General features: G+C 70.2%; 42 protein-coding genes and 1 tRNA gene (2 of these 43 cut by a window edge). 28 read left to right on the top strand and 15 right to left on the bottom strand.

Going from position 1 to position 57671, the window contains the following annotated elements; translation table 11 throughout:
- A protein-coding gene (locus tag HAV39_RS04700) for a diguanylate cyclase domain-containing protein (protein ID WP_191837895.1) crosses the window boundary here: on the top strand, positions 1–65 show its 3' portion. It extends 667 nt beyond the left edge of the window; 65 of the gene's 732 nt are visible here — the last part of the coding sequence; the start codon falls outside the window, past its left edge; the stop codon is at positions 63–65.
- Between the two features lie 343 nt (positions 66–408).
- Here the strand turns inward: HAV39_RS04700 and HAV39_RS04705 are convergent.
- A tRNA-OTHER gene (locus HAV39_RS04705) sits at positions 409–536 on the bottom strand.
- A 446-nt stretch (positions 537–982) separates the two neighbouring features.
- Here HAV39_RS04705 and HAV39_RS04710 point away from each other — a divergent pair.
- The 3 genes from HAV39_RS04710 to HAV39_RS04720 all read left to right on the top strand — a co-directional run bounded on the left by HAV39_RS04710 (position 983) and on the right by HAV39_RS04720 (position 3061).
- Positions 983–1501: a SigE family RNA polymerase sigma factor gene (locus tag HAV39_RS04710; protein ID WP_191837896.1), complete on the top strand. Its 519-nt coding sequence runs from the start codon at positions 983–985 to the stop codon at positions 1499–1501.
- Positions 1498–2526: a TolB family protein gene (locus HAV39_RS04715; protein WP_191837897.1), complete on the top strand. Its 1029-nt coding sequence runs from the start codon at positions 1498–1500 to the stop codon at positions 2524–2526. Before HAV39_RS04710 ends, HAV39_RS04715 begins: the two co-directional genes overlap by 4 nt.
- A gap of 313 nt (positions 2527–2839) precedes the next feature.
- On the top strand, positions 2840–3061 hold the full coding sequence (locus HAV39_RS04720) for a hypothetical protein (protein WP_191837898.1): 222 nt from the start codon (positions 2840–2842) through the stop codon (positions 3059–3061).
- A 70-nt stretch (positions 3062–3131) separates the two neighbouring features.
- On the opposite strand, the gene HAV39_RS04725 is transcribed toward HAV39_RS04720, so the two are convergent.
- The 5 genes from HAV39_RS04725 to HAV39_RS04745 form a co-directional block, all read right to left on the bottom strand.
- Positions 3132–3743, bottom strand: coding sequence for a GTP-binding protein (locus HAV39_RS04725; protein WP_191837899.1), 612 nt, complete (start codon positions 3741–3743; stop codon positions 3132–3134).
- Entirely contained in the window at positions 3724–4113 is a 390-nt protein-coding gene (locus tag HAV39_RS04730; protein WP_191837900.1) for a DUF742 domain-containing protein, read from the bottom strand. Before HAV39_RS04730 ends, HAV39_RS04725 begins: the two co-directional genes overlap by 20 nt.
- A 3-nt stretch (positions 4114–4116) precedes the next feature.
- Positions 4117–4539, bottom strand: coding sequence for a roadblock/LC7 domain-containing protein (locus HAV39_RS04735; protein WP_191837901.1), 423 nt, complete (start codon positions 4537–4539; stop codon positions 4117–4119).
- Positions 4536–6839, bottom strand: coding sequence for a sensor histidine kinase (locus HAV39_RS04740; protein ID WP_239120948.1), 2304 nt, complete (start codon positions 6837–6839; stop codon positions 4536–4538). Before HAV39_RS04740 ends, HAV39_RS04735 begins: the two co-directional genes overlap by 4 nt.
- Before the next feature lie 157 nt (positions 6840–6996).
- Positions 6997–8052 (bottom strand): polyprenyl synthetase family protein, encoded by a 1056-nt coding sequence (locus HAV39_RS04745; protein WP_191837902.1) that lies wholly within the window; start codon positions 8050–8052, stop codon positions 6997–6999.
- A 179-nt stretch (positions 8053–8231) separates the two neighbouring features.
- Here HAV39_RS04745 and HAV39_RS04750 point away from each other — a divergent pair, with 179 nt between their 5' ends.
- On the top strand, positions 8232–9734 hold the full coding sequence (locus HAV39_RS04750; protein WP_191837903.1) for a prenyltransferase/squalene oxidase repeat-containing protein: 1503 nt from the start codon (positions 8232–8234) through the stop codon (positions 9732–9734).
- An 11-nt stretch (positions 9735–9745) separates the two neighbouring features.
- Here HAV39_RS04750 and HAV39_RS04755 read toward each other — a convergent pair whose 3' ends face one another.
- From HAV39_RS04755 to HAV39_RS04765, 3 genes are all read right to left on the bottom strand, one after another.
- On the bottom strand, positions 9746–11119 hold the full coding sequence (locus tag HAV39_RS04755) for a cytochrome P450 (protein WP_191837904.1): 1374 nt from the start codon (positions 11117–11119) through the stop codon (positions 9746–9748).
- A gap of 7 nt (positions 11120–11126) precedes the next feature.
- Positions 11127–12068 (bottom strand): terpene synthase family protein, encoded by a 942-nt coding sequence (locus HAV39_RS04760; RefSeq protein ID WP_191837905.1) that lies wholly within the window; start codon positions 12066–12068, stop codon positions 11127–11129.
- A 653-nt stretch (positions 12069–12721) separates the two neighbouring features.
- Positions 12722–13252: a hypothetical protein gene (locus HAV39_RS04765; protein WP_191837906.1), complete on the bottom strand. Its 531-nt coding sequence runs from the start codon at positions 13250–13252 to the stop codon at positions 12722–12724.
- Between the two features lie 143 nt (positions 13253–13395).
- On the opposite strand from HAV39_RS04765, the gene HAV39_RS04770 reads away from it, so the two are divergent.
- The 6 genes from HAV39_RS04770 (at position 13396) to HAV39_RS04795 (ending at position 23926) form a co-directional block, all read left to right on the top strand.
- Positions 13396–13929 (top strand): SigE family RNA polymerase sigma factor, encoded by a 534-nt coding sequence (locus HAV39_RS04770; protein ID WP_239120947.1) that lies wholly within the window; start codon positions 13396–13398, stop codon positions 13927–13929.
- A gap of 5 nt (positions 13930–13934) precedes the next feature.
- A complete protein-coding gene (locus tag HAV39_RS04775; protein WP_191837908.1) occupies positions 13935–14792 on the top strand; it encodes a hypothetical protein in 858 nt (285 codons plus the stop codon).
- 109 nt (positions 14793–14901) lie between these two features.
- Complete coding sequence (locus HAV39_RS04780; RefSeq protein ID WP_191837909.1) at positions 14902–18276, top strand: S8 family serine peptidase; 3375 nt, start codon at positions 14902–14904, stop codon at positions 18274–18276.
- A gap of 176 nt (positions 18277–18452) precedes the next feature.
- Positions 18453–21485: an AfsR/SARP family transcriptional regulator gene (locus tag HAV39_RS04785; RefSeq protein WP_191837910.1), complete on the top strand. Its 3033-nt coding sequence runs from the start codon at positions 18453–18455 to the stop codon at positions 21483–21485.
- Between the two features lie 90 nt (positions 21486–21575).
- The gene (locus tag HAV39_RS04790) at positions 21576–23201 is read left to right on the top strand and encodes a PLL family lectin (protein ID WP_191837911.1); all 1626 of its coding nucleotides are present in this window, start codon (positions 21576–21578) and stop codon (positions 23199–23201) included.
- 71 nt (positions 23202–23272) lie between these two features.
- Positions 23273–23926: a M15 family metallopeptidase gene (locus tag HAV39_RS04795; protein ID WP_191837912.1), complete on the top strand. Its 654-nt coding sequence runs from the start codon at positions 23273–23275 to the stop codon at positions 23924–23926.
- 204 nt (positions 23927–24130) lie between these two features.
- Here the strand turns inward: HAV39_RS04795 and HAV39_RS43200 are convergent, their stop codons facing one another.
- Positions 24131–25978, bottom strand: coding sequence for an RICIN domain-containing protein (locus HAV39_RS43200; RefSeq protein ID WP_191837913.1), 1848 nt, complete (start codon positions 25976–25978; stop codon positions 24131–24133).
- A 381-nt stretch (positions 25979–26359) separates the two neighbouring features.
- On the opposite strand from HAV39_RS43200, the gene HAV39_RS04805 reads away from it, so the two are divergent.
- Positions 26360–26791: a PPOX class F420-dependent oxidoreductase gene (locus tag HAV39_RS04805; protein ID WP_191837914.1), complete on the top strand. Its 432-nt coding sequence runs from the start codon at positions 26360–26362 to the stop codon at positions 26789–26791.
- A gap of 168 nt (positions 26792–26959) precedes the next feature.
- Here the strand turns inward: HAV39_RS04805 and HAV39_RS04810 are convergent, their stop codons facing one another.
- On the bottom strand, positions 26960–27985 hold the full coding sequence (locus HAV39_RS04810; RefSeq protein ID WP_191837915.1) for a LacI family DNA-binding transcriptional regulator: 1026 nt from the start codon (positions 27983–27985) through the stop codon (positions 26960–26962).
- 484 nt (positions 27986–28469) lie between these two features.
- Here HAV39_RS04810 and HAV39_RS04815 point away from each other — a divergent pair, with 484 nt between their 5' ends.
- The 4 genes from HAV39_RS04815 (at position 28470) to HAV39_RS04830 (ending at position 33341) form a co-directional block, all read left to right on the top strand.
- Positions 28470–29648 carry a sugar ABC transporter substrate-binding protein gene (locus tag HAV39_RS04815; protein ID WP_308440911.1) on the top strand — a complete coding sequence of 393 codons (1179 nt, stop codon included), beginning with the start codon at positions 28470–28472 and terminating at the stop codon, positions 29646–29648.
- Positions 29649–29702: 54 nt separating this feature from the next.
- Complete coding sequence (locus HAV39_RS04820; protein WP_239120946.1) at positions 29703–30650, top strand: carbohydrate ABC transporter permease; 948 nt, start codon at positions 29703–29705, stop codon at positions 30648–30650.
- Complete coding sequence (locus tag HAV39_RS04825; RefSeq protein WP_191837918.1) at positions 30647–31465, top strand: carbohydrate ABC transporter permease; 819 nt, start codon at positions 30647–30649, stop codon at positions 31463–31465. The genes HAV39_RS04820 and HAV39_RS04825 overlap by 4 nt, the downstream gene beginning before the upstream one ends.
- Positions 31466–31574: 109 nt before the next feature.
- Positions 31575–33341 carry an amylo-alpha-1,6-glucosidase gene (locus HAV39_RS04830; protein ID WP_191837919.1) on the top strand — a complete coding sequence of 589 codons (1767 nt, stop codon included), beginning with the start codon at positions 31575–31577 and terminating at the stop codon, positions 33339–33341.
- A gap of 175 nt (positions 33342–33516) precedes the next feature.
- On the opposite strand, the gene HAV39_RS04835 is transcribed toward HAV39_RS04830, so the two are convergent.
- The gene (locus tag HAV39_RS04835; RefSeq protein ID WP_191837920.1) at positions 33517–36288 is read right to left on the bottom strand and encodes an AfsR/SARP family transcriptional regulator; all 2772 of its coding nucleotides are present in this window, start codon (positions 36286–36288) and stop codon (positions 33517–33519) included.
- Positions 36289–36374: 86 nt separating this feature from the next.
- On the opposite strand from HAV39_RS04835, the gene HAV39_RS04840 reads away from it, so the two are divergent.
- Positions 36375–37121 carry a matrixin family metalloprotease gene (locus tag HAV39_RS04840; protein ID WP_191837921.1) on the top strand — a complete coding sequence of 249 codons (747 nt, stop codon included), beginning with the start codon at positions 36375–36377 and terminating at the stop codon, positions 37119–37121.
- A 339-nt stretch (positions 37122–37460) separates the two neighbouring features.
- On the opposite strand, the gene HAV39_RS04845 is transcribed toward HAV39_RS04840, so the two are convergent.
- Together HAV39_RS04845 and HAV39_RS04850 are read right to left on the bottom strand one after the other, a co-directional pair.
- Entirely contained in the window at positions 37461–37907 is a 447-nt protein-coding gene (locus tag HAV39_RS04845) for a hypothetical protein (RefSeq protein ID WP_191837922.1), read from the bottom strand.
- Positions 37908–38300: 393 nt separating this feature from the next.
- Entirely contained in the window at positions 38301–40340 is a 2040-nt protein-coding gene (locus HAV39_RS04850; protein ID WP_191837923.1) for a carboxypeptidase-like regulatory domain-containing protein, read from the bottom strand.
- A 339-nt stretch (positions 40341–40679) separates the two neighbouring features.
- Between HAV39_RS04850 and HAV39_RS04855 the strand changes: the two genes are divergently transcribed.
- A complete protein-coding gene (locus HAV39_RS04855) occupies positions 40680–41024 on the top strand; it encodes a hypothetical protein (protein WP_191837924.1) in 345 nt (114 codons plus the stop codon).
- Positions 41025–41029: 5 nt separating this feature from the next.
- A complete protein-coding gene (locus HAV39_RS04860) occupies positions 41030–44866 on the top strand; it encodes a tetratricopeptide repeat protein (protein ID WP_244958744.1) in 3837 nt (1278 codons plus the stop codon).
- 156 nt (positions 44867–45022) lie between these two features.
- On the opposite strand, the gene HAV39_RS04865 is transcribed toward HAV39_RS04860, so the two are convergent.
- A complete protein-coding gene (locus tag HAV39_RS04865) occupies positions 45023–46405 on the bottom strand; it encodes a hypothetical protein (protein ID WP_191837926.1) in 1383 nt (460 codons plus the stop codon).
- A 1029-nt stretch (positions 46406–47434) separates the two neighbouring features.
- On the opposite strand from HAV39_RS04865, the gene HAV39_RS04870 reads away from it, so the two are divergent.
- The 9 genes from HAV39_RS04870 to HAV39_RS04910 all read left to right on the top strand — a co-directional run.
- Complete coding sequence (locus tag HAV39_RS04870) at positions 47435–48745, top strand: ammonium transporter (RefSeq protein ID WP_203736719.1); 1311 nt, start codon at positions 47435–47437, stop codon at positions 48743–48745.
- Positions 48742–49911: a hypothetical protein gene (locus HAV39_RS04875; RefSeq protein ID WP_191837927.1), complete on the top strand. Its 1170-nt coding sequence runs from the start codon at positions 48742–48744 to the stop codon at positions 49909–49911. The genes HAV39_RS04870 and HAV39_RS04875 overlap by 4 nt, the downstream gene beginning before the upstream one ends.
- Positions 49874–52294, top strand: coding sequence for an ATP-binding protein (locus HAV39_RS04880; RefSeq protein WP_191837928.1), 2421 nt, complete (start codon positions 49874–49876; stop codon positions 52292–52294). Before HAV39_RS04875 ends, HAV39_RS04880 begins: the two co-directional genes overlap by 38 nt.
- Entirely contained in the window at positions 52291–52725 is a 435-nt protein-coding gene (locus tag HAV39_RS04885; protein ID WP_191837929.1) for a roadblock/LC7 domain-containing protein, read from the top strand. Before HAV39_RS04880 ends, HAV39_RS04885 begins: the two co-directional genes overlap by 4 nt.
- A gap of 3 nt (positions 52726–52728) precedes the next feature.
- On the top strand, positions 52729–53169 hold the full coding sequence (locus HAV39_RS04890) for a DUF742 domain-containing protein (RefSeq protein WP_203736718.1): 441 nt from the start codon (positions 52729–52731) through the stop codon (positions 53167–53169).
- Positions 53147–53743, top strand: coding sequence for a GTP-binding protein (locus HAV39_RS04895; RefSeq protein ID WP_191837930.1), 597 nt, complete (start codon positions 53147–53149; stop codon positions 53741–53743). The genes HAV39_RS04890 and HAV39_RS04895 overlap by 23 nt, the downstream gene beginning before the upstream one ends.
- A 184-nt stretch (positions 53744–53927) precedes the next feature.
- The gene (locus tag HAV39_RS04900) at positions 53928–56879 is read left to right on the top strand and encodes a helix-turn-helix transcriptional regulator (protein WP_191837931.1); all 2952 of its coding nucleotides are present in this window, start codon (positions 53928–53930) and stop codon (positions 56877–56879) included.
- An 80-nt stretch (positions 56880–56959) separates the two neighbouring features.
- Complete coding sequence (locus tag HAV39_RS04905; RefSeq protein ID WP_191837932.1) at positions 56960–57121, top strand: hypothetical protein; 162 nt, start codon at positions 56960–56962, stop codon at positions 57119–57121.
- A gap of 14 nt (positions 57122–57135) precedes the next feature.
- A protein-coding gene (locus HAV39_RS04910) for a S8 family serine peptidase (RefSeq protein ID WP_191837933.1) crosses the window boundary here: on the top strand, positions 57136–57671 show its 5' portion. It continues 5653 nt past the right edge of the window; only the first 536 of its 6189 coding nucleotides appear in the window; its start codon is at positions 57136–57138; its stop codon lies off the right edge, out of view.

Consider the following 57671-nt stretch of genomic DNA (forward strand, 5'->3'; position numbering starts at 1 on the left):
CGTTCCGCAACGGTGCTGTCGAACCAAGCCGGGAGCCTGTCGATTGGCCTGGCCCGGCCGACTGAACAACGCAGCACCGCGCACGACCCGGCACGAGACCGCGGTGCTTCCGCATGTCCTGGACATTTGGACTGGCGACGCGGTGCCCACAGGAGACGCTCCACCATGAAGGTGTCGGGATCCGGAACCCCGCAATGATCATCGGATAGCTCAACCGGGATCGATCTCGAAGGGATCGGACCGGTTGAGCTTCGGTGCACGTTACATGGCGAGCCGGGCACCCACGCCCGACCACTGATGGATGACGTCAGGTGTAGATCTCGCCAGGCCGGAGACATCCAGCCTGGCGGACTCCAGGACACGGGCCGTTCCGCTTCAACTGCTGCGGTCCCCGAGTTCTCAACGTCGCGGGCCGAAGGGGATTCGAACCCCCGGTGAGGCTAGGCACGCCAACTGCCCCACACGCCACCCAGTCCCCGCGCGTGCTCGGCATCGGCTGGGGTGGCGCTGCAATAACCCTGCTCTGCCACCGACCCGCAAGGACTATGCCAGCCCAGCGCTCGGCCCGCGACACCAATAAGTCAGCGAAAAGTCAGCGAACCCTACTTCCGCCTCCAGCACGGGGACTGGGGCGTTGGACGGTCGGGAAGGCCGCCGGGTCGCCTGGCCCTGACGGTCCAGCACGGATCGCGCCACCTGCTCGACGGTTCCTGGCGGTGGAACTGGTACTACTCCGACAACCCCGACACCCCGCGCGATACCCCGGCGGAGGAGTGGACCGAGCCGGCACTCGGCGTCAGGCTGCGGGTCCACGTCAGCGGCGACTGGTGGTTCACCGTCGAGCCTGGCGACTGACCCGGCGGCCCGTTCGAGGAAGCGAACGGTGCCGGCCCGGAAGGAGGCGGGGTGCCCGCAGAAGGTGGTCGCGGACGTGCAAACTTTCGGGCGTCCCCGTCGTGAGGAGGGCGAAAGGAGGTGCACAGTGCAAGATTCCGAGGGGGCCGACTTCACGGCATTCGTCGCCGACCGCGCTCACGCCCTGCTGAAGACGGCATACGCCCTGACCGGGGACCGGCACGCCGCCGAGGATCTGGTCCAGGCGGCGCTGGCGAAGGCGTTCGCACGCTGGCGGCGAATCGAGGAGCCCGAACCCTATCTCCACAAGATGATCTACAACGACTTCGTGTCGGGCTGGCGGCACCGGCGCCGCCGACCGGAGGTCGCCATGTCCTGGCTGCCCGAACACGCCGCCGAGGAGCACATGGAGTCGACCACCACGTTGCGCCTGATGATGCGTGAGGCGCTGCTGTCGCTGCCGCCCCGCCAGCGCGCGGTGCTGATCCTGCGGTACTTCGAGGACCTCAGCGTCGAGGAGACCGCGCAGGTCCTGTCGTGCCGCCGCGGGACGGTGGCCAGCCAGGCCAACCGCGCCCTGACCAAACTGCGCGAGCTGGTGCCCGCGCTGGACCTGGCTCCCGATCTCGTGGAAGGGCGACGATGACACGCTTCGGACAGGTCTTCTCCGACACGATCGAGGAGATGACCGAGGAGATGACGGGGCCGCCTGCGGGCCTGGCCGGGGTCGCGATGGCGCGTGGCCGGCGCTTGCGCCAGCGGCGGCGGCTCGCCGCCGGTGGCGGTGCGCTGCTGGTGTGCGCAGTGCTCGCGCTACCGTGGCTGGTTCTGTCGCCGGCTGCGGACGAGCCCCAGCCCGGGTCGCCGGCGGGGGTGACCGAGACCGGTCCGCCATCGGACACCGGCCTGGCCGGCGGTTGGGTCATCGTCGGCAACGGAAGTCGCGTCCTCGACCGCTCCACCGGGAAGCTCGTGGCCATGACCGGTTCGATCCTGCCCGCACCGGCCGGTGGCCGGGTCCTGATCGAGGAGCCCGGCGGCGGGCTGCGGATCACCGACGTGAACGGCTCGCAGCCGGTCGCCGTCGACCCCACCGACCTCGGCGGCGCCTACCAGTGGTCGCCCACGGGCGAGCGGCTCGTGGGCCGGATATCGCAGAAGGAACCGTTCCGCATCGGCTTCGCCGTCATCGACGCCCGGACGGGCGCGGTGACCAAACGCTGGATCGACCACAGCGCGTACGGCTGCAGCCGGTGCTCGTTCAGCTGGACCCGGGACGGGCGCGAGATCGTCATGGCGGTCGCCGACCGGTCCGGCGGCGAGGCCGCGGAGCTGGTGAGCCGCTTGCAGTTGTTCGATGCCGCCACGGGGGCGCCGACCCGTTCGCTCGCGGTCACGGCGATGCCGTCGGGTCCGTTCTCCTGGTCGCCGGACGGGCGGTATGTCATCGCCGACGTGGATGTCCTGGTGGGCCGGTGGCAGATCGTGGAACTCGCCACGGGCCAGGCGCGCCCGTTCCCGTACGACGCTGTCTGGGCGACCGGCGACCGGCTCCTGGCCACCGCCGACGGCGAGCTGCTTACGTTGAGTCCCGACGGAGCGGTGCTGTCCACGGTCCGGATCAATCCCTCCGGTGTACGGGATGTGATCACTGTGGGCCCACCGGCCTGACCCGTACGACGCCGCCGACGCCGGTCCTTCGCCGGCGTCGGCGGCCGTGCCTGCCTGGACCTGAGGGTGAAAGAGTCTGCGCTCATCATGACAACCTGGACTTGTCACCTACGGTAGGGGAAACTGCACTGGTAGTGAAAATGATTGTCACTATCCTTGACTTCCGAAGGGGTGAAGCACGGGACGGCCGTCACGCGGTCGCCGGCCGGAATGCTGCCATCGCGCCCTCGGGAAAGGGGGCTGTGCCGTGGTGGACTCACCGGATCCGGAAGCTGCGAGAGCCGAAGCCGGCGAACCGGCGACTGGCTGGATCGTGGTCAGTGGAGAGCGGGTCGTCGTCGGCGACGAGGTGACGGTCGACCTGGGCGCGCCGGTGCTCGCGGTCGTCGACGACGTCGACGTCGTTCTCGGGCTGCCGCTCGTGCGGATCCGCGAAGGCGCCGCAGCCGACGAGGTGATGGTCATGACTCCCGGGCAGATCATGGGCCTGGCCGCCGAGCGCCGGTGGGACGGCGGGCGCCGATCGCGCCGCTGACCCGGTTGGACCTATGGGCAGATCGGCAGGATGCGGCCGCGGCGCGAGCCGGCGTACCGCCGAACGGCGTTCACGGGTGAACGCCGGCCAGGCGTGTCGCGCCGCGCACCGCGCGGGCGTGTTCGACGAGGGCGATCAGGACCTGCTTGCCGGACTGCCGGGACCGGGCGTCGCAGAGCACCACCGGCACGTGCGGATCGAGGTCGAGGGCTTGTTTGACCTCGTCGGGCTGGTACTGCTTCGTGGCATCGTCGAAGCAGTTCACGGCCACGATGAAGGGGGTGCCTCGGCGCTCGAAGTAGTCGACCGACGGGAAGCAGTCGGCCAGCCGACGGGTGTCGGCCAGCACGACCGCGCCGAGCGCGCCGAGGGCGAGGTCGTCCCACACGAACCAGAACCGGTCCTGCCCCGGGGCGCCGAACAGGTAGAACACCAGGTCGTCATTGATCGTGATGCGGCCGAAGTCCATCGCGACCGTGGTGGTGTTCTTCAGCTCGACGCCGTCGAGGTCGTCGATGCTGAGGCCTTCGTTGGTGAGGTACTCCTCGGTCCGCAGCGGGGTGATCTCGCTGACCGCGCCGACCAGGGTGGTCTTGCCGACACCGAACCCGCCCGCGATGAGGATCTTGACCGCGAGGGGCACCCTGGCGGTGGGTCGGTTGTCAGAGAGCTCGTAATCCATCCAGCATCGCCTCGTATATCGCGTCGTTGTAGGGCAGGTCGTCGATGGGCTGGGCATGGTGCACGGTGATCAGTTCGGCCTGCAGCAGGTCGCCGAGCAGCACCCGGACTATGTTGATCGACAAGTCGAGGTGCGCGGCGATCTCGGCGACGGACAGCCGCTGCTGGCTCATCCTGACGATCGCGAGCTGTTCGGGGCTGCGGCCGGGGCTCAAGGCGGTGATCGGCTGCGTCGCCGCCACGAGCGACACGAGGTCGAAGGTGCCTTTCGCGGGCCGGGTGCGTCCCGAGGTCAGCGCGTAGGGCCGCACGACCGGCCCGGCCTCCTCATCGACCCAGGTGTCGTCGTCTGTCGGTTCAGGAAACGGCATCGGCTACTGCTCGGCGGCGGCTGCGGCGACGGTCCGGGCAGGGCTGGTGAGGAACTGGCCGACGCGCGTGACGAGCATGGCCATCTCGTAGGCGACCAGTCCGACGTCGGCCTCGGTCTCGGCCTGTACCGCCAGGCAGGCGCCTTTGCCGGCGGCGATGACGAACAGGTACGCCTGGTCCAGTTCGACGATGGTCTGCCGGACCGTTCCGGCGTCGATCTGGCGGCCCACGCCGCGGGCCAGGCTCTGGAAGCCCGCGGCTGCGGCGGCGATGTGCTCGGCGTCCTCGCGGTCGAAGCCACGGGATGCCGCCATGAGCAGGCCGTCGGCCGACAGGACGATGCCGCGCTGGACGTGGGCGACGCGATCGACCATGTCGTCCAACAACCAAGCGAGGTCGCGGGTGGTGCTGCTGTGCTGAGTCACTGCTCGTCCTTCCTGGGCGCTGCCGGGATGGCCGCCGGTGACTGCTGGTCGTTTCGCTGGGCGTCGTGCCGTCCGGTGTACTCGTCGGTCGTGGCGGCGTCGCTGCGGCCGAGCCGAGTGCCGAGCTGGAACGAGCTCATCGCGGCTCTCACCTGTTCGGGGTCGCGGGTGCGGATTTCTTCGGTCGGTTCGCCGTCGGGTTCGGGCAGCGCGTCACGCAGCTGGGGCGCGATGCTGGCCTGGCGCACCCGTGCGGGCAGGCCGGTCGGGGCGTGCATCGCCGGGGCGGTCGATGGACTGGTATCGGTTCTTCTGCGGGGCATCACGGGGTGCGCCGAGCCAGTCACTGCGGCGGTGGCAGGTTGCGGCAGTGCTCCCAGGTCCAGCTGGTCGGCGATAGCCCGGGGGTGTGGCACGCTACGGCGCGCCGGCGCGCCGGTGGCTGCGAGTTCTTCATCGGGCGCCTCGACGACGAGCGAGGCGGGGATCAGGACGATGGCCACGGTGCCGCCGTATGGCGAGTGGCGCAGGTGGACCTTGATTCCGTGGCGCTGTGCCAGCTTGGCGACGACGTAGTGACCGAGCCGCGACGGGTCGGCGAGGCTGAAGTCCGGAGGCTCGGCCAGCTGCTGGTTCGCGACGGCCAGATCGTCATCGGTCATGCCCAGCCCACGGTCTTCGACCTCGACGACGAAACCGTTCGCCACCGCCTGTCCGCCGACGTTGACCGTCGTGTACGGCGGGGAGAACGACACCGCGTTCTCGATGAGCTCGGCGAGCAGATGGATGACGTCACCGACTGCCCGCCCGGCCAGCGCACCGGCGTCCACGGGCAGCAGGCTGACCCGGGTGTAGTCCTCGACCTCGGCGAGGGCGCCGCGGACGACGTCGATCAGCGGCACGGGCAGCCGCCATGTCCGCCCGGCGGTGGCACCGGACAGCACGATGAGATTCTCGGCGTTGCGGCGCATCCGGGTGGCGAGGTGGTCGAGACGGAACAGGTCGTCCATCTCCTCGGGGTCGCTCTCGCGCCGCTCCATGGTGTCGAGCAGGCCGAGCTGCTTGTGGACCAGGTTCTGGGTGCGCCGGGCTAGGTTGAGGAACACGTCGCGTACACCGCGGCGCAGGTCGGCCTGCTGGACCGCGGCTTCGATGGCCGTCTGCTGGACGGCGTTGAACGCCTGCCCGACCTGCCCGATCTCATCGTTGCCGAAGCTCAGCGGGGGTGCCTCGGCGGCGACGTCGACCTGCTCCCCGGTGCTGAGCCGCTGCACGACGCGCGGCAGGCGGTTGTCGGCCAGGTCACGGGCGGCTTCGCGTAGTTTCTCCAGCTGGGCGACCAGTGCCCGGGCGGTGGTGACGGAGATGATGACGGCGGTGATGACCGCGATCAGCCCGAGGCCGCCGGCGAGGATCAGGCGCACGATGACGCCGATCGCCGCCGGGGTGACGCGTTGCAGGGTCTTGTCGGCCGCGGCCAGTTCCATCTCGCGCAGTGCCTGGATCGCCGGAGCGCTGGCGGAGGCCCACGTGTCGGCGGTGATAGGGGGCTTCTCGCCGGCCCGGGCGTTGGCCAGCAACTGGTCCTCGAGACGGCGCAGGTTTGCCACGGCCGGCCCGGCGACCGCCTGCTCGTACAGGGCGAGGGAGTCCGGTGGCAACTCGGCGGCGGTGCTGCTGTACAGGAAGCGCTGTGCGCCGACCAGTTTGGTCAGCTCGACGACGTCGGTGCCGCTGAGGGATTCGGCGCTCAGCGCGCCGGCGAGCAGGGCGTCCTCCTGGGCCAGGAGCTCCCGGCCGCGGGTGAGCGTGATCAGCGCCCGGGACTCCTTGGCGATCTCCTGGTCGTCGAAGGCGGAGACGGAGGCGTAGATCCGGAACCCGCTGTCGATCATCGAGGTGTAGTTGGCCAGCACCTCCGGCCGGCTGATCTTCGCGGAGTCGACGTCGGTCCGCAGGGCGGTGAGCCGGTCCAGGTCGGCGGCGGCCAGGCCGATGTTGTTCAGCAGCTGCTGGCTGGCGGCGGTGTCGACGTCACCGGTCAGGCTCCGCCAGCCGGTCAGCGCGGTGTCGGTGCGGGTGCGGCTTTCGGTGAGTTCCTGGCGGTTGGCGGCGGTGTCGCCTGCGCCGAGCGCCGACACTGACAGCTTGCGTTCGTGCTGCAGGGCTCCGATGAGAGCTTCGGTGGGACGCCCGACATTGGTGTCCAACGTGCTGACGAAAAGTAGGTTGAGACCTTCGCGGAGCGTGACGACGGCGGCGAACACCCACAGCGCGGTCATGGACACCAGAAGCGCCACGACCTTAGTTCGCACGTGGGAGCTGCGGGATTTCATGATGCTGGCCCCCTGACCCTTGCTGACCTTCCGGACGGCCGCAAGCGTCCGGGCGCGCCAGGCCGCCATCCACAATGGATCGGCGGTAGGGTCAGTAAGTTATCAGCCGAGGACGGACCGCTCAAGCTATGACATAAGACACTTTCACCTCGGTTTCGTTAATACGCGTTAGATGCGGTCGCACGTGGTGGGCGTGCTCCGGCGCGGGGCGCTCGCTGAGCACCGAGATCAGGTACTGGTGGGGAACCTCCGACAGGCGCTGGCGCGCCGCGGATTCCGGGAGCACGCGCAGCGCCAGCCGTGCCTGGCGTGCCTCATGTGCGGCGGCGGCGATCACCGGGCCGGTGCCGACGGTGCGCGCGGCCTTGGCGACGGCGGCCAGCGCGGCCGCGTCCGCGTCCGGGGACAGCGGCCGCGCCAGCTCGGGTCCGTGGCTGGCCGCGGCGTGTATGACCGCGAGGGTGTACACGCCGTTGCGCAAGTCCTGGCCGACGGGCTTGCCCCACAACAGGTCGGTGGACAGCAGGTCCATCAGGTCGTCGAGGATCTGCAGCAGCATGCCGAAATGATGGCCGTACCTGCCCAGCGCCGCGGCCGTGGCCGGCGGCAGGCCCGCGGCGCGGGCGCCCACGTGCCCGGCGGCGGCGAACAGGGCCGCCGTCTTGCCGGCGATGACGGTCCGGTAGTCGCGTGCGGTGCCGAGTCGATGCGTGCCGACCAGTTCCCTGGCTTGCCCGCCGCACATGGCCCGGTAGGCCTTCTGCCACTGCGCCGCCGCATCCAGAGACACCTCCGCGGCCAGGCGGCCACCCGCCGCGGCCAGGTGGTCGCCCACCAGCAGCGCGGCGGCCGCGCCGTACGTGGCGTGCACCGCCGCCAGGCCGCCACGGGTCGGGGACCCGTCCATGATGTCGTCGTGCACCAGTGAGCTCAGATGCAGTAGTTCCACGGCGGCGGCACATCGCGCGACGTCGTCGCCGGCGGGCGCGTCGCCGCACGCCGCTGCGGCATGGACCAGCGCAGGGCGCAGCTGTTTGGCGGGTCGCGACAGCAGGCCGGCGACGGCCTCGTCCAGCCATGCGACGTCGGAGGCGGCGGCGGTCCGCAGATGGTCGTGCACCCGCTGTCGGCTATGGGGGTCGAGCGTGATCGCGGCGATGGCGGGGGAAACGGTCATCTGGTCCCTCTCCGTTTTGCGGAACCCACTGCAAGAGCGTGCAAGTGAGTGAAGGAAAACACGGGATCCTTCACTCATCCGTCGCCAAATGTCTTGCATACTACCGACCGTAGATAGATCATTACAGTAGGTCCAATCAGGTCACCGGCCCCCCGTGGCCGCACCACCCGGGAGTCGCGATGACCAGCCTGCTCAACCGTGCCAACCGCCTGCTCGCCGAAGTCGCAGCCGATGAATGGGGCAGCGTCGCAGTGTCCCTGTACGACACTGCAAGACTCATCACCCAGGCGCCATGGCTGGCCGGACACCACGCCCGCGTCGACTACCTCTGCGACACCCAGGGCCACGACGGAGGCTGGGGACAGCCCGACGGCTACCGGCTCGTGCCGACGCTGGCCGCCACGGCCGCACTCATGACCCACCAGCGGACCCAGACCACCATCGCGCCGCCAACCCGCGTCGCCGCCGCCACGGCCGCAGGACTCGACGCGCTGCGGCGCTGGCTGCATCCCGCCAATCACCTCACCGTCGCCGACACCATCGGCGTCGAGATCATCGTCCCTGCCCTCACCGACGAGATCAACGCGCTGCTCGCCGACGCCCCCGACCTCAGCCCTCCGCTGCCCCTGCCCGACGGGTTCGACCACGGCATCCTCACTGCCCTGCGGGAACGATCGAGGCGGGGCACCCTGTCCCAGCGGGCCTGGGCCTGCCTGGAAGTCCTGCACATGACCCCGCAGGCACCCGGCGTGCAGCCGGTCGGCGGCGCCGTCGCAGCCTCCGCCGCCGCCACCGCGGCCTGGGTGGGCGGCCCGGACGGCGACCCGACCGCTGTCGACTTCCTGCACCGGCTGCAGGCCCGAGGCGGGGGACCGGTCCCCGGCGTCACCCCGATCAGCTACTTCGAGCCGGCCTGGATCCTCAACACCTTCGCCGCCGCCGGGCTGCAGGCAACCGTCCCGGCGACGGTGCTGGACCGCCTCGAAGCCGGACTCGACCCCACCGGCGCACCCGCCGCGCCCGGCCTGCCCGCCGACGCCGACGACACCGCGGCGGTCCTCGCCGCGCTGCTGCGCCACGGCCGGATCCACGCCCCCGACGCGCTGCTGCGCTACCACACCGGCGACCACTTCGCCTGCTTCCTCGACGAACGGAACCCGTCGGTCAGTACCAACGCCCACGTCCTGGAAACCCTCGCCCTCTACCTACGCGAGCGCCCCGCCGACGGCGCCCGCTTCGCCGGCCCGGCCACCGATGCCGCCGACTGGCTGATCCACCAGCAGCAGCCGGACGGCAGCTGGGAGGACAAGTGGCACGCCTCCCGCTACTACGCCACGGCCTGCACCGCACTCGCGCTGGCACTGCACGCCGCACCGACCACCCACCGGGCCCTCGAGCGCGCCACGGCGTGGGTGCTCGACACCCAACGCGAGGACGGCTCCTGGGGACGCTGGACCGGCACCGTGGAGGAGACCGCGTACGCCGTGCACACCCTCCTGCACGCCCGGCCCGACGGCACCGTGCAGCTGGCGGTCAAACGAGCCTGCGCCTACCTCACCGGCGCCGCCCCGGGCCACCACCCCCCGCTCTGGCACGCCAAAGACCTCTACACCCCCGTCGCCGTCGTCCACGCCGCACAACTGGCCGCCCTGCACATCGGCGAACACATCACCGGCGCGTGAGCCCGCCCGGCTCAGGCCGCCGGGTCCAGCACCATCCGGGCCCGCTGCCGAGGCCGCAGGCTGGCCGTCGCCCGCGGTCGCAACGACACCTCGCCCGCCACCCGCGGCCGGAACCGGCTGAGCATCCCGGCCACGATCAGCTGCGCCTCGACCGTGAAGAAATGACTGCCCAGACACTGGTGCACCCCGGCACCGAACGGGAAGTACGCGAACCGGTGCCGCCGCTGCTCGCGATCCGGCGAGAACCGCTGCGGCCGGAACGCCTCCGGCTCGTCCCAGAACTGCGGGACCCGGTGCGTCAGGTACGGGCTCAGCAGGACGGTCGTCCCCGCACTCAGCCGCGTGCCGGCGAGCTCGTCAGGTTGCGCCAGAGTCCGTGGCACGACCCAGCCGACCGGGTACAGCCGCAGCGCCTCCTGCAGCACCATCCGGGTGAACACGAGGCCCGGCAGGTGCTGCGGCGCGGCGGGCCCGTCACCGACCACGTCGGCGACCTCGGCCACGACCTGCTCGCGCACCTCGGGGTGCTCCTGCAGCAGCAGCCACAACCAGGTCAGTGCCAACCCCGTGGTCTCGGTGCCCGCGACGAACATCGACACGACGTCGTCCCGCACCCGCTTGTCGTCCAGCAACTGCCCGTCCTCGCCGACCGTGCGGGCCAGCACGGCGACCAGATCGTCGCCGCGGCTGCCCTCGGCCCGGCAGGCCCTGATCCGGGGATAGATCAACTCGTCTACCGTCCGCACCGCCCGGGCGAAGGGCCGATCGCCCGGCATCGGCACCGCATCGGGCACGAACGGCATGAGCATCCGCGAACCCAGCGACGTGAACGCGGCGGTGATCGCCTGCCCGAGCCGCTCCGCCTCGGCGAAGGTGATCCGATCGCTGAACAGGACCCGGATCAGCACCCGGTGTGCGATGGCAGTCATCTCGTCGACCAGGTCCACCTCGCGCCCGCGGGCCGCACGCTCCTGTAACACCGACAGCGACTCGGTGACGGCGTCGGCCATCGTCCCGAACAGCCCGCCGAGATTCCTCGCGGTGAACATCGGCTGCAGAATATGTCGGCTGACCTGCCAGGACGGGCCCTCGCCGGCGATGCCGTCGCCTTCGAGCCGCTGCAGCGGCTTCCACATCATGCCCTCGCGCCGGTAGAGGTCCGGGCGGCGCAGCACGTGCTGCACATGATCCGGATGCGTCACCAGATAGGGCCTCGTCAAGCCGAGGTTGAGCCGAGCAAGCCGACCGTCGGCCGCTCGGCCGATCCGCTCGAAACCACCGAGCGGGTCACGTGCCAGCGGCACCAGCGTGCGTCGCAGGGACACCTGCGCCACGCCCGGCGGTGCGGTCCCGGCCGACTCCTCGTACACCTCGGCAGACGTCATACGTTCCTCATCTCAGATCGGTGACCCGGTACATGCCGATCGACAGCCGCAACAGCCGCTTCAGCGTGCCCGCCGCAAACACCAGGCCGGTACGCCCCCGATCAGGGGCCGATAGCCCCGCCAGCAGCGTGTCGTGCGCCGCGACGTAGGCGCGGATCCGTGCCTGGATCAGCCGCCGCGTCACGGGTTTCCCGGCCGGGGAGCGCAGCATCAGCGCGTTGAGCGACACCTCCGCCCGGTCCCGCCCCACACTCCGCAGGTCGTTGGCCAGCCGCACGGCGCCGGCGGCATACCGCAAGGGGGCCTCCAAGCGGTCCAGGGCCTCGCCGGACAAGGCATCGTCGAGCACCGCCGCCATGGCGACGAACGCGAAGCTGCGGTAGTTCACCGTGGCCGCCGCGACACGCAGGTAGTCGTCGAGATCGGGTGCGGGCTCGGCCCCCTCGGCCACCGCACGCCCCAGGGCGGCATGTTCGATGCCCGCGGCGACCGCCTCGTCGACCGCGGCAGAAAACCGGCGCGCGACCACGGTCTGGCGCAGATGATGCAGCGCTGCCGCGGTGGATGCCAGCTCGCCTACGAACTCGCCGCTCAGCTCGTCCGACCGGGCCTGCGACGCGGCGCTCACCTGCTGGGCGAGTGTGGCCAGGTCGGCCGGTGATGCCTCCCGCGCGTCGAGGCGATCGTCGAGCAGCACGGACCACAGCGCATAGCGCACAGGAAGGACCAGCCTGTCGACAGGCGCACCAGGCGCGCTGGCCGCGACCACGCCGGCGATACGGGCACACATCCCGCGGTCTGGTCGCTGTGCCGCCGGCCAGTGCCGCAACGCGGCGAACCGCAGCCGCGCGAGCGCCGACCCCGCGGCAACCGCTCCCCACTCGGCCGTAAGCGGCTTCAACTGTGCTTCTCCCCGCCAATGACGACTGACCGGTGTCCTGGCGATCATATGGTGAGATCATCGCCTATGGGTGTGTAGGTGGCGCCTGATCTTTGGGCCGCGTCGCGGTGAGGCTGTCGAGCATACGCCGCGACCGACCACTCCGGACACCGCGCCGCAGTCGACGGATTCAGGCGTCAGTGCGCTGTGGCACCAGGGCGTCCACGCCGACGGCGTCGGCGATCGCCCGGCGTCGGCCCGGGCCACATCGACAACGGCGTCGAAGACGCCAGTCATGATGGCTGGAATCCGGTTCGGATTCTGCGGGTATGGTCCACCATCAGCTACAGCAGGTCAGAGCCCTTCTTCGGAAGGGCTTTCGCCGTCTTCCGGGTCGTCATCGTGGTCCGAAGTCAGCGAAGGCACCGCGGACGCGGCCGTCATGCTCGCCCGAGTGATGCGTGTGCCGGTTGAGCGTTGTCGAGGCCTGCTTTCGTTCACCGGCACGCCGCTGGGGATCAGCCAAGTGGCTTGAGAGTGCCGGAGATCGTGGAACCTCAGACCGCCGGTTGCGTGCTTGGCGACCAGGGCGACAGCGTCGGCGCGAGTGGTGGCGTCAGCGGGCAGGGGCAGGCCTGCCCGACCGAGGAGATCCCGAAGCTCCGTACTCCGTGGAGACTGCTGCGCGGTCTCCACCACACCGTCAGAGCATCACGCAGGCACTATTCGTCTCCGGGCTTGGACGTCGTGTGCTGCTCAGGCTTGCCCCAGATCGGACTCTCTGGCCCTGGCCGGCCGATCGAGGTGGCCAGATCGATGCTGCCGGGCAAGAGATGGCGCCGTGCGGTGTTGATGAAAGCGAGATGCTTGGCTTCGAGCCCCGCCTGCATCCGAAGCCAGTTATCGACGCCGAGCTTGCCAGCCTCAAGTTCTGCCTCGATGAACCAGAACTCGGCGTCTACCGCGTCACCTGCCTGTACCAGCTTCGGCGTACCCACCAGACGAAGCATGTTCATGGCCCGGTTCCAGCTCGGCCAGTCAATCTCTGGGACCTTCGAGTGCCGCGCCCAGAAGCTGAACTCATCGTGAATCTTGGCGTAGCTGGCGAGGACGTCACCGCACGCGTCGCGGCATGCCCCTCTCGCCCAGTTCCGCTCCTGTGAGCGGTTGCCGATGCGGCTCCCCGTGAGTACGCCCACAATGGTGGCCAGGGCGCCGATTGCCGGCCCGATGAGGCTCCATATGCCCGTCATCGGCCAAGTCTCACGGACACATGCAACTGTCGAACTGAGGAGCGGCGCTCGGCCTTGCCTCCCGCCCTCTGGCCGTTGTCCGGTCGCCAGAATCAGCCTGAAGTCGCGGGCAACCTTGCATGCCCTTCGACCGTGGTAGGACCGTGACGAACCGAATCAAGGCACCGCATGGTGCCGACGCGGCGTACACGGCATTCGTCGAGGCCGCCTGGCAGCGCCAACTGCGATTCGCTCTGCTCCTGACCGGCGATCGGTGGCAGGCGGAGGAGCTGCTCCAGGACAGCCTCGTGCGGATCTACGAGCGGTGGCGTCGGTTGTCGAGTGCCGACGACCTCCAGGCATACCTGCGCAAGGTGCTCGTGAACAACCACACTTCGATCTGGCGGCGGCGACGGCGCGAAAGCCTGGTCGCCGCCGTGCCCGAGCGGTCCGCGCCGGACAGGTCAGTGAGCGCCGACGCGCTTGTGCTACGTGACGCCCTGCGGGCGCTGCCGCCGCGCCAGCGCGCTGTCGTGGTGCTGCGTCATTACGAGGACCTGCCCGAACGGGAGGTCGCGGCGGTGCTCGGCTGCAGTCTGGGCACCGTCAAGAGCCAGCATGCCAAGGCCCTGGCCAAGCTCCGTCATCTCGTCGGCGACGCCGGCGAGTACCACCTGGTACACGGAAGAAGCAGGTGAAACACGTGAACTACTTCGACAGGCAGCTGACCGAAGGGCTGCACGAGCTGGCCGCCGCCGAGTCGCTCTCCGCCGCGCCGACGCGGCAGCTGCTCGACCGCGGCCGGCGGGCACGCCAGCGCCGGGCCGCGTCGCTCGCCGGAACCTCGTTCGCGGTCGTGGCGCTCGGCGCGGTCGCCGCGGTCGTGATCGCCGGGACGCCGTCCACCGCACCCGGCGGCCCGGTCGGGCCGGACGCTGCGGCGACGTCGGCCACCGTGACCGACCCGCGGCTGGAGCTGGTCGCCGCCATCGCCAACAGCCAGCACCTCAGCTTCCGGCTGAAGACGACGACGACCGACCAGAAGGGCGACGGGAAGACGACGGTCCCGGCGTACACGATGGTCACCGAGACGGCGTTCGACCCGGCCACCGCCACCGGATACGTCCGGAGCGAGGACGGCTTCGAGTACCGCCTGGTCAACGGTGTGCTCTACATGACCGACGGCGGACAGTGGTTGCGCGATTCCGGCACCTACACCTCACTGAACATGAACGAGGACAAGCTGCGCGGCGCGTTCGTCGAGTCCGCCGACTCGCAGCAGCTGTTCTCGGCGCTGCGCAGCGGCGGCAAGGTCGACAAGACGGGTGCGGACACCTACCACTTCGCCGTGACGAGCAGCAAGCACGAGGGAACTGTCACCTTCACGGGCGACATCGTCGTCGGCGCGGACAAGCGGATCGTGAAGGTGGCCTACGACTGGCGGCTGGACTACGGGCTGGGCGGCTTCAAGAAGTCCAAGGTCGTCCTGGAGTACTCCGGCTACGGCGAGCCGGTGGCCGTCGAAGCACCGTCGAACCCGGTCCCGGTCTCGGCCGGCTGACCTCCACTTCAGATAGTCGCCGAACTCCCCATTCACGCCAGCAGAGGCTGCCCGCGACCGGACGGGTCGCGGGCAGCCTCTGCTCTGCCACGGGCAAGGAGATACTCACATGCGTAGAGTTCCATGGCGGCCTGCCGCAGCGGCCGCGGCTGCTGCGGCGCTGGTCGCCGGTCTGCTGACCGGTATCGGCACACCGATCGCGGCGGCCGCGCCCGCGGCCGCCCCGCCCGACGCCGCCGGAGTCACCCTGGTGACCGGCGACAAGGTCACGGTCTCGGCCGACGGCCAGGCCGCTGTCGAGCCGGGGCCGGGTCGAGCGGGCATGACGTTCCAAGTCACGACGGCGTCCGGCCGGGTGCGGGTGATCCCGGCCGATGCGGGAGCGCTGCTCGCCGCGGGCAGGCTCGACGTCCGGCTCTTCGACGTCACGGGGTTGATCGAGGGCGGGTATGCCCGCCGCGACGGCCTTCCCCTGATCGTCACCGGCGACGGCTCCGGCACCCGGGCAGGCGTCACGACGGCCGCACGGCGGGGTGTCACCGGCATCGCCGGCCTGACGGGAGTACGCGATCTGTCTGCGATCGACGGGGTCGCCGTCCGGCAGGTGCGGACTACGGCCGCTGATGCGTGGCGCGGGCTGACGGGGTCGCCGGGCGGTGCCCGGCTGCGGGCCGGTCTCGGCAAGATCTGGCTGGACGGCGTACGCCGGCCGGCGCTGGACACCAGTGTCGCCCAGATCGGCGCGCCCACCGCCTGGGCGGGCGGCTTCACCGGAACGGGCGCGAGCGTCGCCGTCCTCGACACGGGCATCGACACCGCCCATCCTGATCTCGCCGGGCAGGTTGCCGCACGCCGGGACTTCACCGGCAGCGGTGAGTCCGAGCTGGACCTGAGCGGGCACGGCACGCATGTCGCGGCGACGATCGCCGGGACCGGTATGGCGTCGGGCGGCACGTACCGGGGCGTCGCACCGGGTGCGAAGCTGCTCGACGCCAAAGTGTGCGACCGTTACGGCTGCTACGACTCGGCCATCATCGCCGGGATGATCTGGGCCGCCGAGCAGGGGGCGAAGGTCGCCAACCTCAGCTTCAGCGCACCCGACAGCCCTGGACTGGATCCGGTGGAGCAGGCGGTGCAGGACCTCAGCACGAGCCACGGCATGCTGTTCGTCGTAGCCGCGGGTAACGCCGACGGCCCGACCTACGGCGCGGTGGGCTCGCCGGGCACGGCGCCCGCTGCGCTGACCGTGGGTGCGGTGGACAGCACCGACGCGGTCGCCCCGTTCTCCCGGCGGGGACCAGGCCCGGACGGCGCGCTGAAGCCGGAGATCACCGCCCCCGGGGTCGCGATCACCGCAGCACGCAGCACGACCGCCCTCGACGTGCCCGGCGCGCCGACCGACGCGTACACGCAGCTGTCCGGAACCTCGATGGCCACGCCGCACGTCGCCGGCGTTGCGGCGCTGCTGTACCAGCGGCACCCGGGCTGGACGGGGCAGCAGCTGAAGGCGGCGCTGATGGCCGCCGCCCAGCCGCGCGCCGACCAGGGCGTGTACACCCAGGGCGCGGGCAGGGTCGACGCCGCACGCGCCGTCGCGCAGACCGTCACGAGCACCACGGCAGGCATCTCGTTCGGCGCGCTCAGGTGGCCGCACACCGACAACGGGCTGACCCACCAGCAGGCGGTCTTCCGCAACACCGCCGCCACGCCGGTCACCCTCGACCTGCGGCTGAACGTGACCGGGCCGGACGGCGCGGCCGTCCCGGCGGGAATGTTCACGGTGACCCCCGCGCAGCTGACCGTCCCCGCAGGCGGTGAAGCGACCGCGACCGTCACGGCCGACACCCGGCTCGGGCCGGACGGTCTGGTCGGCGGCTGGCTGACCGCGACCGCGGGCGAAATCGTCGTCGGCGTGCCCGTCACCGTCGACAAGGAAGTGGAAAGCTACGACGTCACCCTGGTCCACACCGATCGGGCCGGGCGGACGCCGTCGTTCTTCCTCACCCAACTGGCCCGGCGCGACAGCGACCGGCCGCCGCTGGACCTGTGGGGGCCGGACCCGGACGGCACCGTGATCCTGCGGGTCCCGAAGGCGCACTACTCGCTGAACGGCTTCCTCCACGTCTACCCCGAAGCGCCGCCGGTGACGAAGGGCGCCTCCGCCACCACCGCGGAGGATCGCTACGACGTCATGCTCGCCCAACCTGATCTGCTGATCGACCGGGCGATGACCATCCGCCTCGACGGCACGCGGGGACTGCCGCTGTCGGTCACCGTGCCGCGCACGTCGGCCCGGCAGTACTACGCCGTCCTGGCCGCGTACACCAGGCGTCCACACGGGACCGCCGGCGGCGCGCTCGTCGGCGGCGACTTCAGCCGCATCTACGCCGCCCAGCTCACCCCGGCACCGCTTGATCCGGACTTCGTCTCGATCGTGTCAGGTCAGTGGGCTCGCGCGGACACCTCCGGAAGCCTCTGGGCCAGCCCCTACGTCTACGCGCTCTCGTTCCCCCAACGAGGCCGGATGGTGACCGGCTACCAGCGCGCCGTCACCGACGACCAGCTGGCGTCCGTGCGGGCCGACTTCGCGCATACGACTGCGGGCACGAGCGGAGCCAAGCGCATCCGGGGCGCGCTGACCGACTACAGCGTCGGCAACTTCGGCCCGTACCTCGGCTTCCCGCTGCCGTTCACCCGCAAGGAGTACTACACCGCAGACCCGCTCGTCACCTTCGCCGGCGACTTCGCCGAGATCGACGCCACCACCAACGAGCAGATCAGCGGCGTGTCCGGCGAACGCCGGGCCTACCGTGCCGATCGGAGCTATCTTGAGCGATGGAACCGCCCCGTCTTCGCACCCAGCCTCAGCGACGGTGTCCTGGGGGGCGTCACCCGCACCGGCGACACGCTCACGATGGACATCGGGCTGTACGGCGACGGTGCCGGGCGGCCCGGTCGGTCGCAGACCGACTCGGTCTCCGGGACGCTGCACCGTGACGGCGTCAAGCTCGCCGACCTCGACGGCGCCGAGTACGCCGAGATCGCTCTGCCGGCGCAGGACGGCCGCTACCGGCTGGAGCTGCGTGCCGAGCGCGGTGCCCGGTTCGCGCTCTTCACACGCACACAGATCGCGTGGACCTTCCGGTCCGGGCACGTCTCCGGCACCGCGCTGCCGCTGCCGCTGTCGGCGATCCGCTGGACCCCAGCCCTCGACCGGTTCGGCACCGCGCCCGCCGGCCGGCTGTCCGCCGTCCCGGTCACGGTGCTGCCACAGGCCGGTTCCACAGCCGGAGCCGTCACGTCACTGTCCGTTCAGGCGTCGTTCGACGACGGCACGACGTGGCAGAACGTCTCGGTCAAAGACGGCTGCGCATGGGTACGCCATCCATCCGGCAGCGGTTTCGTGTCGCTGCGAGCGCAGGCCGCCACTGCCGACGGCTCAACAGTCGAGGTGACCGTGATCCGGGCATACCGGTACGCCTGACCACGAGGGTGCCGGGCCTGCAGCCCGGCACCCTCACCAGGTCCAGCCGACCCCGGCACCGCCCGGCCACACACGCCGGGCGGCAGTTGTCAACGGACATCTGACCGATCATTCGAGCCGATCGAGAGGCCTTCCGGGGCCACCCGTATCACCAGCGGGCGGTAGCGTCGCGGATCATGGAGTTCCGTCTCCTGGGGCCGGTGGAGGTCGTCGCCGGGTCGCGGCGTCTGCCGCTCAACGGGGCCAAGGTTCGTACGCTGCTCGCCGCGCTGCTGCTGGAGCAGGGACACCTCATTCCCGCCACGCGGCTGGTGGACCTGCTGTGGCCGGAGGACCCGCCGGAAACGGCACGGGCACTGGTGCAGACGTACGTGTCGAACCTGCGCCGGACGCTGTCCCAGCACGGGGTCGACGACGTGGTCAGCACCCGCTCGGCCGGCTACGTGATCCGGCTGCCCGCCGGCGCCCTCGACCGCGACGTCTTCATCCAGCTCGCCGGCGACGGTCGGCGAGCCGCCGCGGCGGGCCGCCACGGGGAGGCGCTGGGCCTGTTCGACGCGGCGCTGACGCTGTGGCGCGGCCCCGCGCTGGCCGGCCTGGACAACACCCGCTTCGATGGTTTCGCCGCCCAGCTCGAAGAGATGCGGCTGGCCGTGACGGCCGAGCGGGCCGCGGTCCGCCTGGCCGCCGGCGACCACCAGCGGCTGATTCCTGAACTGTTCGCGCTGGTCGAGCTGCATCCGGCCGACGAGCGGCTACACGGCCAGCTCATGCTCGCCCTGTATCGGCAGGGCCGCCAGGCCGACGCGCTGGCAGCCTACCGCCGCGTCCGGAAGTGGCTCATCGAGGAGACCGGCCTGGAGCCGGGCGCCGAGCTGACCGCGATGCACGATGCGATCCTGCGCGGCGACCCTGCCCTGCTGCCGGCTGTGACGCCTGCCGAGCAGCCCCGACCCGCCCCGACGCCGCCCGCCCCGGCCGTGCCCTCCCAGTTGCCGATCGCGCCGCCGGACTTCACCGGCCGCGCCGACCAGCTCGCGGCGTTCACCAGCGGACTGCGCGCCGCCACCGACCGCACCGTGCGGGTGATCGCCGGCCCCGGCGGCGCCGGCAAGACCGCGTTCGCCACGTACGCGGCACACCGCATCGCCGCCGACTACCCCGATGGCCAGCTGTACATCGAGCTGCGCGGCATGAGCGACACGCCCACCACCCCCGGGGAGGCACTCGGCCGCTTCCTGCGGGCGCTCGGCGTCGCCCCGGGTGCCGTTCCCGACGACCCGGACGAGCGGGCCGAGCTGTTCCGCGCCACCATCGCCGGACGCCGGTTGCTGATCCTGCTCGACGACGCCCGCTCCGAGCAGCAGGTACGCCCCTTGCTGCCCGGCGCCCCGGGATGCGCGGTGATCATCACCTCGCGGGACCGGCTCGGCGGGCTCGCCGGCGCCGCGCACCTCACCGAGCTGGAGACGCTCACCGAGCAGGACTCGCTCGAACTGCTCGCCCGCATCGCCGGCGAGCAGCGGATCGACGCGGACCCCGCCTCAGCCCGGGAGATCGTCGAACACTGCGGCCGCCTCCCGCTGGCCATCCGCATCGCCGCCGCGCGGCTGGCCACCCGCCGGCAGTGGCCGCTGTCCATCATGGCCACCCGCCTGGCCGACGAGCGCCAGCGGCTCGACGAGCTGTCCATGACCGACATGGCAGTGCGGGCCACCATCGCGCTCAGCTGCCGGAGCCTGGACGAGCAGGCCCAGGCGTTGCTGCGGCGGCTGGGCTACCTGGGCGTGTCCGACGCGTCCGTGGAGCTGGCATCCTGGCTGGTCGACGGCACCACCGCCGAAGCCGAGCGCCTGCTGGAGCGGCTCGTCGACATGCACCTGGTCAACATCGGTGCGATCGGCAGGCACGGGCAGATCAACTACCGGCTGCACGACCTGGTCCGCCTGTACGGCCGGGAGCAGGCCGAGGCGCAGGAGCAGCCTGCCGACCTGCTCGCCGCGGTGGAACGGGTCACGGCCAGCTGGCTGACCATCGTCAACGGCATCGCCGCGACCATCCCCACCGGGGAGATGCGCTGGCGCCACGAATCCTCGCTCGGGCGCGACGTCGAACCCGCCGTGCTCGAACGCGTGCTCGGCGACCCGCCCGAATGGTTCGACCAGGCACGCACCCCGCTGGCGGTGAGCCTGGAACGCGCCGCCGACCTCGGGCTGCAGGAGCTCGCCTGCCAGCTGGCCTCGGCGCGGTTCACCGTCGCGCTGGGCGGAGCCAACCGGTACGAGATCCGGTCCCGGCTCATCGACGGCGCCCTGGCCGCCGCGCGCCGCGCCGGCAACCGGCGCGGCGAGGCCATCCTGCTCGCCGAAGCCGGGCAGTTGCGATACGACCAGGACCACTACAGCGAATCCCGGCGGCTGCTGGGTGAGGCGCTGACCGTCTTCCGGGAGATCGGCGACGTGCCCAGCGAGGCCGCGACCCTGGCCGACCTCGGCGCCGCCCACCGCGAGACCGGCGACTTCACCGAGGCGCTGCGACTGCTCGACGCGGCCACCCGGCTGTGCGAGCAGACCGCCGACGCCGCCGGGATCGGCTACACCCGGCGCCTGGCCGGCTCCGTGCGCCTCGAACTCGGCCAGTTCGAGCAGGCCAAGGCCGACCTGGACCAGTCACTGTCGGCCTACCGCGCCGCCGGAACCCCCCGCGGCGAGGCGATGACGCTGCGCACGCTGGGCCTCTACCACCGCGGCCGTGCCGAGTACGCGCAGGCCGTGGCGGTGCTCGAACGCTCGGCGGCCACGTTCGAGCAGCTCGGCGACATCCTGATGCTCGCCTACGTGCAGCGCGCGATGGGCAAGACGAAGCTGCGCATGGGCCTGCACGAGCAGGCGCTGCCGCTGGTCGAGACGGCGCTGGCCACCAGCCGCAGCCTCAACGACCGCTGGGGGGAGGGCAGCGGCCTGCGTACCCTCGGCGACCTGCACCTGCAGGCCGGGCGGCTGGATCTGGCCGAATCCCTGCTGCGGCAGTCGATCGAGCACTGGGACGCGCTCGGCCTGCCGCTGATGCGGGCCCGCTCGCAGCGTGACCTGGCCACCCTGCACGACGCGCGCGGTGACGCGGCCGCAGCCGGGCGGCTGCGCGACGCCGCCCGGCAGGTGTTCGCCGAGTACGGGACCAGGGAGTACAGCGAACTACAGAATCTGTAGCCGCGACTGCAGCGGCGCAGGAGGCCGACTCAAGCGCGGCCGCCGATTGTTCTCGGTGTCAGGAGATCCCCCTCACCGAAGGACAGCCCCATGAACCTCAAGCGAACCGCCCTGTCGCTGCTGACAGCGGCCATGATGGCGACCGGATTCGCCGCGGTCGGCGTGGTCACGACGGCCACACCGGCGCTGGCGAACAACTGTGATCCCAGCGGCAACGGCCCGGACGAGATGATGTCGCGGGGACGCGCCATCGCCCGGGCCCAGAGCTGGGCAGCGAACACGTCGATGACCTACGACCAGGGTCTGTGCAGCGACCCGGAAGGCAACGGTGCGAAGTATCGACATGACTGCTCCGGCCTGGTCTCGATGGCATGGGGCCTGGAGGGCAACCTCGTCACCGAGAACTTCTGGAACCCGGCGACAGGTGCGTACTGGTCGGGGGTCACCCCCATCGCGCTGGACGACCTGCGGCCGGGTGACGCGCTGGTCCGATCAGGGCACATCGAGCTGTTCGCCCGCTGGGTGTCCTACGCCGACCACAACCAGGGCGCCTACGTCTACTCGTTCAACGAGAACAACGAGCGGGTGCGCAACCCGTACACGGTGACGCCCGACTTCTACGACGACGAGGGCATGTTCCACAGCGGGCAGCTCGGCAAGAACACCATGTCCGAGATGCAGGGCTACCACGCGATCCGCTACAAGCGGATCACCGAGGACGAGGGCCAGTGGGCCACCACCTACAACAAGGACGGCACGCTGCGGGTGTTCGCCCGCGGCGACGACGACACGCTGCGGGAGTGGAAGAACCCGGGCAACACCTGGACCAGCCTGGGCGGCAGTATCGTCGGGCACCCCTCGGCCGCGGTGTCGCCCGACGGCAACCTGCAGGTGTTCGCCCGCGGCGGCGACGGCACGCTGCGGCAGTGGTCCTACGTCACCGGCTCCGGCTGGGTGAACAAGAACATCAGCCTCGGCGGCAGCATCACCGGCGACCCGGTGGCCACGTACTTCGTCGACAACAGCCTGCAGGTGTTCGCCCGCGGCACCGACGGCACGCTGCGGCACTGGGCCAACATCCCCGGTTCGGGCTGGGCCAACAGCAACCAGAACATGGGTGGCAGCCTCGCCGGCAGCCCCGCCGCCACCACCGACGGGGAGAACGCGCTGCGCGTGCTGGCCGTCGGCACCGACAGCAAGCTGCACGAGTGGAAGTTCGTGATCGGCTCCGGCTGGAGCCCTTCGAACGGCGTGGTGGGCGGCACCAACCTGGTCGGCGACGTCTCCACCACGATCACCCGTGACCGGGCGCTGCAGGTCGTGGCCCGCGGCAGCGACTCCACGGTACGCCGGTTCGCCCACCTGAACGGGAGCTGGGCCGTCAACAACGAGAACCTGGGCGGCTCGGTGCTGTCCACCCCGGCGATCACGACCAGTCAGGACAGCACCGTGCAGATCGTCGCCCGCGGCACCGACCACGCGCTGCACTACAAGGCGTTCGTGTGGGGCAGCGGCTGGTCGTCCTGGATCAACAAGGGCGGCAGCATCATCGGCGACCCGGCGATCACCAACGGGCCGACCGGCAACCTGCAGATTTACGGCATCGGCTACGACGGCCACCTGGACCAGTGGCACTTCGACTACGACACCGGCACCAACTGGGGCACCGCCGACTGGGGCGGCAACCTCTACCCCGCCAACGGCGCCGGCAACTGAGCCGGCTCCCTCCCACCCGAGCCGCCCGGACGCCTGCGCCTGGGCGGCTCGGCCGTCCGAAAGGACCTGCCATGGACGACATCGTGCTGCTGTCGGACCCCGCCATCGCGGCCATCGAGGTGGCCGAGAACCACGAACCCCTGGTCGACCTGCGTACCGTGCCTACGCTGCGGATCGACCCCCGCCTCGCCGATCCGGCCGGTGCCTACGCCCACGTGCGGGCCGGGCTGGCCGAGCGGCTCGTGAAAGCCCAGGCGCTGCTGCCCCGCCAGCTGAGACTGCTGGTCGTCGAGGGCTACCGGCCGCTCGCGCTGCAGGTCGAGTACTTCGAGGCGCGCGTGGCCAAGCTGCGCCCGCACCACCCGGACCGGGACGAGACCTGGCTGCAGCGGCAGGCCAGCACCTACATCTCCCCACCTCACGTCGCCCCGCACGTGGCCGGCGCCGCCGTCGACCTCACCCTGGCCACCGACGACGGACACGAGCTCTGGCTCGGCACGGAGGTCAACGACTCGGACACCACGGCCTGCCACACCGACTCGCCGCGGATCACGCCGGAGGCTGCGGAGCTGCGCCAGGTGCTGGGCGACGTGCTGCGGGCCGCTGGGCTCGTCAACTACCCGACCGAATGGTGGCACTGGTCCTACGGCGACCGGTACTGGGCGCACCACAGCGGGCTCACGCAGGCCCCCTACGGTCCGGTGGCGCACCTGCCCGAGAGCTGATGCGGTGCGGCCGGCCGGAGCGAACGCTCCGGCCGGCCGCACCTCTGTCGCACATCACCCGGCACCTGACAGGGATGCGTCGCAGACCTAGCTTCTGGCCGAAGATCAACACGGAGAAGGCGGCGCTGATCGAGAGCGGACGCGGCTCACTCCATTGGTGCTGTGCACTGAACGCGGAGACCGGTCCGGCGCCCGTGAGAAGGGTCAGCGACCAGGGAGCCGCCAGGTCTGGTTGAGCGGGCTGCCCTGGCTGGCCGGGTTGCAGGTCCACTGGTGGATCAGCGCTCCGGGGGCGGTCGAGATCTGGCTGACGTCGACGCACTTGCTGCTGTGCCGGGCGACGAGCTGGTAGTCGCGCGAATCGTTGCCGGAGTAGGTGACCTTGCGGAGTGCGAACTGCTGGTTCAGCGAGCTGCTGTTGCAGGTCCACTGGATGACCGCCGCGCCGTCGGCGGAGGACACGCCGTTGACGTCCAGGCACTTGCCGCTCTGCTGGTTGACGACCGTGTAGGTGTCGGCGACGCCGGCGACCGGCTGGAAGTTCCACTGCTGCTGGGTGCTGCCGTTGCAGGTGTACTGCCGCTGCTGGGTGCCGTTGGCGGTGCTGGCGTTGGGGTTTTCCATGCACAGCTGCGAGTGCTGGGCGACGGCGGTCGACTGGAAGGCGCCGCCACCGCCGCTGGAGGGCGGGAGCAGGGTGATGGTGAACGTCTCGTCGATGTTGGTGTGTGGCAGGTTGACGGTGATGGCGTTGCCGGACAGGGTCACGGTCGTGTCCTGGACGGTGACGGGCCCCGCGACGGCGCCTCCGCCGTTGTACGGGATGCGCTGGGCGAGCACGCGCACCTGGTTGTTCTGGACGATGCCGCTGGTGGTGTCCAGGCGCTGCAGGTTGACGGCGATGTTGCCGGTGGTGCCCCCGCCGCCGACGAGGATTCTGGCGACTCCGGTGTCCTTCGTGGCGAACGCGTCGTAGGCGGTGCTGGGTGTGGTCTGCGCGATCTGGCCGGTCTGGGAGCCGTAGAAGTTGTAGACCCACCATTCGCCCTTGGGCTGGTGCACTCCGGAGGCGTTGCGGGTGAGCAGGTTGCCGAGGTCGTTGTGCAGGTTGCCGGCGCTGGCCCAGTTGGCGCGCAGGCCGTCGGCGCCGGCGCGTTCCAGGCGCGCGATGTACCAGGAGCCGTCGCCGGGGTTCTGCTCGTTGGACGCGCCGTACTCGTTGATCTGGTAGGGGCGGGGGTGGGGGATGGCTCGTGCGTTGAGGCTGCTGTTGGCGGCGTTGACGTTGGCGACGGGGTCGCTGGGCAGGCTGTGCCAGCTGACGATGTCCGGCACGACGTTGTTGGCTTTGATGAAGTCCAGGTACTGAGTCCACCAGCCGGTGGAGGTGCTGGGCACCCCGGCGTGGCTGGGGCCGACGATCAGGTGGTTGGGGAACTCGGCACGCAGCCGCTGGTAGGTGCGCCGCCAGAGTTCGAAGTACTGGGCCTGGGACCGGTTCCAGAACAGGTTGAGGTTGGGTTCGTTCCAGATGTCCCACTGCACGGTGATCCCGGCGGCGCGTACGTCGCCGATCAGCCGGGTGAGGAAGTTGTCGTAGTCGGTCCAGTCGCCGTTGTCGCCGGGGAACCTGGAGATGGCGTAGCCGTCGGCGCCCCACAGGTCGTGCGGGAGGATGACGAACTGGCCGCCCAGGGCGCTGGTGCGCCGCGCCTGGGCGAGGGTGGCGTTCCAGCGGCGCTGGTAGCGCCCGGAGACCCAGCCGCCGGGGGAGTCGAGCTGCGCGCCGCCGGCGCGCATGTAGCGGAACTTCACGTCGGTGTAGAAGTGGTCGGCGGGTCCGGATGCGTCCTCGGTCATGCCGTAGATCCACCCCGACGCGCGGTAGGTCGGCGATCCGCCGGTGACCGAGAAGTTGACGGCGATCGACTCGTCGGCCGCCGCGGCGGGCAGTGGACTGGCCGTGGCTGCCGCGGCCAGGGTGATGACGGCGAGGATGCGCGCGGCTGGTGCGCCGCGGCGGCGGGGTCGGTGGCTTGGTGCGATGTTCACTAGCGGCTCCTTCGGAGGTCAGCGGCCCGGGACGGCTCGCGCCGCGCGTGCGTCGCCGCTGAGAGCGGGTGGGTCGCCTGTGTTCCGACCTCGGCCGGGCGGTGTTCCGGCCTGCCGGGACACGAGACGTGGTGCTCCGGTTCGGCGTAGTGGTTCATCTGGTTCGTCGCGCCGCTGAGCAGTGGGGCACGGAACTCCTCAGCTGTTGCCGGCAGCTGGGGAATCGATTCGATGACCTGATGCGAAGACTTCTGCTGTATGCAGTCGATCCAGGCACGGGGTGTTGCAGCGATGGTCGAATCGATTCGCCACGACTGTAGGGAGGTGTTGCCGGTGTGTCAACGGCAGGTTTCGTGGCGGTGCGTGGATAGCCTGACCTCCATGGCGCACGACATGAGCCCTGAGCAGGTTCGGTCTTTCCTCTCCGGCGGCACCCGCACCGCGAAGGTGGCGACCGTGATGAAGGACGGACAGCCGCACGTGATGCCGGTCTGGTTCGTGCTCGACGGGGAGCAGATCGTGTTCACCACCGGGGCGGACACGGTCAAGGGCCGAAACCTGCGGCGCGATCCGCGTATCGCGCTGGTCGTCGAGGACGACGAGCCGCCGTTCGCGTTCGTGCATGTGCGAGGGCGGGTGACGCTCCACGAGGAGCTCGCTGACCTGCGGCGGTTCGCCACCGCGATCGGCGCCCGTTACATGGGCGAGCCCCGGGCGGAAGAGTTCGGGCATCGAAACGCGGTGCCGGGGGAGCTGCTGGTGCGGGTCACCCCCGAGCGCGTCATCGCCGAGGCCGCAGTCGCCGGCTACTGATGACCCCGGTCCGTCCTACCACGCCCCCTCGGCCGGCGACGGTTGGCGAGTCGTTCCTCGCCCGGACGGACGGCGGCGCGGCGCGGCGGAGGTTGCGGGTCACCGGACGTCAGCCGACAACGGGCGTGGTTCTCCGGTACGAAGGGCCGGTTCGTCTGGCGCCGCTGCTCAGTGCCCGGCGATCCGGGCCGCGGCCGGGCCCGTCGAGGCGCGCAGCGCGATCGGGGGCGCCATCAGCAGGTGCCGCGGTGCCGAGTCGGGTTCGGCTATGCGCTGTTGCAGCAACTCCACCGCGCGGGCGCCGATGTCGTGTGCGGGCACGTCGGCGGCGGTCAGCGGCGGGCGGAAGTCCTCGGCCCAGTGCTGGGCCACCACACCGGTGATGGAGAAGTCGCGGGGGACGGCCAGGCCCGCGTCGTCGAGGGCGCGCTGCACGCCGGGCAGGGCGGCCTCGTTGACAGTGGCGATGGCGGTGATCTGCGGGTGCTCGGTCAGCAGCTGTTCCATGCACGCCTGCCCTGCCGCCGCGTCGTCGGCGCAGCACACGGTGATCCCTTTGAGGTCGCGCTGGGTGGCCGCGTCGGTGAATCCGGTCAGTGCCCGGTGGCTCGGCCCGTAACCGGCGGCGACCAGTTCGGCGGAGCGGTTGATCAGGGCGACGTGCCGGTGGCCGAGGTCGGCCAGGTGGTGCACGCAGCGGCCGATGAGGCCGGCGTAGTCCACGTCGATCCAGGACATGTTCTCGGGGAGCGCGGTGCGGCCTATCGTGACGAACGGCAGTCCGGCCTGCTGCAGGCGGGTCACTCGGGCGTCGTCGAGCCGGATCTCCATCAGGATGACGCCGTCGACGCGCTGGCCGGTGATGACGCGCTCGAAGGAGCGGTCGTGGTCGCCACCTGACGGTGACAGCAGCACGTCGAGGTCGGCCCGCGCGGCGGCCTCCACGACGCTGGCGACGAAGCCGAGCTGCATGTCGGTCAGGCGCTGGCTCGCCGGTGGGATGACCAGGCCGAGGGTCCGGGTGCGGCCCTCCTTGAGGGCCCGCGCGGCGGCGTTGGGCCGGTAGCCGGCCTGGGCGATGACCTGCTCGATGCGCTTGCGGGTCTCGTCCGACACGGTTCGCCGACCGCTGAGCGCGTACGAAACGGTGCTGCGCGACACGCCAGCCAGCCGTGCGATCTCGCCGATGTTCACAGGACCTCCCCAACTGACGTCGTTTATACCCTGCCCGCCGCCACTGCGGCGGACATGGCCGACACAAGCGTAGTCGAATCGATTCTTCTGGCCGATCACGGTCCTGGCCTGCGCTTGCTTCGTGGCGCATGCCGCAGCTCGGCGTCAGTAAAGGTAACGAGACGGAAACAGGCCATTGACCCTAGCGCGACGGGAGTCCTATCGTCTGTCGAATCGATTCGCCGAATCGATTCGACATCTCCGCGTAACGGGTTGGTGGCGTCCGCCGGACGTCGCAGGCCCGTTGCGAGGCTCCCCAGCCGGACGCCACCACCTCGACAGCCGACCGCAGCGTGCCGCGGCCGCAACGACCGGAACAGGGTCGGCTCGCCGAGACGGCGCACGGTGACCTGTGCTGATGAAGGGAATGTCCATGCGCTCCACCACGGCCAGGCGACGTGTCCTGGCATTCGCCCTGACGACAGTGGCAGTCACAGCCGGTACCGTGGCCTGCTCCTCGGCCGACCCCGCCACCGGCCCCGCCGGCACCACTTACACGATCTGGGACCCCTACCCCCAGTACGACGGCAGCTCCGACTGGGTCAAGCTGCTGAACAAGTGCGGCACCGACGCGGGTGTCACGATCACCCGCACCGGCTACGACACCACCGATCTGACCAACAAGGTCCTGCTGGCCGCTCAGCAGGCCAACGCGCCCGACGTGCTGATCGTCGACAACCCGGTCATCTCCACCCTTGCCGAGGCGGGCGTGCTGGCCTCCTCCGACGACACCAAGCTCGACACCACCGCGATCTCGGCGAACCTGCTCGGCGCCGGACAGAGCGGCGGCAAGACCTACGGCATCCCGATCGGCGCGAACACCCTCGCGCTGTACTACAACAAGGCCGTGCTCAAGGCCGCCGGCGTCGACATCGCCTCGGTGACCGACTGGAATTCGCTGACCGCAGCTCTGGCCAAGGTCAAGGCGGCGGGCAAGAAGGGCATCACCTTCTCGGCCATCGGCACCGAGGAGGGCAGCTTCCAGTTCCTGCCGTGGTACTGGGGGTCGGGGGCGAACCTGACCAAGCTCGACTCGCCGCAGGCCGTGGCCGCGGTGTCGCTGTGGACCGACTGGGTCAAGCAGGGCTACGCCCCGAACTCGGTCATCAACAACACGCAGACCACCAGCTGGCAGGAGTTCGCCACCGGTGAGTACGCCTTCGCCGAGAACGGCACCTGGCAGCTGGGCAACGCCAAGAAGGCCGGTTTCGAGTACGGCATCATCCCCGTGCCCGGAGTCGACGGCGGCACCGCCGCCGCGCCCACGGGCGGGGAGTTCGTCAGCGTGCCCGTCCAGAAGGACACCGCCCGCTACACCACCACGCAGAAGCTGGTGTCGTGCCTGGCCTCGACCGACAACTCGCTGGCCACGGTCACCGCACTGAACTACATCGCACCGACCGAGGCGGTGCAGGCCAAGCAGGTCGCCGCCAACGCGGAGCTGCAGGTGTGGGTCGCCGCGGTAAAGGCCGCCAAAGGCCGCACCGGCGACAACCTGGGCACGGACTACCCGAAGATCTCCCAGCAGCTGTGGACCGCGGTGCAGGCGGCGCTCAGCGGGTCGAAGACCCCGCAGGCGGCGCTGACCGACGCCCAGACCGCGGCCGCCGCGGCGACCAAGTGAACCGGTAGCGCGACGGTCATGAACATCCGGACACAAGCACCGCCTACCCGGTCTGTGGACGGCCGGAGCGGGGCGGCGTTCAGCGCCGCCCCGCCGCGGGCCGCCCGCCGGCGCGCGGCTCAGGTCACATCGCAGTGGGCCGCGTGGGCGTTCCTCACCCCGATCACCGTTTACCTGATTGCGTTCTACGCCTACCCGCTCTACCGCAACCTCGATCTGAGCCTGCGTCACTACACCGTGCGCTCCTTCGTGTACGGCAACGCGGAGTTCACCGGCCTGGACAACTACCGCACCGTCCTGGTCGACCCGACCTTCCTGCCCGCGCTGGGTCACACCGTGGTGTTCACCCTGGTGTCGCTGGCGCTGCAGTTCTCCATCGGCATGGCGCTGGCGGTCTTCTTCACCCAGCACTTCCGGCTGTCGGTCACCCTGCGGGCGCTGTTCCTCGTGCCCTGGCTGCTGCCGCTGATCGTGTCGGCGTCGACCTGGTCCTGGCTGCTCAACAGCGACTCGGGCATCGTCAACACCGCCCTGGCGTTGCTCGGCGTCGATCCGGTCAATTGGCTCACCTCGCCGGACTGGTCGCTCGCCTCGGTGATCATCGCGAACGTCTGGATCGGCATCCCGTTCAACCTGGTCGTGCTCTACAGCGGACTGCGGGGCATCCCCCCGCAGGTCCACGAAGCCGCGGCACTGGACGGGGCCACCGGCTGGCAGCGGTTCTGGCGGGTCACGTTCCCGCTGCTGCGCCCGGTCTCGGCGATCACACTGCTGCTGGGCCTGGTCTACACCCTCAAGGTCTTCGACATCATCTGGATCATGACCAAGGGTGGCCCGGTCGACTCGTCCACGACCTTCGCCACCTGGTCCTACCGGCTCGGCTTCGGCAACCCCTTGCCCGCGTTCGGGCCCGGCGCCGCTGTCGGCAACCTGCTCATCGTCATGGCGGTCGTCTTCGGCCTGATCTACATCCGGGTCCAGCGAAAGCAGCAGCAACCATGACCACGAAGAGGAGCTGGGTCAAGACCGCCGCCGGCCTGGCGGCGACCGCGGTGATGCTGTTCCCGGTCTACTGGATGATCAACGTCTCGTTCACGTCCGACCAGCGGATGCGCAAGAGTCCACCCGACTGGTTTCCCGTCGACGGCACTCTCGACGGCTACCGCGCCGTGCTCGACCAGCAGTTGCCATACCTGGGCGCCAGCCTGATCATCGGCCTGGGCACGGTGGCGCTCACCCTCGCTGTCGCCGCCCCCGCCGGGTTCGCCCTGGCCAAGCTGCGTCCCCGGGGCGGCGGCGTGCTCAGTTTCCTGTTGCTGGTCGCGCAGATGATCCCCGGGATCATCATGGCGATGGGCTACTACGCCTTCCTGCTCAACATCGGCATGCTCAACACACTGCCCGGTGTGATCATCGCCGACACCACCATCGCGGTGCCGTTCGCCGTGCTCATCTTCACCGCGTTCATGGCCGGCATACCCGATGAGATCATGCAGGCCGCGGTGACCGACGGCGCAGGGACACTGCGCACCTTCTGGTCGGTGGTCATGCCCGTCAGCCGCAACGCCACCGTCACCGTGTCGCTGTTCGCGTTCCTGTGGGCGTGGTCGGACTTCGTCTTCGCCAGCACGCTGGACAGCGGCGGCACGCTGCGCCCCATAACGCTGGGCATCTACCACTACATCGGCAACAACAACCAGGAATGGAACGCGATCATGGCCACCGCGGTCGTGGCGTCGATCCCCGCGACCGTCCTGCTCGTCCTCGCCCAGCGCTATGTCGCCGCCGGCGTAGCCGCCGGAGCGGTCAAGGACTGACCCACCCCGATCCGCGCGGCCGGCCTGCCCACGCGTGCCGGCCATACCCGCCTGCCCTGCCCGCCCGCGACGGCCGGGCGTTCGACGCCGCACCCGAAAGAGGCTCACCATGACCATCGTCGCCCCGCAAGGTCCGGCGTTCTCCCTGTGGGAGATCCCGTTCAGCCACAGCGGATCGTGGTTCAACTTCTCGCCGGTGATCGCCGAGAAGACCTATGCAGACGACGTACACCTGGTCTCCCACCACAGCGGCATGCACCCCGTCCTGCGCATGGTGCCGGTCACCGCGGGCAGACGACGCCTGCACACCACCATCACCGCCACCCCAGCCCTGCTGACCTGGACCCACCACCAGGGCGCCATCGCAGTGGCCTATGACAGCGGCGACACCGTCCGCGTCACCGGCACCGGCCTGGACCTTCTCATCACGGCCGCGAACCCGTCACTGACCCCGTTCACCGGCCCCTACTTCTTCCGCGACCCCGCCGACGGATCACACGTCTACACCCTGTACGAGACCGGCCGGCGCTACCGCATCACGGTGCTGTCCGGGCGTCTCGCCGAGGTCACCGGTGAGCAGGCTCTCGGCACCACCGAACGCGGTGTCGTCTGCACCGGCGACGGCCGGCGTTGGGAGATCGCGATCGAGGAGTACGCCACCGCCCGCGCCCCCTACCGGACCGAACGCCGCTTCGACGAGATCCACGCCGACGCCCAGACCGCGTTCAACACGTTCGTCGACGCCGTCGCACCCTGGCGCGACGAGCGGACGCCCGCCGCCGAACTCGCCGCCTACGTGCTGTGGTCGGCCACCGTACGACCCGCCGGATTCCTCAACCGCCCCGGCGTGCTCATGTCCAAGCACTGGATGAACAAGATCTGGAGTTGGGACCACTGCTTCAACGCCCTCGCCCTCGCCGACGGACAACCCGACCTGGCCTGGGACCAGTTCCAGACCCCCTTTGACCACCAGGACCCCGCCGGAGCGTTACCCGACTCCGTCACCCACTCGGAGATCCTGCACAACTTCGTCAAACCGCCGATCCACGGCTGGACCCTGCGCCAACTGCGACGCCGGCTGCCCTCGGTGCTCGGAGACCTGAACCAGGCATACCAGCGGCTGGCTGCCTGGACCCGCTTCTGGCTCGACCACCGCCGCGCCCCGGGCAGCCCACTGGCCCACTACCACCACGGCAACGACAGCGGCTGGGACAACGCCACCTGCTTCGACCGCGAACGCGTCGTCGAATCGGCCGACTTGGCCGCCTTCCTCGTACTGCAGATGAGTGAACTCGCCGACGTCGCCGCCGAACTCGGCCTTCATCACGAGGCAGCCGCCTGGCGGTGCGACTCCGAGCAGATGCACGCCGACCTGATCGAGCACCTGTGGACCGGACGACGATTCCGCGCCCGCGGCGTACTGTCCGGTCACACCTGGACCAGCACCAGCCTGCTCGACCTCATGCCGATCGTCCTGGGCGCCCAGCTCGAACCCGCCATCGGTGATGCCCTGGCCGAGGGCATCCGCGCGCACCTCACCCCCCACGGGCTCGCCACAGAACTGCCCACCTCACCGCACTACACCGCTGACGGCTACTGGCGTGGGCCGATATGGGCACCCTCCACCGTTCTCATCGAGGACGGGCTGCGACGCGCCGGGCACACCGAACTCGCCGACGACATCAGCACCCGTTTCCGGGCTCTGTGTGAGAAGTCCGGCTTCGCCGAGAACTTCGACGCCCAAACCGGCGCCGGCCTACGCGACCGCGCCTACACCTGGACAGCCAGCGCATACCTCATCCTCGCCGCAGCCCACCAACAGCGAACCCCCCGCAGTGGCGACGGCGGATCTTGCGCGGTGGGTCAGTCGCGTTGAGTGGCGTGTCCGAGGCTGTCGAGGAGGAGCTGGCGAAGCGGCTGTCTCGCGGTCGGCTGAGGGGTCCGCACTTGATGCGGGGCCGGCATCGGCGTCACCCCGCCGAACCTGTGCGCGAGCCGGCTCCGCCGCCAGGAGCCGACATGCCGCGATGCGGGCTGCTCGGTACGGTGAGTCATGGCGAGGGCCGAGCACCGCCGGCGCCGACAAGCCGTTCGGTGAGGCCTGCCGTGGCTGGGTGGTCGAGTTCACACGCCATCTCGAACGCTTCGTGCCATGTCCGCACGGCATCGTCGGCACGCCCCAGTGCGCGCCAGGTGTCGCCGAGGCCCGTCAGTGGTTCGATCAGGTTGTATCGGTCGCCGATGGTGCGGTAGAGCTCGACTGATCGCAGGTAGCTTTCCGTCGCTGAGACCAGGGCGCCGCCGAGGTAGCTGATGAGCCCGAGGCTGTCGTGACAGTTGGCCTGTCCCATGAGATCGCCCGACGTTTCCGCCAGCCTCAGCGCCGCCGCACAGTGTTCGCGGCCGGATTCGAGCCGGCCGAGTCTGGCCTCGTACCAGCCCATCGCGCCCAGCGCCCTGCCCTGCCCGGCGAGGTGACCGGCCAGTTCATAGTGATGCAACCCCTTTTGCGCGTACGCCAACGCGGCCTCGAAGTCACCTGCGCTCTCGCTTCGCAGACAGCGCAGGTGGTACGTGCTTGCCAGCCCGTTGTGATCGTCCAGCAGCGTGAACTGCGCGACCGCCACCTCGAGCGCCGCGGCTGCTTCTGCCGGCTCGCCGTGCCGGAAGTGCGCCATGGCGAGGTGGAAGGCCGAGTTTGCCTGCCCGTCAGCACTGGCGGATCGCCGCGCCGCCTGGAGCGCCCGGGACTGGGTGGCCAGCCAGTCGCATCCGTAACCGCGGCGGCGCAGGAACGTGCTCATGCACCAGGCGACCCGCCAGACGTGCCCGTCGAAGCCGCTGACCTCGGTGAGGGCGGTGAGGGCGGCCCGCTCACGTTCGAACCACACCATCGCCGCATCTCTCGTGGTCAGCCGCTCGACGGTCACTCCGGGCGACATCGGCACCAAGTGGAGAGGATCCCGGTTGGGATCGAGTAGTCCCGCGGCGGTGTGCGCGGTATGGACGTAGTGATCGAGGAGCCGTCGCAGCACGACGCGGGCCTCTGCGGTGCCCGCCGGCGGTGAGAGCTCCTTGGCGTAGGCCCGCAGCAGGTCGTGCGTGCTGAACCGCCGCGGCTCCTGTTCGGTCAAGAGCTGCGCGCGGGCCAACTCATGCAGCAACGGCTGCACCTCGGCTTCACTCAGACCGGCCAGGCTGGCGACCGCGGCCGGCCCGACTTCCGGGCCAGGGTGCAGGCCCAGCAGCCGGAACAGGTGCACGGCCTGCTCGCTGACCGCTCGGAGCGACCACGAGAACACCGATCGCACGTCGGCTTTCGGATCATGCGCGTTCAGGGTTCCGAGGACGTCGTCTTCCAGCGTCGATGCCAGCGCGGCCATGGTCAGCCCCGGCGCGATGGCAAGCCGTGCCGCCACCACGGCCAGTGCCAGCGGCAATCCGGCGCAGCGGCGGGCTATCCGCGTGGCCGCCTCCGCATCGGTGAGCGTGCCCAGCCTTCCCGCGAGCAGATCCAGCGCTTCCGGTTCGGCCAGCACGTCCAGCGGCACCGCCGTCGCCCCTTCCACGGCGACGAGCCCCGCGAGTGGATCGCGGCTGCTGATCAGCGCGAAACTGCCGGGAGTTCCCGGAAGCAGCGGCCGCACCTGCTCGGCGTCACGCGCGTTGTCGAGCACCACGAGCACCTTGCGGCCCGCGAGCACGCTGCGGTAAAGCGCCGCGCGGGCCTGCATACCCGGCGGCACCCGGTCAAGCGGATGGCCGAGCGCCTCGAGGAAGGCCGACAGCACGTCACCCGGGTCCACGGTCGACGGATGGGGATCGAAGCCGCGTAGGTTGACGAAGAGCTGCCCATCAGGGAATTGGTCCACTGCGAGTCTCGCCCAGTGGATCGCGAGGGCGGACTTGCCGACCCCCGCTGTCCCGGTCACCACCGCAGCACCGGCGGCCTGGTCCAGCACGGCCAGTTCACGCTGTCGGCCGACGAAGCCCGGCACGGTCATCGGCAGCTGCGCGGGCACCCGGAAAACCGCCTTCTGGGCACCAGGCAGGCGCAGCACCTCTTGGTGAGCGGCCTGCAGGCGTTCTCCCGGGTCCACTCCCAGCTCGCTCAGCAGCAGCTCGCGTGTGGCCTGGAAGGCGGACAGCGCCTCAGCTTGGCGGCCCGCGCGGTGTAGGGCCCGCATCAGCTGCGCGACCAGACCCTCGCGCAGCGGATGCCGGATCGCGTGGTGGCTGAGGTCGGCGGTCAGCTCCGGATCGGATCCGGCCGACAGCCGTGCCTCGAACCATTCCTCCAGCGCCGCGAGACGCAGCTCGATCAGGCTGGTGGCGAGAGCGGAAACCGTGGGCGCGGGTGGAACGTCGGCGAAGGGCTCGCCCGGCCACTGCCGTTGCGCCTCAGCGTAGAGCTTCGTCGCCTCGTGCATGTCGCCCTGTGCGCGTGCCGCCCGGGCATCGCGGACCGACTGTTCGAAGAGCGTGACGTCCCACTCGTCTTTGTCCAGCTGCAGCACGTATCCCGGCTTGCGGGTCGTCAGCCTCGGCGCAGCGTCCCCGAGCTCGCGGCGCAGACGCGACACACAGCCATGAACGAGCGTCCGCGGATTCGACGGCGGGCGATCCGGCCACAGCTCGTCGATCAGCTGATCGACGCTGGCGAGCCCACCCCGCCGGGCCAGCAGAATGGCCAGCACCTGCCGAATTCGCGGTGTGCCGACAGCGCGCGCCCGTCCACATTCGACGATCTCCAGTGGGCCGAGCGAACGAATCAGCAGCACACGGCCGCCTTCCATGTTTCGTACAGCTTTGGTGTAGCGCAAGCGACCACTATATCCACGCAACAGACAACCCCGAGGAAATGGGAGTGCATGTGCTAACGGGCAGCAAACGGCGTATTTCCCTGGCGTTGACCGCAGCCGCCGCGACCGTGACGGCGATCGCCGCGGTCCCGGCGCACGCGGCACCGGCGCCTTCCAACGAGCGTGTGGTCACTGTCGAGCGTGCCGCCGACGGCACGCTCACCGAGACGATCTACCAGGTCGCTCCCGGCTTCACCGGTGCCGACCTCGCGAACAACCTGCGGGCCAGGGGCGCTTCCGGCGTCGCGGTGCTCTCGGGCGAGCAGGCCAGTGGTGACGTCGTAGCCGCGGTCGCGGCCTGTTCGTCCGGCTCGGCCCGCACCTGGCCCAGTTCGGCGACCTGTTTCGTCCGGTGGTCGTACAACGGCGCGGTCCGCCCGGTGATCGACTTCGTTGACCACTCCGGCGCGAGTTGGCCCGTCGGACGCGCTGTGACGGAGTGGAACGAAACCTCCGGCATCGACTCCATCTACCGCCCGGCCAGTTCGGGCTGCGACGGCGCGCCGGCGCACTGCGTCCACGTCTACAGTTCCAACTACGGCGCCACCGGCTGGACGGGAAGCACCTCACGCACCTTCAACGCCGCGAACACCTACTACGCCAGTGCCTCGGTGAAGCTCAACGACTACTACGGGGGCACCGAGGCGCAGAAGTGGAACACGGCCTGCCACGAACTGGGCCATGTCCTCGGCCTCGACCACAACACCGGCACCGAGAGCTGCCTCTACTCGTCCCGCACCAGCACCAAGTACCCGGACGCCGACGACTACAACCTGATCGAGCGTTACTACTAGGCCCCTCCGGTCGGCCGGTGACGTGGCATGACGTCACCGGCCGACCGGGCCTGTCAGCGGGAGCCCGAGCGGCCTCGACGTGGTCCAAGGCTCCGGTCGCCATGGTGCGGGTGCAGTTGCCCTGGTACTCGCTCAGATCTCCGTTGTGGGTAGGCACTGGAATGGTGGACTTCCACGCAAGCGCCCGCCTCCAGAAGCAGTTTCCGGGTCGTCCCGGGGGGTCACCCAGGCCGCTCGGGACCGGGCTCCGCCAGGGAAGCCGGGATTCGTCGTGCAGTCAGGGAAGGTGACCCCCACTGGCTCTGGAGGACGCGCCGATGTCGGAGCCGAATTCGCCTGCTAGGCGACGATCGACGGGCTGTAGCCGTGCCACTTGGTGGAGCCGCTCTGCGACGCCCAGATGTGGATCCGGAACGTCTTGCCTTCGGCGACCTCGCGATTGCAGGTGGTCCTACCGCCAATGGAGTTGCCGGTGGAGGTGTCGTCGAAGCAGACAGCGCCGGCGGCAGCCCAGTACCGGTATCCCTCGGGGGCATACTCGAGCGTCTGGAGCTGGGCGCGTACGCCCCAACCGTCCGCGTGGAAGTCCTCCACCACGAGGTTCTCGCCGTAGCTCCAGGTCTCGGCGACCCCGGCGTTGTAGGTGCCCGCGTCGTTCTGGGCCCAGACCCAGGCGTGGTCGTCCGCGGCGTGGGCAGGGCTCGGTGCGACCGTCACCAGAACGGCGGAGGAGGCGGCGATCATGAGGGCGCCACGTGCCCATTTCTTCAACCGGACAGCGGTCATGGATGTTCCTAACTTCGTATGCCGCATCAGCGGCTTCGGCGGAGGTGGAGATTGGAGCTGGGATCTGCGGAGGCCTTCGGTGGCCGAGGCCGGAGTGACGTCGCTCAGGGGAATCCGGTCGAGGCGGGTCGCGCCTCATGTGCCCGGTACCGGGATCCTGCCATTCGTCGATGGAGATGGCGCTCGATCGCTGGTCGACTTGAGGAAATCTTGAGTGGACCGAGAGGGCGGAACGGAGCGTTCTACCGTTGGCGCCAGTCTCGCGACGTATGCCGACGCCGACCTCCGTGCGGAGGTCGGCGTCGGCGTCCTTCGGCATCAGGACCGTGGTATCGCACGTGATCTTCGGCGCCGGCGGCCTGGACGGATGCGACTCGAGTGCGGCGAAGCTCGTCAGCGGGTCACGGTCACCGTCTTGGTGCCCGTCTCCGGAATCCGCACCGAGGTGGCAGTGGCGAAGTCGGTGCCGCCGTACCAGAGGTCGCCTTGAGTGTCACCCCAGACCTTGAAACGCACCTTCTGCGGGCCCAGCACGAGCATGTCGCAGGTCTTGGTGGGGCCGGCCTGGCATCGCCCACTGGTCTCGCCAGTCCCGGCGTGGTACGCCACGTACCAGCCGCTGTCCGGCGCGCTGACCGTGACCGTGGTCCCGCGCACCAGCTCGATGTCGTAGGTGACCGTCTGGCCCGCCCGCACCTTGATCTTGCTGGCACCGCCCCGGTTGCCCGAGTTCCCGCTCCACTGCGGCGCGTGGTCGTTCGCGTAGAAGTGCAGCGGCCAGTGGTACGGGCCGAGCCAGTCGACGGTGTAGGTGCCGTCGGCCTCGGCAGGGAACGAGATGACCCCTTCGCCGCTGTAGTAGTGGAAGTTGCCGAAGGTGACGACCGCGTCCGTGGCCGGCACGCCGCCCGCGCCCTTGATGGTGCCGGTGATGGTGCCCCGGCGGTCCAGCTTGATGGTCGGAGCGGTGACGGTCTGTCCCGGCACCGCCGTGACGATCGCGGCCAGCGACTGGTTGCCGGTGCCGCCGTCGGCGGTGACCCACTGCGCGCCGTACTTCGAGCGCGGCTCATCCCGTGGGGAACCGTAGGCGAAGAGCTGGTAGTCACCGGCCCGCACGTAGTCGAAGGTCACCTTGCCGTCGGCGTCGCTCGCTGTACAGCCGTCCCAGAAGCTGAAGTCCGTCGGCGCGGACGCCTTCACGCAGAACCCGGCGACCGGCGCGCCGGTGCGGGCGTCGACGACCGTGGTGGTGATCTTCGCCGTGCGCGTGAGGGAGATCGTGACCTCGGTGGTCGCGCCCTCGGTGACGGTCACCCGGGACTGCTCGGAGCCGATGTAGCCGTCGGCGTAGACGTAGGACCACTGCCTGCCGATCGCGACGCCCTCGGCCGTCGCCGAGCCGTCGACACCGGAGACATGGGTATTGCCGACGTTCGCCTCGAAGGCGCTGACCGGCATGCCGGTGATCGCATCGGTCACGGTGAAGTGCACCGACCCGGTGGGCAGCAGCGTGTCGTCGACCCGCGTGGTCGCGCCCTCGGTCACGGTGATCAGGTCAGCGTCCGAACTGTCGACCTCGCCGTAGGCGTACTGGACGATGTTGCGCTCGTAGCCGTAGAACCCGACACGGTAGCTACTGCCCACGAACACATTGTCAACGCGGTACTCGCCGGCCGCGTCGGTGGTTGTCGAGTAGGAGGGGCCGGACGGGCCTTCCACCGACACGTCCAGATCGGGAATGCCCACGCCCTCGCGGTCGACGAAGCGGCCGGCGACCGTGCCGGTGGCGAGCAGGGTGTCGTCGACGGTCACGGTCTGGCCGACGGCCACCGAGTAGACGGTCGAGGTGTCGTAGCCGGCGGAGCCGACGGCGTACTGGTGGGCGCCGGACCCGACCTCGAACATGACGCGGTAGTCGCCTGGCAGCACCCGCATGGTGAACCTGCCGTCCAGGTCGGAGGTGGTCGAACTGCCGCCGCCGAAGGACTCGGCCCGCACCAGCACGGACATGCCGTTGCCCGCGCGGTCCCGGAACGTTCCGGTGATCGTGCCGGCGGGCAGCAACTCGTCGTCGACGGTCACCTCGCCGCCCGCCGGCACCACGATCTGCGCCGCGCTTTCCCACTCGGTCTGCCGGTACGCGTACTGGCTCGGGTGGCCCGGCGCGTCGAAGGCGACGCGGTAGGAGCCGGCCGGCAGGTCGGTGAGCTGGTAGTGGCCGTCGGCGTCGGTGCTGCCGTAGCCCGAGCCGTCCCCGTCGACCGCGGAGGCGTAGACGGAGGCGCCGGCGACGGGCTGCCCGGCGTCGGTGAGCCGGCCGGCGATGCTGCCGGGCTCGCCCGCCGCCTGCGCCGGTCCGGCCAGACCCAGGGTGACGATGGTGAGCGCGAGGGCCACGATGCCCAGGCGCCCTGCTCGTGATGTGGTCATGAGGTCCTCAAGGGGTATGCGAGGCATGGCCCGGCTCTCGCAGGACGGCACCGCATGGTGATCAACTGCGGCGGCATTCATTGTCCACAGCCAGGCGGCATCTCGCGTACCCGTGGGCTCGCTGCCGGTCGTACGTTCAGCTGTACCAACGGCTGCGGAACCGGCGCGACGGATAGGCGTTCATGCGGATTGGATGATCTGGTGTGGCCGGGTGCCGTTTTGGGCGGGCTGGGGTGGGTGTCGGGTTGGATTGTTGTCTGTGGCGCGGATTGCCGTTCGTGACGGTTGTCGATGAGGCTTGGAGCCTCTGTGGTGGTCTCGGCTGGATCGGGGTGTGGTGTGGACCGGTTGCTGGTGGTGGTGGATCCCGAGGTGGGGGTGCCTGCGTCGGCGTTCGCGGCGGGATGGGGTGCTGACCCGCGGGCGTCTGAGATCGGCCCGGCTGTGGTGGAGCCTTCGTCGGGTGAGGTGTTCCTGCCTGGTCTGGTCGAGTTGGTGGTGGTGCCCGTCGCGGTGAACCTGGCGACGTCGGTCTTGTATGACCTGGTCAAGCGGATCGTGACCGCGGCTCGCAAGTCGGGGTCGGGTGCGCCTGGTGAGGTGGAGGCTCTAGAGGTTCAGGACCTGGCCCGGGCGAATGGCGATCGGCTGGTTGTGGTGCGGTGGCGTCGGGAGCGATCTTGACCACGGTGACGATCCGCGAGTTGCCGGGCGGCGCGGACGGTGTGCTGCGGGTGCGGGTCGACTTCGGCGATGGCACGGGCATCGAGGTCGATGTGCGGGATCCTGCGTCGGCGGAGCAGGAGCGTTTGCTGACGTGGTATTTCGAGGAGCATCTGCGGTATCCGTTCCTGGACGGGGTCCGGGCGGGTGAGGCTGCCGGGTTGGTTTCGGCGTATGGCCGGGATCTGTTCGGGCAGGTGTTCGCAGGTGAGGCCGGTTACGCTTTCAGGCAGTTGCGGCAACGGGGTTTCGACGGGTGCCGGCTGGTGGTGGAGGGGTCACCGGCGGTGCACCGGTTGCATTGGGAGACGCTGGAGGACCCTGACCCGGCTAGCGGGCGGGTGGCGTTGCGGATGCCGGTGACGCGTCGGGTGGGGAGCCGGCCGGCGCCGTTTGACCTGCCAACAGGCAGGTCGGTGCTGCGGATTCTGGTGGTGACGGCACGTCCGAACGGGTCCCGCGATGTGGGGTACCGGACGATCTCACGGCCGTTGTCGGACGCGGTGGCTCGCGCGGGGATTCCGGTGGCGGTGGACATCGTGCGGCCGGGTACGTGGCAGGCGCTGCTGGACCAGCTGCGGGCCACGTCCACGAAGCACGGCACCGGCTGGTATCAGGTGATCCATTTCGATGTGCACGGCGGCTTCGGCAGGGCCGCGGACTTCAGCGCGGGCGCGGGTGGGACCCGGTACCTGTTCGACCCCGCCCACGCCGCCACTGCGCGGGACAAGGGCAGGTCGCAGGGATTTCTGTTCTTCGAGACCGCGACGACTGGCCGTCCGCAGCCGGTGCCGGCCGCGCAGGTCGCAAAGTTGTTGGCTGAGCATCGGGTGGGTGTGGCGGTGCTGAACGCGTGTCAGTCGGCGATGGCCGACGCTGCCGGGGAGGCGAGCCTGGCGCTCGAACTCGCGTCGGCCGGCACGGCGGTCGCGGTGGGGATGGCGTATTCGGTGACGGTGAGCGCGGCGGCGCGGGCGATGCCGGTGTTCTACGAGCAGCTCGCCGCGGGTGCCGATCCGGTGGTGGCGGGATTGGTGATGCGTCGGCATCTGCATGACGACAAGACCCGTCGGGGTTACTTCGACATGGATCTGGAGTTGGAGGACTGGGTCCTGCCGGTGGTGTTCGGTCAGCGCGACCTCGCCTACCAGTTGGCTGCGATGTCGGCCGCCGAGCAGGAGGCGTTCTACGAGCGGCAGGCCGATGCCAGCACCGAGCCGCACGTGGAGTACGGGTTCGTGGGACGGGATCTGGACATTCACGAGTTGGAGCGGCGGCTGCTGCTCAACGCCGACAGCAATCTGGCGCTGGTGCAAGGGCTGGCTGGGTCGGGCAAGTCGACGCTGTTGCGACATGTGGCGTGGTGGTGGCAGCACACCGGCCTGATCGAGCAGACGTTCTTCTTCTCCTACGAGCAGCGTGCCTGGACCGCGGAGCAGATCACCCGTCACATCGCGACCCAGCTCCTGCACGGTGAGGAGTTCGCCCGCTGGGAGGCCCAGTCTCCGTCCGCCCGCACAGGGCAGCTCACCGGCCTGCTGCGGGCACGGCGGTGCCTGCTGGTCCTCGACAACGCTGAGTCGATCACCGCCAGCCCGGCGGCGATCCCGCACTCGCTTCCCGACAACGAGCGCAAGGCTCTGGCGAAGTTGCTGGCGGGACTGCGGCGGGGCCGGACGCTGGTGCTGATCGGGTCGCGTCAACGAGAGGACGACTGGCTCGCACCAGCCGGGTTGAGCGACAACGTCTATCCGCTGCCGGGTCTGGATCCGCAGGCGGCGTCCGACCTGCTTCATCGGATCGTGACCCGTCACGGCGGTGTCCAATACCTCACCAGTGACGCCGACCCGGACCAGCGTGCCGCCCTGACCGCACTGATCGCTGTGCTGGACGGGTCCCCACTGCTGATGACGGTGGTCCTACCCCAGCTCGGCCAAACCTCGCCCGTGCAGGTCCTCGCAGATCTGGCCGTGGGCAGGGACACCGCGGATCCGATGCAGGTGTTGCGGCGGGCGATCGAGTACAGCCATGGCCGGCTCGACCCTGCCGTGCAGCAGGCAATGCTGTTGCTGGCCCCGTTTACCACCACCATTCCCACGGTCCTGCTCGACGAATACCGTCAGCACCTGGCCAGTTCAGTCCCGGACGTCGCCGAAGGCGCGGATCTGCCGGGTGCGGTCACCGAACTGATCCGGGTCGGCTTGGCCGCACCGCACCCACACTTGAGCGACTGGGTGCAGATCGTGCCGAGCTTGCCGTTCTTCCTGCGCAACCGGCTCCATGATCAGCCCGACCTCGCGGCAACCATCACCCAAGCCCACTACCAGCTCTACAGCGAGCTGGCGGGTGCGGTACAGAATCTTCTCACTGACCGCGAACCCGGCCGACGTGCGCTCGGCGGGGCGCTCGGCTCGGCCGAGTACGCCAACCTCACCACCGCACTAGGGCACGCGCAGAACACCGGTCAACCCGTCATCGGCATCATCGGCGCGCTCGAAGAGTTTCTGGATCAGGCCCAGCAGCACGAGGGCCGCCGGCGCCTGCTTGACCATGCCATCGCTGTCCACCCCGACCCGCAAACGCCCGACCAGCAGCGGGAACTGCTAACCCTGCACAATCTCGCCGGGGCGACAGCACTCGAACAACGCCGGTGGGATGACGCACACGCCCACTACCAAACCGAGCTGGCCATGAAACAAGCCCTCGACCTCCGCGACAGACTCGGCATCACCTACCACCAGCTCGGCAGGGTCGCGCAGGAGCAGCGGCAGTGGGTGCAGGCTGAGCAGTACTACCACCAGGCCCTCGACATCCTCTTGGAGTTCGACAACCGACTCAGCGCAGCGAGCACCTACCACCAGCTCGGTGTGGTCACGCAGAAGCAGCGGCAGTGGGTGCAGGCTGAGCAGTATTACCGCCAGGCCCTCGGCATCAAGCTGGAGTTCGGCGACCGGTACAACGCCGCCAGCACCTACCACCAGCTCGGTGTGGTCGCGCAGGAGCAGCGGCAGTGGGTGCAGGCTGAGCAGTACTACCACCAGGCCCTCGACACCTTCCTGGAGTTCGGCGACCGGTACAGCGCCGCCCGCATCTACCACAATCTCGGTGTGGTCGCGCAGGAGCAGCGGCAGTGGGTGCAGGCTGAGCAGTACTACCGCCAGGCCCTCGACACATACCTCGAGTTCGGCGACCGGTATGGCGCCGCGGGCACATACCACCAGCTCGGCAGGGTCGCGCAGGAGCAGCGGCAGTGGGTGCAGGCTGAGCAGTACTACCGCCAGGCCCTTGACATCAAGCTGGAGTTCGGCGACCGGCTCAGCGCAGCGAGCACCTACCACCAGCTCGGTGTGGTCGCGCAGGAGCAGCGGCAGTGGGTGCAGGCTGAGCAGTACTACCGCCAGGCCCTTGACATCAAGCTGGAGTTCGGCGACCGGATCAACGCTGCCAACACCTACCACAATCTCGGTGTGGTCGCGCAGGAGCAGCGGCAGTGGGCGCAGGCTGAGCAGTACTACCGCCAGGCCCTTGACATCAAGCTGGATTTCGGCAACCGGTACAACGCCGCCAGCACGTGGCACCAGCTCGGCATTCTGCTCGCGGAACTCGATCGACGCGATGAATCGACAGCCGCATTCATGCACGCAGCATCCATATGGCGCAGCGAGACCGATGGCTGGCCCGATGAGACTATCGAGCAGCTTCGGAGGCAGCGAGCCCGGCTTTCGCCAGGGGTTTTCGAGCGTCTGGTCGCCGACGCCGTGCCACCGGAACTCAGGGCCGAGCTACTCGCCGAGCTTGGGTAGGCGCGGTACAGCTGCGGCGGATTTTGGTTTGCTGAGCTGGGCCTTTCGCGTTCTCGTGGTGGTTCGAGCCCCGCATCGCTGATTCCTGTCGTGCAGTGTTCGGCTCCTGGAGGTCGGGCGGGCGTGTGGCACCTGCCCGCCCGACCGGCTCCGGTGTCAGCCGCAGTACCCGCCGCAGCCGCCGCCCCGCGACGCGGCCTGGCCCGGCTGAGGCAGGTCGTCGCGGGTCTCCGGCTGGGCCTCGGTCACCCGCGGCGGCGACACCAGCATGAAGGTGCTCGTCAGATCCGAGTCGATCAGCGCCACCACTCCCGGGTCCTGGGGGTTGGCCGGGTCGTTCTCGAACCCGGGGGTGGCCCACCCGTTCATCACCTTCACCGCAGCGCCGCGCGTGCGCAGCACCTTGTCGTACGCCTCGACGGTGACGATGGTGGTGTCGGCGTCGGGGTTGTAGTACTCCTCATCGTCGACGGTGTCGGAGTCCTCGTAGCCCGAGGCGACCACGGTGCAGTTGTTCTCGCTGTCGCACTCCTCGATGGTGACGTCCTCCGATCCGTACGAGCCGTCGGCGGAGGTGTAGCTGACGATCGTCGTCTTCACGCTGCCGGTGACCTTGCCGTTGTCGTCCCGGACGTAGTTGACGACCGTCGTGATGCTGCTGACCGCGCCGCTGCCGAACTGGTGCGTCTCGGTGTAGCTCGCGCCGGTCACGTCGCCGCCGGGGTCGGAGGTGTTCTGGTTCTCCTGGCTCACTGTGCCACCCCGGCCGTCGCTGGACTCGGTGTGCACGCCGACCGTGGTGGGACCCTCGCTGCCGTCGGGGTTCGTGGTGGTCCGGGTGAAGGCACCCGGGCCGTCGGACGTGGTGGTCTGGGTGGCGCCGTTGTTGAACTCGATGCGCGTGCCGGTGCCCCCGTTGATGGGCGTGACGGACTTGACCCCGCCGTTCTCCTGGCCGAACCGGTACTGCGGGTTGTCGTAGCCGGCCGAGATCAGCCCGACGGAGACGCCATTGATCTTGGCGCCCGGGAAGGAACCGATCCCGCCCTTGCCGGCCAGCCCGATCGAGAAGCCGTGCGTGGGGTCCAGATCGACGCCGCCAGCGCTGAGCTCCCCGAAGGTCAGCCCGAAGTGGTGCAGTTTGTCGCGGCGCGAGCCCATGTCGAACGCGCCGAGCACGTCCATGCCGACGGCCTTGCGGGCCTCGATGATCTCCTGTGGCACGGCGAGGAACACGCCGAGGCCGGCCTCGAAGGACGGGAGCTTGCGCGACAGCGCGACCTCCACGACCACCTCCAGCCCCGGGCGGCTCTTCGGGTCGTACGGGTCGGTGCCCGCCATCAGCTCGTCGGCGTCGGCGACGCCGTCGTGATCGGAGTCGACCACGCGCCAGGCCACGTAGCAGCCGGTGGGGTCGCACAGGCGCACCGAGGAGGTGCGCAGCTCGTCAGCCGCGTGCGCCGGCTGGGCCATCACGGCGGCGAGCAGCACGGCTGCCGCGACTGTCGCGGCTCTGCGCCACGGAGATTCGAACATCATGGGCCAATGGTCGCGACGCGACGGCCGGAGCGCGTCGTCCTGATGCGTTACTCCGGGAATCCACCTGGGATGAGCGACGGCGACCGCGCGTCCACCCGTGGGTGGAGCCCCCGGCCGTTGCGGAGAGGCAAGAGATTGCTTCACATGGAAAGGGTCGCTGCGGGGGCGGTTGCCGTGCCGGCCCCGTCGCGGCTGGCAGCGGCCGCGAACGGGCCCATGGCCGGCGCGCCGGGTCGGCGGCTATGGGCCCGCCCACGGCCGCAAATGGGCCTGTCGCAGCGGTGAAATTCCAAGGTCGTCGAGTTTATGATCTCGGCCACCGCCGCGCACCGTCGCGGCCGATTCCTGTCTGGGGAGCAGCATGCTCGGGAGAACGCGGTGCTACTCGCCGTCAGCATCGCGGCGTCTGCCCTTACGGCCCCCGCCGGGGCCGGCAACGCCGCTCCGACGGGCGGCCCGGCGGGGGCCCTCGTCAGTGGACAGATGAGCGTCGTGACGCTGCTGAACATTTCCAGATCGACAGGTGGACGCTCGGCGTCGCCGCAACGAATCGTACGTCTCGCGAAATGTACCGACCCCGAACGGCCGGTGACGCAGGCGTTCGACGAAGCTGAGTCACCCGTCGTCATCTGGCGGGACACCGCCAGGGGAGTCTGCTGTGGGCGGACCCTGCAAGATCGTTCAGGTGGCTGTCCATCAGCCCTTCGGGCATGGACTTTCCCGTGCTCTGCCGATACCGTTCGCGTCACCGGATTACGGGGTATTAATCGGCTTTGCCCGATATGGCAGTTGGTACCGGGAGGCGACACCTGGCCGCGCTCTGCGCGGCCCTGGAACTTGATCGACAGTACGGCAGCACTGAGCGGCAGGCCACAGTGGCCGGTCGAACGTCGGCGCCGCCCTTGGCCGGGGGTCGCCATGGCTCGACCGCCGGGGCTTCTCCCTGACCGATCACCGCACGGGCGGCCGGCAGGGCATTGATGCGCAACGCGGGTTGCGGCGCGCGACACGAGGGGAGTACAGGTTTCCGTGAACGAGACCGTGTGGAACGGTGCCACAACGGGCTGGCTGCTGGTGGCGGGTGCCCTGACCATGCTCATGGTCCCCGGCGTCGCCTTCTTCTACGGCGGCATGGTGCGCGCCGGAAACGTGCTGGGAACCATCGCCCAGAGCCTGGCGGTGCTCGCCCTCGGCTCGGTGACCTGGATCGTGGCCGGGTTCTCGATCGCCTTCAGCGCCGGCAACCCGCTGTTCGGCGACCTCAGCCTCACCGGCTGGGCCGATGCGGCAACCCGCGTGCCCGGCATCGACCTGGCCGGTGTTCCGCTGCCGGCCTTCGTGTTCTTTCAGATGATGTTCGCGGTGGTCACGCCCGCACTGATCACCGGTGCGACGGCCGAGCGCTGGCGGTTCTCCTCCTTCGCCGCTTTCACGGTGCTGTGGTCGGTGCTCGTCTACGCGCCCGTCGCGCACTGGCTCTTCTCTCCGCACGGTTGGGCCGCTGAACTGGGCGCTCTCGACTACGCCGGCGGCGCGGTCGTGCACGCCAACGCCGGCGCCGCGGCGCTGGCCTGCTCCTGGGTGCTCGGCCGCCGCCGCCTCGAAACCCGCCCGCACAACCTGCCGATCATGCTGCTCGGCGGCGCGCTGCTGTGGTTCGGCTGGTTCGGGTTCAACGGTGGCTCAGCGCTGCACCCGGACAGCGTCGCGGCCACAGCCGTGCTCAACACCCAACTCGCCGCGGCGATGGGAGTGCTCGGCTGGGCCGGTCTGGAGCGGGTCCGGGTCGGTAAGCCGACCACCCTGGGCATCGCCTCCGGCGCGGTGTCCGGACTGGTCGCCATCACCCCGGCCGCCGGGTACGTATCGCCCCTCAGCGCCCTGCTCATCGGGCTTATCGGCGGTCTGGCCTGCCAGCTGGCCGTCGGTCTGAAGACCGTGCTGCGGCTGGACGACTCCCTGGACGTGGCCGCCGTGCACCTGGTCGGCGGTGTGGTCGGCGCGGTGTCGGTGGGCCTGTTCGCCAGTCACGCGGTCAACCCGAAAGCCGCCGACGGCCTGTTCCTGGGCGGCGGATACACCCTGCTGGGCGCACAGAGCCTGGCGACGCTGGCGGTGATCGGCTGGTCGCTGCTGGCCACCGTCGTCATCTGCCGCTTCACAGACCGGCTCTTCGGCAACCGCCTCACCGCCCGCGACGAGTCGATCGGTCTCGACCTGTCCCAGCACGGCGAGACGGCTTACGTCTTCGACCGGCCGGTCGGCAGGCACACCGCCGCCGACCTGCCACGCGGCGACTCCGACCACGCCCGCACGTCCATGGGAGGCACCACCAGATGAGCCCGCGACACACCAGGAATCGGCGTGGCGGCGCGTTGCTGCTCGCGGTCGGCCTGCTCGCGGCGACCGTCGGCAGTTTCGGGTTCGTGCTGTCGAAGCTGTGGGACCTGACCGACCAGGGCACCCGGTCCGCCACCACCGAACGCGCCGGCGTCGGCTACCTGCGGCCCCTGAACCACCTGCTGGCCGCGCTCGTCGAAGCGCGCTCCGCGACGCTGGGCTCGGGGGCTGAACTCGCCGGCGTGCGTGCCGCCTTCGACGAGACGGCGGCGGCCGAGACCCGCTGGGGCGCGGATCTCGGCACCGGCGAACGCTGGCGACACCTGCGTGAGCGCTCCGACGTGCTGCTCGCGGCGCCGGGCACCGGGCGTGCCGCATACCAGCGCTACGACGAGCTCATCGCCCTGACCACGGGCATGATGGACTTCGTCGGCGACAGTTCTCAGCTGACCGTCGATGCCGAGCTGGGCAGCGTCTACCTCATCGACATCGCGCTGACCCAAATGCCCGCGGTGCTGCTGGGCGGTGCCCAGATCACCGACGAGGCCGTGCAGGCGCGGCAGGCCGAGGATGCCGCCCGGCAACTCGCGGCCATCCGGATCAGCACCGCGCGCTACGTCGTCGCCACGTCCGCCGACGTGGTCGGCACGAACCTCGACAAGGTGACCAACAGCGCTGCCGGACCCGAGGTGAGCGAAGCCCTGCTGGTCGCCGTCGACCCGTTCCGGGCCGCGATCGACGCGGTCGCTCCGCCCGCGCCACTGCGGCCGACCGCGGTCGATCTCGACGCGCCCGAGCTGCGCAACGCCGTCGGCCAGGTCACCGCCGCCTTCCGTCCGCTGGCCGATGCCGTTCTGGTGGCGCTGGACAAGGTGCTCGCCACCCGGATCGACGGTTTCACCGACGAGCGTCGATCGGCGTACGCCGCGACGGCGGCCGGTGTCGTCGTCGGGGCGGCGCTGCTGTGGTGGGCGGTGCCCGCGGCCGGCCGGCGGGGCGGCAAGCGCGACGACGGCAGGCTGGGACGGGACCTGCCCGACATCGCCCGGGTCGCCGGTGACCTGCCACAGCTCGACCCGCAGCAGCTGCTGGCGATCGAAGAGCTGCAGCACGTCGGCCGAGCCGTGCGTGCCCACGATCGGGGCCGGGTCGACGATGTTCGGTGACCTCGCGATCACGCAGCGGATCGGTCTGCTGGTGGCTCTGCCCGTGGCGGGGGTGCTGCTCACCGGCGTGCCGTTCGTGGTGGAGCGGGTCGACCAGGCCCGCGCGGCCGCTGCGGTCGCCACGGCGACACAGGAGGCGACCGAGGTCGGCACGCTGGTCCAGCGCCTGCAACAGGAACGCCTGCTCCAACTGGCGCACCTGACCACGCCGGACGTCGACACGGCCATGCTCGTGGCAGCGGCCGCCGCTGTCGACGACCTCGTCGACGTACCGGTCGCCAAGCGTCTGAGCAGCAAGTTCGAGCTGCTGCGTACGCTGCGGACCGACGTGGCCGAAGGCCGGGCGGACGCCGACCGCGTGCAGGCGTTCTACCGCGGGCTCATCGACGGGCTCATGGACGAGCTGGGACTCAGCGGGCGGACCGACACCGGTGTCGCCGGGCAGCGGCTCCTGGACGCGCTGGACGCGCTGCTGCGCGGCAACGAGCAGACCGCCAGGTTCGGTGCGGCGATGGTCGCCTCCCCGGCGACGCCGCTGAGCGCGCAACGGCAGGCCCGCGACGCCCAGGCCCTGCAGACGTTCTACGTCGAGGCGTTCCGCATCCGCGCCGAACCCGGCCATGTTGCGCTGCTGGACGTCATCGCATCAGGCCCGTCGTCGCTGAGCTACGCCGCGCTCGCGCAGCGGCTGACCGCACCTGAACCGGCGCGGATCTCGCTGGCGGAGGCGTTGTCCGCGGCCCGGACCAGCATCCTCCTGCGGCAGGTCTTCCAGGCCCGGGTAGCTCACGACCTGCAGGACCGGGCCGACGAGGAGGCGCGTGCCGCGGCCGTCGCGGCGGCCGTCGGCGGCGGGTTCACCGTATCGTTGCTGGCAGCCCTGATCTGGCTCGGCACCCTGGTCGGCCGGTCCGTGTCACGACCGCTGGGCAGGCTGACGGCTGCGGCGACCGCGGTGGCGGACATCGCCGCGGGCGAGCTGAAGCGGGCCGCCGACGCCGACGCCGTGGACAGCGCGCCGCCCGAACTGGCGGCGGTCAACGTGCGTTCCCGAGATGAGCTGGGCGAGCTGGCCTCGGCCTTCAACCGGGTCCAGGCCACCGCGGCACTGCTGATGCAGCAGCAGGTCAACTCGCGCCGGAACGTGTCGGTGATGTTCGCCAACATCGCCCGGCGCACCCGCGGTCTGGCCGCCCGCCAGCTGTCCCAGATCGACGCCCTGGAGCGGGACGAGCGCGACGAGACCCGCCTGGCCGCCCTGTACCGGCTCGACCACATCGCCACGCGTCTGCGTCGCAGCGCCGACAGCCTGCTGGTCATCTCGGGCACCCGCGACGAAGCCCGGATGGGCTCTGCGGCGCTGCTGTCGGACGTGATCCGGTCGGCGACCGCGGAGATCGAGGGTTACCAGAAGGTCAAGGTGGCCGCGGTGACTCCGCTGACCGTCACGGCCGCGCTGGTGCCCGACCTCACCCTGCTGCTGGCCGAGCTGCTCGACAACGCCACCTCGTTCTGCCCCGACGACGCCCCGGTGACGGTGTCGGTCGACTGGTCGGACTCGTGCCGTATCAGCATCACCGACGACGGCATCGGCATGTCGGAGCAGCGGCTTGCCGAGGAGAACCGGCGACTCGTCGAGTCCGAGCGGCTCGACGTCGCGCCGACCACGATGCTGGGCCTGTTCGTGGTCGGACGGCTGGCCCGTCGGCACGGCCTGTCGGTGGTGCTGCGTACGACACCGACGCGCGGGTTGACCGCGGAGGTCGTGGTGCCGTCGCGCTACCTGAGCCAGGCGTCGCCGGCGCGCATCCCGGCGGCCGTGCTCACGCCCGCGCCTGCGCGCTTTCCGGCGAACAGCGCGGACCATGCCCGCGCACGAGGCTGGTTCGAACCACCCGCCCCCGCGACCGCATCCGAACCCGAGTCGCAGCCTGCTGCGGAGGTGGTGGCCACCACTCGCGCCGGGCATGTCGCCGCCGGTCCCGACGTGCAGCCCGAGACCCGCGGCGGACTGCGCCGCCGTCAGCGCGGTGCAGACGAGACGCCGGCGCCGTCGTCCGTGCCGGAGCAGGCCGCCCGCGACCCCGAGCGTGAGCGCGCGGGTCTGGCCGCCTTCATGCAGGGCTCGCAACGCGCCGACGTGCACCGGGAACAACCGCACCCGTCGCCGGAGACGAGACAGGGCCTGGTGCGCCGCGTGCCCGGCGCACAGTTGCCCGTCGAGTTGCGCGCCGCCGGCCGAGCCGTGCCCGCCGCCCCGGTCGCGCGCCCGGCGAGTCCGCCGCGCGATCCCGCCGCCGAGCGCGACGCGCTCGCCGCCTTCCTGGCCGGGCAGGCCAGGGCCACCGACCCAGACGACCCCAACCACCGGAGCACACCATGACCTCCCCCGCTCACCAGATCAGCAACGAAGCACAGCAGTTCAACTGGCTGCTCACCCGATTCGCCACGGAGACGGCCGGCGTCTCGGCGGCCATCGCGGTGTCCGCCGACGGACTGCTCATGGCGATGTCCGCCGCGCTGAGCCGCAGCGACGCCGACCGTCTCGCCGCGATCGTCTCCGCGGTCAACAGCCTCGCCGGCGGCGCGTCACGCATCTACGACCTCGGCGCGTCCCGGAAGGTGATCATCGACTTGGAGCGGGGATATCTACTGGTCAGCTCGATCAGCGGCAGCTCCACACTGGGCGTACTCGCCCGTTCGGAGGCGAATCTCGGCGATCTGGCGTACGAGATGGCGGTCTTCGCCAACCGCACTTCCGGAGTGCTCACGCCCGGCCTGATCAACGAGCTCAAGTCCGTCGTCGGGGAATGACGCGTGACCGCGAACTGGTGGGAGCCGGTGCACGACGGCACCGGCCCTCGGCCGTACGTCGGCGCCGACGAGCCAGGCAGCGGCCGCGTCCCGGTCGCGGATGCCGCACCGGCCCCGGGGGTACGCCCATACCTGATCACCCAGGGCCGGTCCCGGCCCAACGACGCCAGTCTGCGGCTGGAGGCTCAGGTGTGCACCACCGCCGAGGGCGCCGCGAGCCTGAGCCGCCTGGCGTACGAGCCGCACGCCATCGTCGCCCTGTGCCGCGAACCCCAGTCGGTCGCCGAGCTCGCCGCACAGCTGCGCATTCACCTCGGAGTCGCGCGGGTCCTGGTCGGCGATCTGGTCGAGGGCGGACTGCTGGCGGTACGCCATCCCGAAGACACCCGGCACCGGGTGCAGATCATCGAAAGGGTCATCCGTGGACTTCAAGCCATCACGTGACGAGCAGGTCCGCCGCCCCCCGCTGCCCGTGAAGATCGTCATCGCCGGGGGTTTCGGCGTGGGCAAGACCACGGCCGTCGCGCAGATCTCCGACACGCCTGTGCTGACGACGGAAGCGCCGATCACCGAGGTGGCCGCCGAGATCGATCGCACCGGTCAGGTGCCGGACAAGACGACCACGACCGTGGCGCTCGACTTCGGCACGGTCGCGATCGACGACGAGGTCAAGCTGTACCTGTTCGGCACCCCCGGTCAGGACCGTTTCGGCTTCATGTGGCAGGACCTCACCGAGGGCGCGCTCGGTGCGCTGGTCATCGTGGATACCCGGCGGCTGGACGACTGCTACCCGGCGGTCGACTACTTCGAACGGGCGGGCCTGCCGTTCCTGGTCGCGCTCAATCTCTTCGACGGTCGACTGACCCACAGCCTTGAGGACGTCCGCTGGGCGCTCGCCCTCAACGAGGACACGCCCATGGTCACCTTCGATGCCCGGGACCGCATCTCGGTACGGGACACGCTCGTGGCGCTGCTGAGCCGCAGCTTCGCCGTCGCCTCGTCGGCGACACCGCAGTAGCACCGCTGAGCCGTATGCAGTTCAGGAAGCCGTATGAGGGGAAATCCACATACGGCTTCGTCGTTCTCGTGGTCGGCGTTCTCCCGAGTGCAAGGCCCCGACCTCGGGCACGACGCTGACGATCCGCAACGCGATTCGCCGCGATGGTCTTGTGCCCGAGCATCGAATAGCGAGATCATCACCCATGCTCCACCCCCTGCCCGACGCCGGAACTTCACCGACGGTTTCCACGCCGCGTTTCGTGGGTCGTGATCGTGAGATGGCGGCGCTTCGGGGCGCCTTGGCCCGGCCACCGGCGATCGTGCTGGTGGAGGGCGAGGCGGGGATCGGGAAGAGCCGACTGCTGCGAGAGTGGTTGGCCGCGCCGGACCAGCGCACCGCCTTGGTCTCGGTGTGCCCACCGCTTCGCGAGTCGCTGACGTTGGGGCCGATCGTCGACGCGTTCCGGGGGATCGACCGCCCGGTGTCGCGATTGCGGCTCACCGAGCTTGCGGGTGCGTTACGGCCCCTGTTCCCTGAATGGTCGGCGGACCTGCCGCCCGCACTGCCGCCCTTGGACGATGCGAAGGCGGCACGGCACCGCCTGTTCCGCGCCCTGGACGAGCTGCTGCGGGCGCTGTGTGTCGACGTTCTCGTACTGGAGGACGCGCACTGGGCCGACGAGGTGACCTTGGAGTTCCTGCTGTACGTCACCTCCCGGCAGCAATCGGACGGGCCGAGCCTCGTGATCTCCTACCGGCCGGAGGAGGTGGACGTCGGGTCGCTGCTGCTGCGGCTGACGTCCCGGTTGCCTGCCGGCGTGACCCAGCTGAGGATCGCCCTGGCGCCGATGCGGCCCGACGGCACGGCCGCGCTGGTGTCCTCGATGCTGGACGGCAACCCGCTGTCGGCGGAGTTCGCGACGTTCATGCACGAGCGGACCGGTGGCGTTCCGCTGGCGTTGGAGGAGTCGGTTCGCCTCTTGTGCGACCGTGCCGACCTCGTCTTCCGTGACGGGCAGTGGGTCCGGCTGAAACTGCGCGAGCTGCGGGTGCCGCCGACGGTGCGCGACTCCACCCGGGAGCGGGTGGGCCGGCTGTCGCCGCCGGCGCAGCAGGTGTTGCGAGCCGCGGCCACGTTGGCCGAGCGGTCGTCGGTGGACACGATCGCGGTGACCGCCGGGCTGTCACCGGCTGAGTGCCGAGGCGCCATCGCGGAGGCGGCCAGCGCCGGCGTCCTGGACGGAGACGACCGCGGCCAGTGGCGTTTCCGGCATGTGCTGGTCGCCACGGCTGTCTACGAAGCGATCCCGCTGACCGACCGCAGACACTTCCACCTGCTGGCCGGCCGGGCTTTGGAGGACATCCATCCGGCACCTGTCGCGCGCCTTGCCCACCACTTCCGTGAGGCGCGCGAGACGCAGTCCTGGGCGCGGTACGCCGAGCGGGGTGCCGAGCTGGCCATGGCCTCGGGCGACCACACCAAGGCGGTCGGCTTGCTGGTCGATCTGTTGTCGTGGGCCGTGTTGCCGCCGGCGGATCGGGCACGGGTCGCGCGTTTCGCGGGAGTCGCCGCACTGGGCCGTCGCGAACCGGTCGACGAGGTCTACCACCGGGTGATCCGTACCTTGCGCTCGGTGCTGGAGACCCCCGGTCTCTCCGCCCGCCAGCAGGCCGAGATCCGCAACCCCCTGGGCCGGCTCCTGATCACCGGGGGTGAAGCGCAGGCCGCACTCAGCGAGCTCGAGCAGGCGGTGGCCAACCTCGACCATGATCCGGTCGAGGCGGCTCGGGCGATGACCTATCTGGGCTGGGCCTATGCGGGGCCGTGGCCGGCGTCGACCCATCGGCGTTGGCTGGATCGCGCCGCCGAGCTCACGGCCCAATGCGACTCTCCCGCAGACCGGCTGAACCTGGCCGGCAACCGAGCCGCGGCGTTGCTCATGCTCGGCGAGGAGGGGGCGTGGGACGTCGTCGCCGGCCTGCCTGTCGACGGCGGGACCTCGGCGGAGCGCCTCGACGTGGCCCGCATCCACGCGAACATCGGGACCGGCGCGCTGATCTGGGGCCGGTACGCCGACGCGGAGGAACACCTCGCCGTGGCCATGCGCCTTGCCGAGGCGGAGCACGCGTCCCGGTTGCAGCACAACGTCCGGCTTGAACAGGCCAACCTGGCGTGGCTCACCGGCCGGTGGGAGGGTCTCGCGGAGCGGAGCGCGGAACTCGCCGATGCCGACCGGGACCGCCCGGCGCACTACCTCGGCAGCATTCGCCTCGCGGCCCGGCTGGCAGCAGCGGCCGGACGGCGGCGCGCCGCGGAGGAGCAGTTCCGGCTGGTCCTGGAGGAGTCGGCCCGGCTCGGCGCGGCCGACGACACGATGGAGGCTGCCGCCGCGCTGGCCAGACTGTGGCTGACGGACGGAAACAGCGGCCGGGCGCTGCAGATCACGAACGAGCCGATGGACACCGTCCGGAGAAAAGGCATCTGGGTCTGGGCGACGGACCTCGTCCCCGCCCGGATCGAGGCGTACCTCGCCGCGGGCGACCTGACGGCCGCGACACGCCTGGGCGACCAGTTCGCCAGAGGGCTGCGTGGCTGTACGGCGCCCGCGCCTCGCGCCGCCCTCACCGTATGCCGTGCCCTGCTGCTCGCCGCGGCCGGAGACCACGCCCGCGCGGCGACGGCATTCGATCGGGCGGCGCGCGCCTGGAGCGCGTTGCCGCGCCCCTACGACGCCATGCTCGCCCGCGAGCGTCAAGCCGAGGCGCTCATCGCGTCAGGCCGGCTCGAGCAGGGCCGAGAGCTGCTGGCCGCACAGTACGAGCAGCTGTTCAGGTTCGGCGCCCGCGGCGACGCGGACCGTGTCGCACAACGGCTTCGCGAACACGGCGCCGAGGTTCCGCGATTGTGGCGCGGCGGCCGGCGGGGGTACGGCGACCAGCTCTCACCTCGCGAGCTCGACGTGGTCCAACTGATCGTCGCCGGCAAGACGAACCGGGAGATCAGCCGGATCCTGGCCAAGTCGCCGGCCACGGTGGATCAGCAGCTGCGGGCCGCGATGCGCAAGTTGAAGGTGACCTCCCGGACCGCGCTCGCGGTCGAGGCAGTGAAGGCCGGAGTGTTCGCTGAAGAGGACTTCCCCGACGACGCGTCGTGAAAATTGACGTATCCGCTGGATAGCGAAGATCGCTCAGCCCCCCGAGCATGGCTCCATGATCCATAGACATTGGGCAGTGCATGCCTGAGCTACCTGTCGCGCGTGACGACTCCGCCGTCGAGCACCAGCCACCACCCGAGCTGTCGCGCGAGCCGCGCGTCGGTGCCCAGGACGCCCGCGACTCCCGCGACGCCGACGGGGCCGACGGCCACGAGAGCCACGACCCCTACCAGCCCCTGTAAGCCGAAGGACCCCCATGAGACTCAAAGCCCTCGCGGCTTCGCTGGCCGTAGCGGTCGGCCTCAGCATGATCCAGGCACCACCGGCGTCCGCCGCCCAGCCGGATCCCGGCCCGGCCGCCGAGAAGATCGCATCGAGCCTGAAGGACCGCTTCCGCACGCAGCCGGCCGCCGACTTCTGGATCACCTTCGACACCGAGGCCGACCTCGGGCCGGCGAAGAAGATCGCCGACTGGACCGCTCGTGGTCAGTTCGTCTACGACGCGCTGACCGCAGCGGCGAAGAACTCGCTGGCATCCGTCTCCACCGAACTCGACCGGGCCGGCGTCAAGTACACCTCCTACCCGATCGCCAACATGGTGCTCGTCAAGGGGGGCACCGAGAAGCTCGCCCTGGACGTGGCCGCGAAGGTGCAGGTCGCCGAGATCCACGCGACGCCGCAGGTCGCGCTGGTCGATCCCGTGGACAAGACGAGCCCGGCTGACCGGGCTGCCCGCCCCGCCGCCGCGAAGGCCGCCGCCGAGGCGGGCACCGTCACGTGGGGTCTGGACGC

This window comes from Catellatospora chokoriensis, assembly GCF_011297315.1.
Lineage (GTDB): Bacteria > Actinomycetota > Actinomycetes > Mycobacteriales > Micromonosporaceae > Catellatospora > Catellatospora citrea.

Bases quoted from the DNA above. Each gene is read 5' to 3' on its own strand.
- HAV39_RS04825 (WP_191837918.1), top strand. From the start codon at position 30,647: ATGACCACGAAGAGGAGCTGGGTCAAGACCGCCGCCGGCCTGGCGGCG.
- HAV39_RS04780 (WP_191837909.1), top strand. From the start codon at position 14,902: ATGCGTAGAGTTCCATGGCGGCCTGCCGCAGCGGCCGCGGCTGCTGCG.
- HAV39_RS04765 (WP_191837906.1), bottom strand. From the start codon at position 13,252: ATGACGGGCATATGGAGCCTCATCGGGCCGGCAATCGGCGCCCTGGCC.
- HAV39_RS04785 (WP_191837910.1), top strand. From the start codon at position 18,453: ATGGAGTTCCGTCTCCTGGGGCCGGTGGAGGTCGTCGCCGGGTCGCGG.
- HAV39_RS04805 (WP_191837914.1), top strand. From the start codon at position 26,360: ATGGCGCACGACATGAGCCCTGAGCAGGTTCGGTCTTTCCTCTCCGGC.
- HAV39_RS04845 (WP_191837922.1), bottom strand. From the start codon at position 37,907: ATGACCGCTGTCCGGTTGAAGAAATGGGCACGTGGCGCCCTCATGATC.
- HAV39_RS04790 (WP_191837911.1), top strand. From the start codon at position 21,576: ATGAACCTCAAGCGAACCGCCCTGTCGCTGCTGACAGCGGCCATGATG.
- HAV39_RS04725 (WP_191837899.1), bottom strand. From the start codon at position 3,743: ATGGATTACGAGCTCTCTGACAACCGACCCACCGCCAGGGTGCCCCTC.
- HAV39_RS04795 (WP_191837912.1), top strand. From the start codon at position 23,273: ATGGACGACATCGTGCTGCTGTCGGACCCCGCCATCGCGGCCATCGAG.
- HAV39_RS04715 (WP_191837897.1), top strand. From the start codon at position 1,498: ATGACACGCTTCGGACAGGTCTTCTCCGACACGATCGAGGAGATGACC.
- HAV39_RS04885 (WP_191837929.1), top strand. From the start codon at position 52,291: ATGACCTCCCCCGCTCACCAGATCAGCAACGAAGCACAGCAGTTCAAC.
- HAV39_RS04760 (WP_191837905.1), bottom strand. From the start codon at position 12,068: ATGATCGCCAGGACACCGGTCAGTCGTCATTGGCGGGGAGAAGCACAG.
- HAV39_RS04865 (WP_191837926.1), bottom strand. From the start codon at position 46,405: ATGATGTTCGAATCTCCGTGGCGCAGAGCCGCGACAGTCGCGGCAGCC.
- HAV39_RS04745 (WP_191837902.1), bottom strand. From the start codon at position 8,052: ATGACCGTTTCCCCCGCCATCGCCGCGATCACGCTCGACCCCCATAGC.
- HAV39_RS04900 (WP_191837931.1), top strand. From the start codon at position 53,928: ATGCTCCACCCCCTGCCCGACGCCGGAACTTCACCGACGGTTTCCACG.
- HAV39_RS04730 (WP_191837900.1), bottom strand. From the start codon at position 4,113: ATGCCGTTTCCTGAACCGACAGACGACGACACCTGGGTCGATGAGGAG.
- HAV39_RS04830 (WP_191837919.1), top strand. From the start codon at position 31,575: ATGACCATCGTCGCCCCGCAAGGTCCGGCGTTCTCCCTGTGGGAGATC.
- HAV39_RS04850 (WP_191837923.1), bottom strand. From the start codon at position 40,340: ATGACCACATCACGAGCAGGGCGCCTGGGCATCGTGGCCCTCGCGCTC.
- HAV39_RS04755 (WP_191837904.1), bottom strand. From the start codon at position 11,119: ATGACGTCTGCCGAGGTGTACGAGGAGTCGGCCGGGACCGCACCGCCG.
- HAV39_RS04750 (WP_191837903.1), top strand. From the start codon at position 8,232: ATGACCAGCCTGCTCAACCGTGCCAACCGCCTGCTCGCCGAAGTCGCA.
- HAV39_RS04875 (WP_191837927.1), top strand. From the start codon at position 48,742: ATGAGCCCGCGACACACCAGGAATCGGCGTGGCGGCGCGTTGCTGCTC.
- HAV39_RS04905 (WP_191837932.1), top strand. From the start codon at position 56,960: ATGCCTGAGCTACCTGTCGCGCGTGACGACTCCGCCGTCGAGCACCAG.